Raw genomic sequence first — 57,671 nt, 5'->3', positions numbered from 1 at the left:
GACGCCTCGGCGCCCGGCGCGTCGGGCACCGCGACCGCGATGTCCGCGGCGGCCAGCGCCTCCGCGTCCCTACCGGAGATCACCAGGACGCCCTCCCCGTGGTCCCGCAGCGCGCACACCCGGTCGGCGAGGCGTTCGCGCCCTTCGACGATCTCGTCCGACGGGCACAGGAGTTCACGGATGCGCTCGTCCTCGGTGAACACCACCCGCGCTCCGGTGGCGCGTGCGGCGGCCAGCACCGTCGCGGCGGTCGGGGCCGGCCGCCCGCCCTCCCTCACCAGCACCGCGGAGTCGACGACCACGGCGGAGACCACGTCGAGCAGCCGCAGCGCCGACGGGTCCAGCGGTACGACACCACGCCGCGCCAGCTCACGTCCGACCGTGGCGGCGAAGGCCTCCCGCCCGTAACGGGCCGCCCGGGGGACGGCGGCGAGCAGGGCGTCCGCCGCGCGGCCGGTACTGCCCGTCAGCGCGAACACCGCCGCCGCGGTGAGCGGTGCGGTCGGCGCCAGCCGCGCCTCCCACCACTCGACGGGACCGGGCGGCCGGGCCCTGCCGCGCAGATGCCGCACCGGCCGGGTGTGCGGCACACAGGCGGGCCCCGGGCACAGGTCCCTCTCGCGCCGCTCCCACACCTGACGCCGGGCGCGGATCTCGCGAAGCAGCAGAATCCGGTTCGCCGCGTCGACGGCCGGCATCCCGACACCGCCGTACAGCCCACCCACGACGGCGCCGGCCAGCGACAGCAGCAGATCGGTCTCCAACGGCCCGATACGGCGCACCAACGGCCGGCGCAGACCCCGCTCCAGCTCCAGCGCCGCCACCGCCACGGGCACCACCCGGGGCAGCGACGGCAGCCGGAACACCCTCCGGGCCAGCCCGGCGGCCACCGCCGCGCAGTCGACCAGCAACTCGGCCGTCACCGCCGCCACCGGCGCGTCGTCGCCCGGGGTGACCGGCTGCGCCCAGGGGAAGTCCGCGTCCCGCACGCCCTGGGCCTTCTCCACCGCCCTGACCGTGTTCAGGAGGCGGTCGACCCCGACACGGCGCTCGTCGAACGACAGCAGGACCTGGCCGGTCACCGCGTTGACCTCCGCCCACCGCACCCCGTTCAGCCCGCGCAGCGCCCTGGTCACCCCGCCGGTCAGCCGCTCCCGCCTGCTGGGGCCGAGATCGAGCCCGCGCACCTCGATATGCGCACGCCCGTGCGAGGCCCACACCTGACGGGTGTGCCGCCGCGGATGGAGGTCGGCCAGCACGCGCCCCGCCCGTACGGCCCGCGCGGGCACCCCCGCGGCCGCCGAGACCCCTTGCCGGACCGCCGACACCGCGACCCGCCCGCTCCCCTCGGCGGCGCGCAGCCCGGTCCTGGCCGCCACCGGCGCGACCCGCCCGGCGGTACGGGCGCCCGCCGCACCGAGGGCCCACGCCCCGCCGACCCCGGCACGGGTCACGGACGCCAGCGACGACACCACACTTCCGGCCACCCCGCCCGGGTACCCGCAGGGCTCACGCTCTAATGCGCTGGAGACGTGGTCCAGCCCGGGCACGTCGGTGAAGAGGAGGGGCACGAGTCGGGAGGACACGGAGGGGGACGCTCCCGCACGGCCCGGAGAACGAAGCGGCGCCCGCCCCGGCCGAAGCCGAACCGGACGCCGCACGACAGGCCGGAGAGGGGTGCCCCTCGCCTGCGGACCGTAGGCCCTGTGGGACTCGAACCCACAACCAATGGATTAAAAGTCCACTGCTCTGCCAATTGAGCTAAGGGCCCTCGCGATGTTGCCTCCCCGAGCATAGCCCGACGAGGCCGTATCTCCGATCGGGTATAGGGGAGGCGGGCCGGAAGTGTTCGCTGTGGGTGGCATGTGGGTGGGTTGCGGGGCGGCCGTGCGGGTGGCCGGTGGGGTGGCGGGGCGGCCGTGCGGGTGGCCGGTGGGGTGGCGGGGCGGCCGTGCGGGTGGCCGGTGCGGTTACGGGTCGGCCGGTTCGGGCGCGCCGGAGCGGGCGGCCTCGCGGATGCGGGTGCGTTCGTGGTCCGGGTTCAGGAACCAGTGGCGGGCCGAGGCCAGCCACCAGGTGGCCGCGAAGCCGAGGACGACCAGGACGGCGACCGGGGCGTAGTTGAACGTCTCCCAGGTGACCGGGGAGACCTGCGGGAGCATGAAGAGGATCGTGATCACGACGACCCAGGCCACCGAGATCACGCCGATCGGCTGGGACCAGCGGCCCAGGTGCCAGGGGCCGCGTTCGAAGGTCTCGCCCCGGCGGACCCGCAGCAGGGTCGGGATGACGTAGGCGATGTAGAGGCCGATCACCGCGATCGACGTCACGGCCGCGTACGCGGTCACGTTGATCAGGTACGGCAGGCCCAGGGCCAGCGCCCCCATCGCCGCCAGCCACACCGCCGCCACCGGGGTGCGCGTGCGTGGGCTGACCGTGTGCCACACGTGCGAGAACGGCAGCGCCCCGTCACGGGAAAAGGCGTAGATCATGCGGCTGTTGGCCGTCACGGACGCCATCCCGCAGAACAGCTGCGCGCCGATCACGACGAGCAGCAGCAGCTTGCCCGCGCTCGCTCCGAGGGCGTCCAGCAGGATCTGCGCGGGCGGCGCGCCGGTTGGGGACTGAAGTTCCTTGTCGTAGGACTGGATGGCGAAGGTGAAGCCCAGCAGGAGGACGAAGCCGGCGATCCAGGAGGTCCAGATGGAGCGGACGATGCCCTTCGGGCCCGCCGTGGACGCGTCGTGCGTCTCCTCCGTCATATGGGCGGAGGCGTCGTAGCCGGTGAAGGTGTACTGGGCCATCAGCAGACCGAGCAGGGCCACGTAAGTGCCGCTGCTCCAGCCTGTGTTGTTCACGAACTTCGTGAAGACGAAGGACGCCGACCGGTGGTGGTCCGGTACGAAGGCCAGCGCGCCCACGATGACCGCGACCCCGAGCACGTGCCACCACACACTGACGCTGTTGAGGATGGCGACGATACGCACGCCGAAGGTGTTCAGCAGGCCGTGCAGGAGCAGGATCGCCGCGAAGAGCAGAACCGTGCGGCCGGGGGTGACCTCGAAGTCGAACTGCAGGTTGAGGTACGCGCCCAGGAAGGACGCGGCGCCGAAGTCGACGCCCGCCGTCACGGCCACCTGGCCCAGCACGTTGAACCAGCCCGTGAACCAGGCCCAGGCCGCGGCCGAGCGCGTCGGCGCCAGGCGGTGGGCCCAGAAGTACAGGCCCGCGGAGGTCGGGTAGGCCGAGCAGATCTCGGCCATCGACAGCCCGACGAACAGCGTCATCAGACCGACGGCCACCCAGCCCCAGGTGATCACGGCGGGGCCGCCGGTGTTCATCCCGAAGAGGTAGAGGGTCAGACAGCCGGAGAGCACCGAGATGATCGTGAAGGAGACCGCGTAGTTGGAGAACGCCGACATCCGGCGCGCGAGAACCTGTGTGTAGCCGAGCTGGGCCAGCCGCTCTTCGTCCGACAGCCCACTCGCTCTGACGTCATCTGTCATGCCCCCAGCGATTCCCTCGCCGGGCGCGTGACATGCGCCACCCGATGACCTGAAACCGACGGCCGGAAAAGGGACTGTTGCCGGGGCACGCCGAAGGGCGCCCGTACGGCGGAAAGCGGAAGGGCCCGCACGACGGGAAGTCGTACGGGCCCTCCAAGCTCACTCGGCGTCAGCCGTTGCGCTTCCAGCGCGGCTTGTCCTCGCGGCGGCCGAACGAGCCGGTGCCGCGGTGGTCGTCACGACGGCCGTAGGGGCGGTCGTGGCCCGCGGAGCGGAAGCCGGGGCGGTCGCCCTGGCGGTCCCGGTTGAACGGGCGGTCGCTGCCGCGGTGCCCGCCGCGGTCGTCACGCCGCTCGAACGGGCGCCGGTCGTTGTCACGACGGAAACCACCACGGTCGTCACGCCGGTCGAACGAACGACGGTCGTTGTCACGACGGTCGTTGTCACGACGGTCGCGGTCGAACGGGCGGCGGTCACGGTCGTTGTCGCGACGGAAGCCACCGCGGTCGTCCTCGCGACGGAAGCCACCGCGGTCGTCACGCCGATCGAACGAACGACGGTCGTTGTCGCGGCGGTCGTTGTCACGGCGGTCGTTGTCACGGCGGTCGAAGCCGCGGTCACGGTCCCGGCCGGCGAAGCCGCGGTCACGGTCGAACGGGCGCCGGTCGCCGTCACGGCGGAAGCCGCCCCGGTCGTCGCGCCGCTCGAACGAACGGCCGCCACGGTCGTCGTCCCGGCGGTCGAAGCCACGGTCCCGGTCACGGTCGAAACCGCGGTCCCGATGGAAACCGCCGCGCTCCTCCCGGCGTTCACGCCGCTCGTACGACGACGAACCGGCCGTACGCTCCTCGCGCTCACCCTGTTCGGCGCCCTCGCCGCGCTCCGCCTCCCTGGCGGTCCGCTGCTCCGGCACCGAGACCTCGGCCGGCACCTCGACGTTATCCGCCGCCGCGGCTGCCACCGCCGCCTCCGGGTCCTCGCCCCGCTCGCGCGCGGCCCGCGCGACGAGGCGGTCGGCCTCCTCCCGCAGTTCGGCCGCGCGCCGCGTCGCCCGCTCCAACTGCTTGGTGAGCTGCGCGACTTCCCGCTCGGCCTGCTGCGCGGCCATCCCGGCGGACTCCGCCTGGACCTCGGTCATCGACCGGGCGCCGGTGATCTCGGCGACCTCCGGGTCGAACGCGGCACCGCCCTGGATGATGTGGCGCGAGGCGTCGACGCCCGCGTCCTCCATCAGCCGGAAGATCTGGCGCCGCTGGTGCGGCAGCGAGAGCGAGACCACCGTGCCCGTACGGCCCGCACGCGCCGTACGGCCGGCGCGGTGCAGGTAGTCCTTGTGGTCCCCGGCCGGGTCCACGTTGAGCACCAGGTCGATCCCGTCGACGTGGATGCCGCGGGCGGCGACGTCGGTCGCGACGAGCACGTTGACGTACCCGTCCTTGAAGTCGGCCAGCGTCCGGGTGCGCGCGCCCTGGGTCATGCCGCCGTGCAGCGCGTCCGCCTTCACCCCGGCGTCGCGCAGCTGTTCGGCGACGCGGTCGGCACCCATCTGGGTGCGGACGAAGATGATGGTGCGGCCCTTGCGGGAGGCGATCGCGGCGGTGACCGGGGCCTTGTCCTTGGGCTTCACGATGAGGATGTGGTGCGACATGGTCGTCACCGCGCCCTGGGCGGCGTCCACCTCGTGGCTGACCGGGTCGTTCAGGTACCGGTCGACCAGGGTCTTGATCTCGTTCTCCATGGTCGCGGAGAACAGCATCCGCTGGCCGCCCGCCGGGACCTGGTCGAGCAGTTCGGTGACCTCGGGCAGGAAGCCCAGGTCGGACATCTGGTCGGCCTCGTCGAGGACGGCGATCCGCACGTCCTCGAGGGAGCAGGCGCCGCGGTTGATGATGTCGCGCAGGCGGCCCGGCGTGGCGACCAGGATGTCCACGCCGCGCTCGAGGGCGTAGATCTGGTTCGCCATGGAGGTGCCGCCGCAGACGACCTTCATCTTCAGCCCGAGCACGTCGCCGTAGGGCTGCAGCGCGTCGGCGACCTGCATGGCCAGCTCACGGGTCGGGGTGAGGATCACGGCCCGGGGCTTCTTCTTCTCGGTGCGCCCGCCGGCCAGGATGGCCAGGGTGGGCAGACCGAAGGACAGCGTCTTGCCCGAGCCGGTGCGGCCACGGCCGAGGATGTCCTTGCCGGCCAGGGCGTCCGGGATGGTCGCGGCCTGGATCGGGAAGGGGACGGTGACGCCGTTCTGCGCGAGCTTGCGGACGATGCCCTCGGGCAGGCCGAGATCGGCGAAGGTCATCTCGGGAGCGGCGTCCTGGGCCTCAGCGGCCACAGAGGTGCTCTCGGTGTTCTGGGAGTCGTCCGCGGACAGGACGATGTGCTCGGTACGGGCAACAGACATACGAAATGCGAACCTTCCGGAGTTCTGGCACGCGCCCAAACATCCGTGAAGTCGCATTCGACCGCCTCGATGCGGTCCGGCCACGGCAAGGGAGAGTACGCGCCACACGCGGCGCGTCTTCAAGGCGCCGGGCAAATGGGATCAAACGATCTACCAAGATACGCACCTCGGACCGCTGAAAGCAAACCGATCCCCGCCCCCTCCGGGTGACTCTCGCCACAGGCACCAGGAACCTGGAGGCGGACACACCTACGCCGCCGGGATTCCCGCTCGCGGCGCCGGCTCCCGCTGCGTCAGCTGCGTGGCCTGCCCGGGCGCCGAGGACGACGGCTCCGCGGTCGTCGGGGTCGGCGACGGCGGGTCCGGCCGGCTCGTCGGCGTGGGGTCGACCGAGGCCTGCGTGGGGTCCGGCTCCCCCACCGTCGGCGCGGGCGGCACCACACCGCCGCCGCCCCCCTTACCGGGCGGTGAGGTCTCCTTGGCGGTCGGCCCGGCGTCCTTCGACCCGCCGCCCTTGGACGCCGACGCGGAGGGCGGCACGGAGGACCCTCCGGTCCCGGACCCGGCCGGCTTCGGCGACCCCGCCTTGGCCGCCGCTCCGCCCAGGCCCGCGTCCGCGCCCCCGCTCGTCGCCGAACCCCCGTCCGGCGCCGCCCCGCCGTGCCGCCCCGCCGAAGGCGCCTGCGACGGAGCGCCCGCGTCGTCCCCCACGCTCATGCAGCCGGTGGCGGCGGCGAGGGCCATGACCGTGGCGGCCAGACGGACGGGTACGTAACTGGCGCGCACGGGCAGCCACCTCCGGGGGCATACGAGAAGTCAGCCTGCCCAACTCCCGCCGCCCGCAAGAGGACACGCGCCGCGGGAAGGGAACGTCACCCGCCCGAGGTCACCTGTACGCAAGGACGCTCGACGGCCACCGCGGACATCGCCTCCCGGACGTCGCCCGCACCGGAGCACACTCCGTCCCACGTCACCCGTACCCCAACCGCACGCCGTCCCACGTCACCCGTACCCGAGCGAGTGGAGCCGGGCGTCGTCGATGCCGAAGTGGTGTGCGATCTCATGCACCACCGTCACCTCGGTCTCCGCGACCACGTCCTCACGGGTGTCGCACATCCGCAGGGTCGGCCCCCGGTAGATCGTGATCCGGTCCGGCAGCACGCCCGCGTACCACTCGCCGCGGTCCGTCAGCGGAGTGCCCTCGTACAGCCCGAGCAGCCCGGGATCGTCCGCGGGCGGCTCCTCCTCGACGAACACCGCGACGTTGTCCATGAGCCGCGTCAGCTCCGGCGGGATCCGGTCGAGCGCCTCGGCGACCAGTTCCTCGAACTCCTCGCGCGTCATCTCCAGCACAGGGCCATTGTCCGGCACGACACCCCGACCGGCGGGGTTCGACCGCCCCCGTATCCGTTGATCCACTCCGCATATCCGCTCAGCAACCTGGGCATACGGGACCAATGGACCGCGTCCCCCCAGCAGCTCTGAACCGCGTTCGAAGGGCGCCCTCCACGCTCGCCCGGTACTACCGCTCACTCCGCCCGCACCCGGCCGCCGAACTCGTCCCGCAGCCCCACCCCTGGCTCCGGGCCCTCGGCATGGTCACCGTGGTGCTCCTGGGCGCCTGGCTCGGCCTGTTGATCGTGGGCGATGTGCGCGTCCCGGTGGGCCCCATGAACACCACCATGACCCTGCGCCCCTCGCTGGCCGGGGGCACGAAGATCAACGTCTCCCCACTCGGCGCCCTCGAGCTGAACAGCCACCAGGCGCCCGTCCGGCTCGACGTCAACGTCGACCAGCTCGACCCCGGCCGCTCCCAGGAACTGGTGGACCACCCGGAGCGGATCTCCGGGCTCCAGGAGGAGATCACCCACGACGTCGAGCACGGCACGCTCGACCTTGCCGTGCGCTCCTGCGTGGCCGTGGTCGCCGGCGCGACCGCGCTCGGCCTGGCGGTCTACCGCCGCCCCCGGCGGGCACTCGCGGCCGGCGGGCTGGCGTTCACCCTCCTCGGCGCCTCCGGGGCGACGGCGTACGCCACCTGGAACCCCGAGTCGGTCCTCGAGCCGAAGTTCTCCGGCCTGCTCTCCTCCGCGCCCTCCCTGGTCGGCAACGCGCGCAGCATCGTCACCGAGTTCGACGTCTACCAGCAGGAGCTGGCGCGCCTGGTGACGAACGTGACGAAGCTCTACGACGTCACGTCCACCCTCCCCGCCTACCAGCCGGACCCGACGACGATCCGGGTCCTGCACGTCTCCGACATCCACCTCAACCCGGCGAGCTGGAAGATCATCGCCTCGCTGGTCAAGCAGTACGACGTCAATGTGATCGTCGACTCCGGCGACACCATGGACCACGGCACGGCGGCGGAGAACCGCTTCCTGGACCCGATCGCCGACCTGGGCGCCCCCTACGTCTGGGTCCGTGGCAACCACGACTCCTCGACCACCCAGCGCTACCTGGAGCACATGAAGAACGTGCACGTCCTGGACGACGGCAGGGCGGTCAGCATCGCGGGCCTGCGTTTCGCCGGGATGGGGGACCCGCAGTTCACCCCCGACCGGTCGGTCACCCCGGGCGGCGACCACGCCGAGGAACTGGCGGGTGCGCGTCTGGCCACGGCCCTGCGCGACCAGAAGGCGGCGGGCAGGCCCGTCGACATCGCGATCGCCCACGAGCCGACGGCCGCGCGCCAGGTGGACGGCGATGTGCCGCTGGTCCTGGCGGGACATCTGCACCACGAGGGGATGGAGATCATGAAGTACGGCACCCGGCTGCGCATCGAGGGATCGACGGGCGGCAGTGGACTGCGGGCGGTCGAGCGCCAGTACCCGGCCCCGATCGAGGCCTCGATCCTCTACCTGGACCGCGACACCCGCCATCTGCAGGCCTGGGACGAGATCAGGCTCGGCGGCCTGGGGCAGACGACGGCGGAGGTGACCCGTCACCTGGCCAAGGAGAACCAGCCGGGCGGGAGCCCTTCGCCGGGCACCACGCCCCCGAGCACGCCCCCCGCGAGCCGCTCCGGCGCGACCCCGACGCCGAGCGCCCCCTAAACGGTTTTGGCGAACCCTCCTCCCATCCCATATGCTTCTCACGTCCCCGACGCGCTGAGAAGCGCCCAGGCGGGCCGATAGCCCTCATCGTCTAGCGGCCTAGGACGCCGCCCTTTCAAGGCGGTAGCACGGGTTCGAATCCCGTTGGGGGCACGCACCACCCTGTGCGACACTGTCGTACGCAGCGCTTGGTCCTGTGGAGCAGTTTGGAGTGCTCGCCACCCTGTCAAGGTGGAGGCCGCGGGTTCAAATCCCGTCAGGACCGCTGAGGTTTCACGTGAGACCTCGCGGCTGGGTAGCTCAGTTGGTACGAGCGTCCGCCTGAAAAGCGGAAGGTCGCCGGTTCGACCCCGGCCCCAGCCACAACCGCCCTGACCAGGGCATGAGCCCCTCTCCGATACGACCGGAGAAGGGGCTCTTTCGTGTCACCTACGCCAACCCGTACGCCAACGGCTCTCAGGTCAGGGTGTCCCCGAGCTTCCGGAGCGCCTTCCGCTGCTCATCGAGCGACGCGTGGGCATAGACCTTCATGGTCACCCCGATGTCGCTGTGACCAACGGTCTGCCGGACGATGTGCGGCGGCACCCCCAGGTCGAGCAGGAGGGAGACGGCGGAATGTCGGAGATCGTGAAACCGGATCTCCAGTCCGAGCCGCTTCCGGAGGGGGTACCAGCTCCGCCGAAGGTTGTCCGGCTCCAGCGGGGTGCCGAGGCCTTGGGTGCAGATCCGGGGTTGGGATGGCCTCCCGCAGCCGTCCTCTGGCCGGCATGGTCCGGACGACGCGATCCAGGGCACCTGAGGCGCAGGTCAAAGCACGTCTGGCCGGGGAAATTCCACTGGTCTTGAAAACCGCCGTGACACGAGCCACCGTGCGTTCGAATCCCGCGCCCACCGCGTAGGTGAACCTCGACTAGATCGAACAGTCGGAGGCCGTTGTGCGTGGCGGTGTCCGCTCGCCACCGTCGTCCCCTGCGGTTCCCCGCACGACCGGGTACGGATGGGGCACGGCTCCTTCCAGCCGCTTACTCGCCCCCTCCTGCACCACGGGCAGGTGCGGCGTTGGTAGCAGCCACCGCACGGCGCAGGGCCCGCGCAATCTTCACGGCGTCACCGACGGCCCAGACGTGGATGAAGAACATGCGGGGCGTGTCGACCATGCCATGGTTGTGCAACTCGACGACCCTGATTCCGCCGCGCTGGAGCGCGTCCAACACTTTCTGCGCCTCCCCGGCCACCACGGCGACATCCCCGCTGACCGCGGCACGACCTCCTCCCACCGGCTGGAAGCTGAGGGCCGAGGTCGCCCCGGAACCGGGCGGCAGAACGTAGCGGCCTTCGGTGATCGTCTCGCGGCGCCGGAATGCGACCTTGTAGACGCCGCCGTAGACGGTGCCGGTGGTGCCCAGGGCGGCGTCGATACCCGCTGTGTCCAGCTTCAGCTTCTTCGGGCGAGTCGTCGAGGACTTGGCGGGCGGCGTGCCTGTGCAGGCAAGCGCGGCGCGCAGGCCGCGAGCCAGGGTCGCGGCATCCGGGCCGTGCCCGTGCGTATGGATCCACACGAGACGGGGAGAGTGAGCGAGCAGGTGGTTGTGAATGGCCACCTGCTCGATACCGTGTGACTGCAGCGCGCCGGTCACCTGGTGCAGCTCCGTCTCGGTGACGGCCAGCTCCCCCATGGTCATCATGGTGTTGTCGGCATAGCGGATGAAGGACACGTGCGAGCCGACGGCGAGTTCCGGCGACACGGTGACGCCGTGGGAGACGACACGCAGATCGCTGCGGGGAAAAGCCGTCCGGTAAATCAGCCTGCCCAGCATGTTGCCCTCGCGGCCCAGCTCCGCCGCGACGTGAGCCCAGTCCTTCGTCGTGCTCTCGACTGGACGCACCAACCCGCCGGCATCCCCGCCGACCCTGCCGTCAGGCCCCGCGCGCTCACCGCTGCGGTCGTGATCCGTGCCGCCGTGTGCTCCACCGCCCGAGGCGGCTCGCTCGGCGTCGACTGCCCGTCCCGGCAGCGCCGCGAATGCCGATCCCAGCGCAACCGTGGTCAGCAGGTAGCGTCTTGATGCCCCCGCACCTCTTCCGGCCTTCCCCGGTCTCGCTTCAGTAGCCATGTATTCGCCATCCCAACCATGTTGTGAAGGGGCCCGCGGGTTCCTCTCGAAGAGTCGCTCCCGCGACCTGTGCCAGCGGTCTCCGTCACCTGGACCGTGATCAACAGACAAAGTCTGCCTGCCACACCGCCCATACCCCCTGATTGCCCCAAAAGCGGCATGTCATAGCATCACCCCAAATAGACACAATCCCACCGGAAACGCGGCGCCAAAGCACCTCGAAGAAATCAAACACGGCTACGCCAACCCGTACGCCAACAGCAGCGCACAACCGCGTCCGTCAGGGATCAACCAGGGCCGTCGGCGGCCTCCCGGGCCGGTCGGCTTGGCATGTCCCCTTCCGGGCGCTACGTTCTGGCTGGTCCAGGCAGCGACGGGGAATCTTGAACCGGGGGCGAGTGCCATGCAGGACACCGAACTGGAGAAGACGCGGGCCCGCTACGGCCTGCTCGCGGTGATCGTCAGCAACGTCGCCATCGCCGGCGTGGCGGTCTTCGGCGTCTGGCGCCTGGACGGCGACAAGCCGGTGATGGTCGGCGTGCTCACCGCGGCCTTCACGGCGGTCAGCAGCATGACCACCGCGTACCTCGGCATCAAGGCCGTCTCCAACACGGCGAAGTCCATGGCGGCCCGGGACCAGGCAGCGACGGCCACGGCCGCGCAGCAGCAGAACCCGTAGCAACCGGGCTGCTTCAGCGCGACGGACAGGCCGCCGGGAACGGCCCGCGGCAATTCGTTAGCCACGAATTTCGCCAAGGTGAGATCCTGGACCGCGTATGTCTACGCATCCCGCCCCCGCCCTCGGCACCCTCGCCCCTCGCCTGTCCGAGCTCTCCCTGCGCGACGCGCAGCGGCTCGGCCGCAGGCTGGAAGGCGCGCGCAAGATCCGCAAGCCGGAAGCCCGGGCCGCCGTACTCGCCGAGATCGAGGCGGAGGTCGCCAAGGCCGAGGCGCGGATCGGCGAGCGCACCGCCCGCGTGCCCGCCGTCACCTACCCCGAGCAGCTCCCGGTCAGCCAGAAGAAGAGCGAGATCGCCGACGCCATACGCGACCACCAGGTCGTGATCGTGGCCGGTGAGACCGGCTCCGGCAAGACCACCCAGATCCCCAAGATCTGCCTCGAGCTCGGCCGGGGCGTCCGCGGGATGATCGGCCACACCCAGCCCCGCCGTATCGCCGCGCGCACCGTCGCCGAACGGGTCGCGGAAGAGCTGGACACCCCCCTCGGCGAGGCCGTCGGCTGGAAGGTCCGCTTCACCGACCAGGTGAACCCGGACGCCACCTTCATCAAGCTGATGACGGACGGCATCCTCCTCGCGGAGATCCAGACGGACCGCGAGCTGCGCGCCTACGACACGATCATCATCGACGAGGCCCACGAGCGGTCCCTCAACATCGACTTCCTGCTGGGCTACCTCGCCCAGCTCCTCCCCCGGCGCCCGGATCTCAAGGTCGTCATCACCTCGGCCACGATCGACCCCGAGCGCTTCTCGCGGCACTTCGGCGACGCGCCGATCGTCGAGGTCAGCGGACGGACCTATCCCGTCGAGGTGCGCTACCGGCCCCTCCTGGAGGAGGACTCCGACGACGCGGACCGGGACCAGATCACCGCGATCACCGACGCCGTCGAGGAGCTGATGGCCGAGGGGCCCGGCGACATCCTCGTCTTCCTCTCCGGCGAGCGCGAGATCCGCGACACGGCGGACGCGCTCACCAGGAAGCAGTACAGGTTCACGGAGATCCTGCCGCTGTACGCCCGGCTGTCCCACGCCGAGCAGCACCGCGTGTTCCAGCCGCACCCGGGCCGCAGGATCGTTCTCGCGACGAACGTCGCCGAGACCTCCCTCACCGTCCCGGGCATCAAGTACGTCATCGACCCCGGCTTCGCCCGGATCTCCCGGTACAGCCACCGGACCAAGGTCCAGCGACTGCCCATCGAGCCGATCTCGCAGGCGAGCGCCAACCAGCGCAAGGGCCGCTGCGGCCGGACCAGCGACGGCATCTGCATCCGGCTGTACAGCGAGGACGACTTCGTCGCCCGGCCGGAGTTCACCGACGCGGAGATCCTGCGGACGAACCTCGCCTCCGTCATCCTCCAGATGACCGCGGCCGGCCTCGGCGACATCGAGAAGTTCCCGTTCATCGACCCGCCGGACCACCGCAACATCCGCGACGGCGTGCAGCTCCTGCAGGAACTGGGCGCCCTGGACCCCACGCAGAAGGACCCGCGCAAGCGCCTCACCGACACCGGCCGCAAGCTCGCCCAGCTGCCGGTCGACCCGCGCCTGGCGCGCATGGTCCTGGAGGCCGACAAGAACGGCTGCGTCCGCGAGGTCATGGTGATCGCCGCCGCCCTGTCCATCCAGGACCCGCGCGAGCGCCCCGCCGACAAGCAGACCCAGGCCGACCAGCAGCACGCCCGCTTCAAGGACGAGACGAGCGACTTCCTCGCGTACCTCAACCTGTGGCGGTACATCCGCGAGCAGCAGAAGGAGCGGGGGTCCTCGTCCTTCCGCCGGATGTGCAAGCAGGAGTACCTCAACTTCCTGCGCATCCGCGAATGGCAGGACATCTACACGCAGCTGCGCACGGTCGCCAAGCAGATGGGCATCCACGTCAACGAGGACGACGCCCCGGCCGACCGCATCCATGTCTCGCTCCTCGCCGGTCTGCTGTCGCACATCGGCATGAAGGACGTCAAGAACGCCGGGGGGGAGGGCGGGAAAAACGCAGGGAAGAACGAGTACCTGGGCGCCCGGAACGCCAAGTTCGCGATCTTCCCGGGCTCGGCCCTCTTCAAGAAGCCCCCGCGCTTCGTGATGTCCGCCGAGCTCGTCGAGACCTCCCGCCTCTGGGCCCGCGTCAACGCGAAGATCGAGCCCGAGTGGGTCGAGCCGCTCGCCGGCCACCTGCTGAAGCGGACGTACAGCGAGCCGCACTGGGAGAAGGACCAGGCGGCCGTGATGGCGTACGAGAAGGTCACGCTGTACGGCGTCCCCATCGTCGCCCAGCGGAAGGTGAACTACGGCCGGATCGACCCCGAGGCCAGCCGCGAGCTGTTCATCCGCAACGCCCTGGTCGAGGGCGACTGGCGCACCCACCACAAGTTCTTCGCCGACAACCGCAAGCTCCTGAGCGAGGTCGAGGAGCTGGAGCACCGCGCCCGGCGCCGGGACATCGTGGTCGACGACGAGACGCTGTTCGACTTCTACGACCAGCGCGTGCCCGAACACGTCGTGTCCGGCGCGCACTTCGACTCCTGGTGGAAGCGCAAACGCCACGAGCAGCCCGACTTCCTCGACTTCGAGCGCGAGATGCTCATCAACGAGAAGGCGGGCGCGGTCACCAAGGACGACTACCCCGACTCGTGGCGCCAGGGCCGGCTGAAGTTCCGGGTCACATACCAGTTCGAACCGGGCGCGGACGCGGACGGCGTGACCGTCCACATCCCGCTGCAGGTCCTCAACCAGGTCACGGACGAGGGCTTCGACTGGCAGATCCCGGGCCTGAGGGAGGAGCTGGTCACCGAGCTGATCCGCTCCCTGCCGAAGCCGATCCGCCGCAACTACGTCCCGGCGCCGAACTACGCGAAGGCGTTCCTGGAGAAGGCGGTGCCCTTGCAGGAGCCGCTGACGACCACGATGGCGCGTGAGCTGAAGCGGATGGTCGGGGTGCCCTTCGAGCCGGAGGACTTCGACTGGTCCAAGGTGCCGGACCATCTGCAGATCACCTTCCGGATCGTCGACGAGCGGCGCCGGAAGCTGGCGGAGGACAAGGACCTCGAGGCCCTCAAGCTGAAGCTCAAGCCCAAGGCACGCAAGGCGCTCTCGCAGGCCGCGGCGGCCACCGCCGAGCGGCAGGGCGGGGAGTCCCTGGAGCGTACGGGCCTGACGGACTGGACGATCGGCACGCTCACCCAGGTGTTCGAGACGCGCCGAGCCGGGCAGCCGGTCAAGGCGTTCCCGGCGCTGGTCGACGACGGCGACACGGTGTCCGTACGCCTCTTCGACACGGAGGCGGAACAGGCCGAGGCCATGTGGAAGGGCACGCGCCGGCTCATCCTGCGCAACATTCCGGTGAACCCCGCGAAGTTCGCGTCCGAGAAGCTGACCAACCAGCAGAAGCTCGCCCTGTCCGCGAACCCGCACGGCTCCATCCAAGCCCTGTTCGACGACTGCGCGATGGCCGCGGCGGACAAGCTGATCGGCGACTTCGGGGGACCGGCGTGGGACGAGGAGTCGTACCGGAAGCTGTTCGACAGGGTGCGCGCAGAGATCGTCGACACGACGGTGCGCACGGTCGCACAGGTGCAGCAGGTGCTGGCCGCCTGGCAGGCCTGTGAGCGCCGCCTGAAGGCGGTACGCAGCCCGGCCCTGCTGCCGAACCTGACGGACGTACGGGCACAGCTGGACGCCCTCGTGAAGCCCGGGTTCGTGACGGAGGCGGGGATACGGCGGCTGCCGGATCTGATGCGGTACCTGGTGGCCGCGGACCGCCGCCTCCAGCAGATGCCGACGAACGTGCAGCGGGACACCACGCGCATGGACAAGGTCCGGGAGATGCAGGACGAGTACGCGTGGCTGCTGGAGCAGTTGCCGCAGGGCCGTCCCGTGCCGTCCTCGGTGCGGGACATCCGCTGGATGATCGAGGAGCTCCGGGTCAGCTACTTCGCCCACGCGCTGGGCACGGCGTACCCGATCTCGGACAAGCGGATCGTGAAGGCGATCGACGCGGCGGTGCCGTGACGGCGTGTACACGAAGGGTGAGTTCGACCAGGGACTCACCCTCCTGTACAGTCTCTTCTCGCAGCGCAACGCACGAAGGCGCCGCGAGACCTGGTCCTGTGGAGCAGTTTGGAGTGCTCGCCACCCTGTCAAGGTGGAGGCCGCGGGTTCAAATCCCGTCAGGACCGCATCAGAAGGCCCGCATCCGGCAACGGACGCGGGCCTTCGCCGTACCACCACACGCCGGCCCGCGGGGCTAGAGCCCCGCATAGGGGTGCAGGGGACGCAGTCCCCGCGGGGTTCCCGGGGCGGAGCCCTGCGGGGTTGAAGGGGCGGAGCCCCTGTGGAGTTCCAGGGGCGGAGCCCTGTGGGGTTGAAGGGGCGGAGCCCCTGTGGAGTTCCAGGGGCGGAGCCCTTGTGGGGTTCCAGGCGCGGAGCCCCTGTGGGGTTGAAGGCGCGGAGCCCCTGTGGGGTTGAAGGGGCGGAGCCCCTGGGGGATGGGACGGGTAAGGGCGGCGGGGGCGAACCGACCTCTGCTCGCCCCCGCCGTCCCGCACCCTTACCGCAACGCGCTCCGCGCCGGCCGTCTCAGGGCTCGCCGCCCGCCGGGGCACGGGCGGCGAGGCGGCGGCGCCATCGGTCGGAGCACGCCGCCACGGCGGAGGCCGGCCCACAGCGTCCGGATGCGGCACGGCACCGAGCCGCCGCGCGCGGAGGGCTGGGCTGCTCCATGCCCACCGTCACCGACACGGCGCCCCCCCCCACGGCGGCACAGCAGCCGGGGCCCGGTGGGGCGAAGTCCCGTGACGGCACGCCGGACGCCGAGCCGCGGCCCAAGCGGCAGCGTCGAGCGGCAGCGCGGGCGTCCCGTGCCTTGACGGAGTCACTTTCCCTCGGTACCCCAGAAGTCAGGGCTCCCCGAGGTGCGGGGCGGCCCGGGGAGGTGGCGTATGGCGGCGTCCGTTCGGCACGAGACCCGTGCTCTGCTCCGTGCCCATCTGTCCGCCGCCTCCGGGTACCGCCATCTGACCCGGCACTGCCCCATCTGCCACCACCTGCTGCGCCTGGCCATGGAACCCGCCCAGCGCGGCGAGGAGGCTCCGGAGACGGTCCCGGAGGACGGCAGCGCCCCCGAGAGCGCCACGACGGCCTGACAAACCCGGGGGTTCATCCCGCGCCGGCGTGGGCACTCCTGGACGTGCGGCCGCCCAACACCCGCCGCTCAGCGGGCTGTTCCCTAGCAAAGGCTCCGCACCCGTAACAAGGACTCTGGCATGTGACGGGTGTCACCGTACGAGTTTCGGGGGCCGCCGCCCTTACCCCCCTCCTACAAAGGGTCAATTTAATATGTGCAATTGCACCTGGCCCTGAGGTGACGCACAGCAGTTCCGACACCCCTCCCCAGACTGCGACAAGGCCGCTCACAGCCCGGCCCCGCACACCCGGCCGGCGCACAAAAAAGATCGCGCTGGACCCGGCGGAGTCCAGCGCGATCTACGACGCACCCTTGTCGTGCCTCTGTTGACCTCGGGCGTGAGTCCTGTTGGGGCAGAACCCGCGTCGCTTGGAGCTGTTGTCCCGGACGTCACGGCAGGTGGGGGACCTGCCCGTATGTCCGGCTATGCGATTGTTCAGGCCTCGCTGCGCTGCTGCGGGATGCCCGCGAGCAGAGCGCGGACCTCGGCCTCGCGGTAGCGGCGGTGCCCGCCGAGCGTACGGATGGACGTGAGCTTGCCGGCCTTCGCCCACCGCGTGACCGTCTTCGGGTCGACGCGGAACATGGTGGCGACCTCAGCCGGGGTCAGCAGCGGCTCGGCATCAGGGGTGCGAGCGGTCATGAGCGGCCTCCTCGGGAGAACCGAACCTTCTCGGTTCTTTCCTCTAAATTCTGCACCTTGACCCGCGTTGCCCGAAATGGCGGACGCGAGTCGAGTCGGTTATAGGACGAACGGCTTGTCCTCGGCACTACAACTACACCATCTGTCCAGCCGCGTCGGCCAAACCGATGGAATTGCCCTCCCAGGTGTTCATCAGCGACGGAAGCCGATGGACCATGCCATAGCGGACAGTCACGCCACTGTGACGAACAGTCACAGGACGATCAGGAGTCACGAGACCCCCCAAAGCGTGCAATGCTGAGTTTCCGCCCAGATGCGGGCAGAGGGAGCCTCCCCCGGGCTCCTTGTCCTATTTTGGCATGAGGAGGGCCGTAAGACGCAAGGTCCTTGTAAGTGCTGTCCGTCACGCTTGGCGGCATAAGCCCGGATCGGTCGCTACGTCCTCCGCCCCGACCCCGCACCTACCTGCGGTACGTCAACCATGGGCCAAGGGTTGCGACTTCACCATGTCTCGCGGGTCACAATTCGAGCAACGGTTCACCAGAGCCCCGGCTGAGGGACCGCCCTCAGTTCGCCGACCGGCGCTCCCGTACGGCCCGCCAGCGCTCCACCAGCCGCCCGTACGCCTCCCCGGCCGCCGCCCCGTCCCCGTGCCGCAGGGCCTCGATACCCTCGGCGACGTCCGCGGCCGAGTGGTCCGCGTCCAGCTCCGCGGCCGGCAGGACGTGGACCAGCCCGCCGTAGTCCAGCTCGACCAGCGACCGCGGGTGGAACTCCTCCAGCCACCGCCCGACGTCCACCAGACCGTCGATGAGCGGTCCCTCGTCGATCGTGTCCTTCAGCGTCCTCAGCGTCCGCGCGACGCGCCTGCGGGCCTGCACCATGGGCGTGCGGTAGCGCAGCATCGGGGGCACCTCGCCGGACCCCTTCTCGTACCTGCGCTCCTCGTCGGAGACCAGCACGAACCAGTTCAGCGGCACCTGCCAGGTCGCGGTGCGGATCCAGGGGCGCGCGTCCGGGTTCCGCTCCCGCCAGCGCTCGTAGTCCTGGGCGGCCTGGCGGCGCACGACGGGCGGCAGGACCGCGTCCAGGACCGGCGCCGGAAGCTCCTCGGGCAGCTCTCCCAGCGCCTGCCAGCCGCGCAGCCGGGTGCGCCAGGGGCACACGCACAGCACCCCTTCGACCTCGGTCACGAAGGCGTCGTCGCTCTCGTGCACCGGCACCGGGATCGGCGGCGTGGGCAGCAAGTCGGCCAGGGAACGGCGCAGTTCGTCCTGGTACGAGGGGCGGTCGGGGCGGCGGGCGTAGCGGGCCCAGTGGCTGCGCTCCGGCTCCGGGAAGGCGGCCAGCGGCTCGTAGACGCGCAAGTAGGACGCGTACGGGACGATCACCGAGGACACCTTGGGCACACCTGCTCCCTCCCCACCCGAACCCGACCCGAACCCGCCCGGGCACCGGCCCGGCCGAGGTGGAAAACCCCTGCAAATCGTCCCACGAACCCGTCCGGGCGTACTCCGAGGGAGGGTGATCCTCGGCACTGCGCGCAACGTGGGCGCCCGCACGCTCTACGCTCATGCCCACGGGCCCCGCCACCCGCACGGGACCCTCCCCCAACCGCCGCTACTCAACCGGGAGTCACCACCGTGACCGACGTAACCGACGGCGTCCTGCACACCCTGTTCCGCTCGGATCAAGGGGGTCATGAGCAGGTCGTGCTCTGTCAGGACAGGGCCAGTGGCCTCAAGGCCGTCATCGCGATCCACTCCACCGCCCTGGGCCCCGCCCTCGGCGGCACGCGCTTCTACCCGTACGCGAGCGAGGAGGAGGCCGTCGCCGACGCGCTGAACCTCTCGCGCGGGATGTCGTACAAGAACGCCATGGCCGGTCTCGACCACGGCGGCGGCAAGGCCGTGATCATCGGCGACCCCGAGCGGATCAAGACCGAGGAGCTGCTGCTGGCCTACGGCCGCTTCGTGGCCTCGCTCGGTGGTCGGTACGTCACCGCCTGCGACGTCGGCACCTATGTGGCCGACATGGACGTGGTGGCCCGGGCGTGCCCCTGGACCACCGGCCGCTCCCCCGAGAACGGCGGCGCGGGCGACTCCTCCGTGCTCACCGCGTACGGCGTCTTCCAGGGCATGCGGGCCTCCGCACAGCACCTGTGGGGCGACCCGACGCTGCGCGGGCGCAAGGTCGGCATCGCGGGTGTCGGCAAGGTCGGGCACTACCTGGTCGAGCACCTGCTCGAGGACGGCGCCGACGTGGTGATCACGGACGTACGGCCCGACGCCGTGCGCCGGGTCACCGACGCGCACCCGCAGGTCGCCGTCGCCGCGGACACCGACGCCCTCATCCGCACCGAGGGCCTGGACATCTACGCCCCGTGCGCGCTGGGCGGGGCGCTGAACGACGAGACGGTGCCGGTGCTGACGGCGAAGGTGGTGTGCGGCGCGGCCAACAACCAGCTCGCGCACCCGGGTGTGGAGAAGGACATCGCGGACCGCGGGATCCTGTACGCGCCCGACTACGTCGTCAACGCCGGCGGTGTCATCCAGGTCGCCGACGAGCTGCACGGCTTCGACTTCGACCGGTGCAAGGCGAAGGCGGCGAAGATCTTCGACACCACGCTGACGATCTTCGCTCGTGCGAAGGAGGACGGCATTCCGCCGGCCGCCGCGGCCGACCGGATCGCCGAGCAGCGGATGGCGGAGGCGCGCGGACGGTGACCTTCCCGAGGGGGGCCACCCGGGTTTGACCGGTACCCGCCGAGGGAGGGTTTGAGAGGACTCTCACTTTCCTCGGCGGGTCGTCGGCCAATAAGTGGTTAAAATCGGCCGTGACCAGCGAGGACAGGGCTCCTCGACGGTCGTGGGCACACGCCCGTCCTGCGGGCGACGTACCGTATGGGCGTGGGCTCAGGTACCGTGGAAGCCCTACGGGCCGGTCTCTCTGCGGAGAGCCCGTTCCGGATCATGAACGCGTGTCAAGACTCTGGGGCCGTCGAGCCCCGTCGTTGAGGGGGTCGAGCCATGGGGCGCGGCCGGGCCAAGGCCAAGCAGACGAAGGTCGCCCGCCAGCTGAAGTACAACAGCGGTGGGACGGACCTCTCACGCCTGGCCGAGGAGCTGGGCGCATCGACGTCGAACGCGTCGCCGAACGGCGACCGGTTCGAGGACGATGAGCACGACGACGATCTGTACGCACGGTACGCCGACTTGTATGCGGACGACGACGAGGACGAGGAAGACGAGTCGTCCTCTCGGCACCGTCGCGGCGCTTGACCCTGCACCGAGCTTTAACCCGGTCCGTGGCCCTGGCCACGGACCGGGTTCTGTGCTGTCGGCAGGGTCTCAGCCGGCGTAGTCCCCGACCAGGGCGGCACCCGTCTCGTGCTCGCCCCGCTCGGTGATCTCGCCGGCGACCCATGCGTCCACGCCGCGGTCGGCGAGGGCGGCGAGCGCGACGTCCACCGACTGCTCGGGGACGACCGCGATCATGCCGACGCCCATGTTCAGGGTCTTCTCCAGCTCCAGGCGCTCGACGTCGCCGGTCCTCCCGACGAGGTCGAACACCGGAGCGGGCGTCCAGGTCGAGCGGTCGACCGCGGCATGCAGGTGGTCGGGGATCACGCGGGCCAGGTTGGCCGCGAGTCCACCGCCGGTGACGTGGCTGAACGCGTGCACCTCGGCGGTGCGCATCAGGGCCAGGCAGTCCAGCGAGTAGATCTTCGTGGGCTCGAGCAGCTCCTCGCCGAGGGTGCGGCCGAGGTCGTCGATGTGCTGGTCGAGGCCGAGCTTCGCCCGGTCGAGCAGGACGTGGCGGACGAGGGAGTACCCGTTGGAGTGAAGTCCCGAGGACGCCATGGCGATCAGCGCGTCACCCTCGCGGACGCGCTCGGCGCCGAGCAGCCGGTCGGCCTCCACGACGCCCGTACCGGCGCCCGCGACGTCGAAGTCGTCCGGACCCAGCAGACCCGGGTGTTCGGCCGTCTCGCCGCCCACCAGGGCACACCCTGCCAGCACGCAGCCCTCGGCGATGCCCTTCACGATCGCGGCGACCCGCTCGGGGTGGACCTTGCCGACGCAGATGTAGTCGGTCATGAACAGGGGCTCGGCGCCGCACACCACGATGTCGTCCATGACCATGGCGACCAGGTCGTGGCCGATGGTGTCGTAGACGCCCATCCGGCGCGCGACGTCGACCTTGGTGCCGACGCCGTCGGTGGCGGAGGCGAGCAGCGGACGCTCGTAGCGCTTGAGGGCGGAGGCGTCGAAGAGGCCGGCGAAGCCGCCGAGGCCGCCGAGGACCTCGGGGCGCTGCGTCTTCTTCACCCACTCCTTCATGAGCTCCACGGCGCGGTCGCCCGCTTCGATGTCGACGCCTGCCGCCGCGTAGGAAGCACCGGTTTGGGTCTCAGACATTGCCTGGGATCTTTCGGGTTGGTGGCTGGGTCTTCCGGGGGACGCCCCGGGACCTCTGGTCTTACGGGCGACGGATCGCGTCGGTCGCGGCCGTGGCGGCGGGACCGGCGGCCAGCTCGGTCTCCAGCAGCTGCTTGCCGAGGAGCTCCGGGTCGGGCAGCTCCATCGGGTACTCGCCGTCGAAGCAGGCGCGGCACAGGTTCGGCTTGGCGATGGCGGTCGCCTCGATCATGCCGTCGATGGAGATGTACGCCAGGGAGTCGGCGCCCAGTGAGCGGCCGATCTCCTCGACCGACATGCCGTTGGCGATCAGCTCGGCGCGGGTGGCGAAGTCGATGCCGAAGAAGCAGGGCCACTTCACCGGCGGGGAGGAGATCCGGATGTGGACCTCGGCGGCGCCCGCCTCGCGCAGCATCCGCACCAGGGCGCGCTGGGTGTTGCCGCGCACGATCGAGTCGTCGACGACGACCAGGCGCTTGCCCTTGATGACTTCCTTGAGCGGGTTCAGCTTCAGGCGGATGCCGAGCTGGCGGATCGTCTGCGAGGGCTGGATGAAGGTCCGGCCGACATAGGCGTTCTTCACCAGGCCGGAGCCGAACGGGATGCCGGAGGCCTCCGCGTAGCCGATCGCGGCCGGGGTGCCGGACTCGGGCGTCGCTATGACCAGATCGGCGTCGACGGGCGCCTCCTTGGCGAGGCGACGGCCCATCTCGACACGGGAGAGGTACACGTTCCGGCCGGCGATGTCGGTGTCCGGGCGGGCCAGGTACACGTACTCGAAGACACAGCCCTTGGGCTTCGCTTCCGCGAACCGGGAGGTGCGCAGACCGTTCTCGTCGACGGCCACGAACTCGCCGGGCTCGATCTCGCGGACGAAGCTGGCGCCGACGATGTCGAGCGCGGCGGTCTCGGAGGCGACGACCCAGCCGCGCTCCAGCCGGCCGAGGACCAGCGGGCGGATGCCCTGCGGGTCGCGGGCCGCGTAGAGGGTGTTCTCGTCCATGAAGACGAGCGAGAAGGCGCCCTTGACCTGAGGCAGCAGCTTGGGAGCCGCCTCCTCGACGGTCAGCGGCTTGCCGTCGTCGTCGACCTGGCCCGCGAGGAGGGCGGTGACGAGGTCGGTGTCGTTGGTGGCGGCGACCTGGGTGGCGCGGCCGTTCTCCTTGGGGAGGTCGGCGACCATCTCGGCGAGCTGCGCCGTGTTGACCAGGTTGCCGTTGTGGCCGAGCGCGATCGAGCCGTGCGCGGTGGCGCGGAACGTCGGCTGGGCGTTCTCCCAGACGGAGGCGCCGGTGGTCGAGTAGCGGGCGTGACCGACCGCGATGTGACCCTGGAGCGAACCGAGGGAGGTCTCGTCGAAGACCTGGGAGACCAGGCCCATGTCCTTGAAGACGAGGATCTGGGAGCCGTTGCTCACCGCGATACCCGCGGATTCCTGACCCCGGTGCTGGAGGGCGTAGAGCCCGAAGTACGTGAGCTTTGCGACCTCTTCGCCCGGAGCCCAGACACCGAAGACGCCGCATGCGTCCTGGGGGCCTTTCTCACCGGGGAGCAGATCGTGATTGAGTCGACCGTCACCACGTGGCACGCCACCGAGTGTAGGCGAGATCGTGCACTGGTCCGAATCCGGTCATCGATGCCGCACGCCGTGCGCAGTGGCCGGACGCCCGTGGTCCGCGCTCGGCGAGCGCGCTGACGCCCTTGCCGTTTTCGCTGGTCAGCGCGGCGCGCCGGTGGTCGGGGGCGGAGAGCCGCGGACGACCGGAGAGCCCGCTCAGCGTGTCCTCGGTGTCCATGAGTGAGCCGTCGCACATCTTGCGGGTGGGTACCCGGGGCGCACTCCGTGAAGTGACCGGCGCGTACCGTCGCCCCCGCGTCCCTGACGACTTCACGCCATCAGGGGCAGCAGCCCGCTCAGGTCGGCCCGCTCGCCGCTCGCGCTGACCTTGGCGTCTGCGAGGGCCGTGTCCCAGCTCGTACGGCCGGTCGCGAGCCGGACCCAGGTCAGCGGGTCGGTCTCGACGACGTTGGGCGGGGTGCCGCGGGTGTGCCGGGGGCCTTCGATGCACTGCACGACGGCGTACGGCGGGACGCGCACCTCGGTGGAGGCGCCGGGCGCCTTCACGGCGAGCGCGTCGGCGAGCAGCCGGGTCGCTGCGGCGAGGGCCTGGCGGTCGTAGGGGATGTCGAGGCCGGGGACGGCGGCGTTCAGGTCGTCGGTGTGGACCACGAGTTCCACGGTGCGGGTGACCAGGTAGTCGGCGAGCGGCATGGCGCCCGCGGTGGTGTCGAGCAGCCGGGTGCCGGGATGTGCGGCGAGGAGTTCCGAGTACTCCTTCTCGATGCCGGCGAGGTAGCCGTCGAGGTCGGGGTTCTGGGCGGCGAGAGTGCGGGCGGTGTCCGCGATGGCACCGGAGTTGGCGGACGTCGCGAAGGGCCAGTCGAGGACGGTGGCGTTCTGCGCGGCGGGTTCCGGCCTGCCGAGGAACCGCCCGAAGGCCGAGAGGGCCATCCCGATGTGCGTGGCCAGTTCCCGTACGGCCCAGTCCCCGAGCCGGGTGGGCAGCGCGAGTTGCTCGGCCGTAAGGGTGCTCACGGCCTCCCGTACGTTCCCGAACTGCGCGAGAACGGCGGCGCGGGTCTTGACGGGGTCGTAAGTCCGGGTGCGCTTCTTGGCCGGGGGCATGGCGCCGAGCCTAGTGGGCGCGGGAGGCGGGGGCGCAGGGCGGAGGGAACGCGGACGGCGAAGGCCCCGCCCGTCGAGCGGGTGGGGCCTTCGCCGTCGTACTACGGCCGTCCGACGGGCGGCTTACGCCAGCAGCGCCGGAATGGTGCCCTCGTGGGCCTCGCGCAGTTCGGCCAGGGTCAGCTCGAACTCGCCCTGGACCTCGACGGTTTCCCCGTCCACGACACCGATGCGGGTGGCCGGCAGGCCGCGCGCGCCGCACATGTCGTTGAAGCGGAGCTCCTCCGAGCGCGGCACGGCGACGATCGCGCGTCCCGCCGACTCGGAGAAGAGGAACGTGAACGCGTCCAGGCCGTCCGGCACGATCAGCCGCGCGCCCTTGCCGCCGAGCAGGGCCGACTCGACCACGGCCTGGATCAGACCGCCGTCGGACAGGTCGTGCGCGGAGTCGATCATGCCGTCGCGCGACGCGGAGATCAGGATTTCGCCGAGGAGGCGTTCGCGCTCCAGGTCGACCTGCGGGGGCAGACCGCCGAGGTGGTCGTGGATCACCTGCGACCAGGCCGAACCGCCGAACTCCTCACGGGTGTCGCCGAGGAGGTACAGCAGCTGGCCCTCCTCCTGGAAGGCGACCGGGGTGCGCCGGGCGACGTCGTCGATGACGCCCAGCACGGCGACCACCGGGGTCGGGTGGATGGCCGCCTCGCCCGTCTGGTTGTAGAGGGAGACGTTGCCGCCGGTCACCGGGGTGCCCAGCTGCTGACAGCCGTCCGCCAGACCGCGCACGGCCTCCGCGAACTGCCACATCACCGCCGGGTCCTCGGGCGAGCCGAAGTTCAGGCAGTCGGAGACCGCCAGCGGCTTGGCGCCCGTGGTCGCCACGTTGCGGTACGCCTCCGCGAGGGCCAGCTGCGCGCCCGCGTACGGATCGAGCTTGGCGTAGCGGCCGTTGCCGTCGGTGGCGATGGCCACGCCGAGGCCGGACTCCTCGTCGATGCGGATCATGCCGGAGTCCTCGGGCTGGGCGAGGACCGTGTTGCCCTGCACGAAGTGGTCGTACTGCTGCGTGATCCACTTCTTGGAGGCCTGGTTGGGCGAGCCGACCAGCTTCAGGACCTGGTCCTTCAGCTCCTCGGACGTCGCCGGGCGCGGGAGCTTGTTCGCGTCGTCGGCCTGCAGCTCGTCCTGCCAGGACGGGCGGGCGTACGGGCGCTCGTAGACCGGGCCCTCGTGCGCGACCGTGCGCGGGTCGACGTCGACGATCTTGCCGCCGTGCCAGTAGATCTCCAGGCGGTCCCCGTCGGTCACCTCACCGATGACGGTGGCGATGACGTCCCACTTGGCGCAGATCTCCAGGAAGCGGTCGACCTTCTCCGGCTCGACGACCGCACACATCCTTTCCTGCGACTCGCTCATCAGGATCTCCTCGGGGGAGAGCGTCGAGTCGCGCAGGGGGACGTCGTCGAGGGTGACGCGCATGCCGCCGGAGCCGTTCGAGGCCAGCTCCGAGGTCGCGCAGGACAGGCCCGCCGCGCCCAGGTCCTGGATGCCGACGACCAGCTTCTCCCGGAACGCCTCCAGGGTGCACTCGATGAGGAGCTTCTCCTGGAAGGGGTCGCCCACCTGGACGGCGGGGCGCTTGGAGGGCTTGGCGTCGTCGAAGGTCTCGGAGGCCAGGATGGAGGCGCCGCCGATGCCGTCGCCGCCCGTGCGGGCGCCGTACAGGATGACCTTGTTGCCCGCGCCGGACGCCTTCGCGAGGTGGATGTCCTCGTGCCGCATCACACCGATGGCACCGGCGTTGACCAGCGGGTTGCCCTGGTAGCAGGCGTCGAAGACGACCTCGCCGCCGATGTTCGGCAGGCCCAGGCAGTTGCCGTAGCCGCCGATGCCGGCGACGACACCGGGGAGGACCCGCTTGGTGTCGGGGTGGTCGGCCGCGCCGAAGCGCAGCGGGTCGACCACGGCGACCGGGCGCGCGCCCATCGCGATGATGTCGCGCACGATGCCGCCGACGCCCGTGGCCGCGCCCTGGTAGGGCTCGACGTAGGAGGGGTGGTTGTGCGACTCCACCTTGAAGGTGACGGCGTAGCCCTGGCCGACGTCCACGACACCTGCGTTCTCGCCGATGCCGACGAGCAGGGCGTCGGACTGGGGGGCCTTCTCGCCGAACTGGCGCAGGTGGACCTTGCTGCTCTTGTACGAGCAGTGCTCGGACCACATGACCGAGTACATGGCGAGCTCGGCGCCGGTCGGGCGGCGGCCGAGGATCTCCACGATCCGCTCGTACTCGTCCTTCTTCAGGCCGAGTTCGGCCCAGGGCAGCTCGACGTCGGGGGTCGCGGTCGCGTGCTCGACCGTGTCCAGAGGCGTCCTGCTCATGCGGTGACCAGCTTCTTGAGGATCGAGGTGAAGAACGGGAGGCCGTCGGTACGACCGGTACCGATCAGCGGTTCGACGGCGTGCTCGGGGTGCGGCATGAGGCCCACGACGTTGCCGGCCTCGTTGGTGATGCCGGCGATGTCCCGCAGCGAGCCGTTGGGGTTGAAGTCGACGTACCGGAAGGCCACGCGGCCCTCGGCCTCGAGCTTGTCGAGGGTGTACTCGTCGGCGACGTACCGGCCGTCCATGTTCTTCAGCGGGATGTGGATCTCCTGGCCGGCGTCGTAGTCGCTGGTCCAGGAAGTGTCCGCGTTCTCCACCCGCAGCTTCTGGTCGCGGCAGATGAAGTGGAGGTGGTCGTTGCCGAGCATGGCGCCCGGGAGGAGGTGGGCCTCGGTGAGGATCTGGAAGCCGTTGCAGATGCCGAGGACCGGAAGGCCCGCCTTCGCCTGCTCGATCAGGGGCTCCATCACCGGCGAGAAGCGGGCGATGGCGCCGGCCCGCAGATAGTCGCCGTAGGAGAAACCGCCGCACAGGACCACGGCGTCGACCTGCTTGAGGTCCTTGTCCTTGTGCCAGAGGGCGACGGGCTCCGCCCCGGCGATACGGATCGCGCGCTGGGTGTCCCGGTCGTCGAGGCTGCCCGGGAAAGTGACGACGCCAATACGGGTGGTCACTTCGAGGCCTCCGCCACTTCCTCCACCTTGACGGTGAAGTCCTCGATCACGGTGTTGGCGAGGAAGGATTCGGCGAGATCGTGGATGCGGGCGAGCGCGGCGTCGTCGACCGGCCCGTCCACCTCGAGTTCGAATCGCTTTCCCTGACGTACGTCGGAGATGCCTTCGAAACCGAGGCGCGGCAGTGCGCGCTGCACCGCCTGGCCCTGGGGGTCGAGGATCTCCGGCTTGAGCATGACGTCGACTACGACGCGTGCCACTGGCACTCCCGGTGTGTGGTGCTGAGCAGGTTCCTTCAGACTACCCGCACACAATTTCTACTCGCGTAGATTCGTAGCATCCTACGTGACCGCCATCACGATCGCGCATCGACGCGGTGCCCCGCACGGAAAATCCTCGGAAAAATCGCAGAAGAAGGATGCCCCGGCATTGCACGCGGACACGCGGAGGTATTCAGTCTGTCTTCACAATGCAATGCCGGGCACTGTACAAAGGAAAAGGCAATAGCCGATACTTTGCCCAATTACTGCCGGACAGTCGACACCTTCCCGACATCCGCCGGACGACTGCGCACGTCATCGTTGCGCACGTCATGGCCTGTGATCGCGGAGGTGCCGCACGAAGGGACCGATATTCGTGGCGCAGCGTGTCGTGGTCACTCTCTTTGACGACATCGACGGCTCAGAAGCGGCGGAAACGATCGTCTTCGGACTGGACGGCAAGTCGTACGAGATCGACCTCAATCAAGCCAATGCCAAGAAACTGCGTAAGGCGCTTGAGCCGTACGTGGAGGCCGGGCGGAAGAAGGCCAAGTCGGGCCGGGCGTACACGCACACGGCCCTGACCCCGGACCCGGCCGCGGTCCGCGCGTGGGCCCGCTCCAACAAGCTGGACGTGCCGCCGCGGGGGCGGATCCCCAAGAAGGTGTACGAGGCGTTCGCCGAGGCGCAGTAGCCGCGCGGGCTCGGCGGGGGTTCCGGGCCGTTGGCTGAGCGGGGCTCGGTGGCGAGGGTGCCGTTCGCGGGGCTCCGCCCCGGGCCCCGGGTGCCGTTCGCCGTGGGGGTTCTGCGTGGGGGTTCTGATCGTCACGGCGTGCCGGTTGTCGCGGGTTGCTCGCACCCACGCGGCGGAGCCGCATGGGGTCACGGCCCCGCGCCCCTTGCAGGGGCGCTCCACTGCCCCATCCGGGCCCGTGCGCAACCGACTTGCGTTGCACCCCTGGTGATCAGCTAGAGTCTGAGCACGCCGAGGGGCGAGGCCGGAAAGGCCGAGGCCCGAGCGTCACGCGGGTGTAGTTCAGTAGCAGAACACCCCCTTTCCAAGGGGGAGGCGCAGTGTGCAATCCCTGTCACCCGCTCTACGAGACCGGCCGGACCACCCTTGTGGATCAGGTAGGCTGGTGCTCGCACCGATCGGTGGCTGTGTCTTTTACAGCTGACGGTCGGGGGCAATGCGGACGTAGCTCAGTTGGTAGAGCGCAACCTTGCCAAGGTTGAGGTCGCGAGTTCGAGCCTCGTCGTCCGCTCCAGAAAGAAGGGCCTCGGTCGATTCGACCGGGGCCTTTCTCGTGCCCCGGTACCCCGGGCGGTGTGAAGGTTGCCACAGCGCCGCGTGCCCAGGTGTGCACCACCCATGAGCGAGGTTGGGTATAGTTGGCTTCGCGCAGCGCGCAGTGCGGACGTAGCTCAGTTGGTAGAGCGCAACCTTGCCAAGGTTGAGGTCGCGAGTTCGAGCCTCGTCGTCCGCTCCAGAGAGAAGCCCCCGGCCCAGGCCGGGGGCTTCTTCGTGTGTCCTGGGGGGTGCGTCCGGGTGCTCGTGGCCGCCGTCAGGGCCCGGCGAGCGGCCGGGCCCTGTATGCGGTCGGCCGGGTCGGTCAGGACCAGCGGACGCCCGTCAGGCGTTCGTACGCCTCCGCGTACTTCGCGCGGGTCGCCTCCACGATCTCCTGCGGCAGCGGCGGCGGGGGCTGCTCGCTCGTGCGGTCCCAGCCGGAGGCGGGGGAGGTGAGCCAGTCCCGTACGAACTGCTTGTCGAACGACGGCTGCGCGCGGCCCGGCTGCCACTGGTCGGCCGGCCAGAAGCGGGAGGAGTCCGGGGTGAGGACCTCGTCGGCGAGGACGAGGGTGTCTCCGTCATAGCCGAACTCGAACTTGGTGTCCGCGAGGATGATCCCGCGGTCGCGGGCGATGTCGCGGGCGCGGCCGTAGACGGCGAGAGTCGCCTGCCGCAGCTGGGCCGCGGTCTCGGCGCCGACCTTGCGGGCGACCTCCTCGTAGGAGACGTTCTCGTCGTGCTCGCCGACCGCGGCCTTGGTCGCCGGGGTGAAGATCGGGGCGGGCAGTTCCGAGCCGTCGACCAGGCCCTCGGGCAGGGCGAGGCCGCAGACGGTGCGGGACTCCTTGTACTCGGCGAGACCCGAGCCGGTGAGGTAGCCGCGGGCCACGCACTCCACCGGGACCATCTTCAGGGACTTGCAGACCAGGGTGCGGCCGGCCCAGTCCGCGGGCGCGCCCGGCGGGAGTTCGGTGCTCAGGACGTGGCTCGGGACCAGGTCCCGGAGCAGGTCGAACCACCAGAGCGACAGCTGGGTGAGGATCCGGCCCTTGTCCGGGATCTCGGTCGGCAGTACCCAGTCGAATGCGGACGTACGGTCGCTGGCGACCATCACGAGGTCGCCCGCCTCGTTCTGGTACAGCTCGCGCACCTTCCCGGTGTGCAGATGCACCAGTCCCGGCACCTGGACGGGTTCGGGCTTTTCGACGAATCCGGACACGGTCCCTCCCCGTGGTTCTGTCCCAATGGCTCGATTCTCCCCCATGCCGGGAGCGAGCCGGTCCGCGGGGCCGGGGAGGGGCGAGTTCAGTCTCGTTTGCAGATGCGGTCCAAGAGGTTTGCTGTCGCCTGCTGGACACGGGGATCGACATGACCGGGGCGGTCCAGCGCGGGGGACCACGCAAACGTTCCGGACGCGAAGACCAGGGCGCCGGAAGGAGCACGGTAGAGGGAGGTCTCCTGGTGACGCGGGACGCCCTCGCCGTCCCGGTACGGGGAGTGGGCGAGCAGGATGCGGCCCTCGTGGTCGGGCAGCGGGGCGCGCGGGAAGTAACGGTCCGCCTCTCCGGCGACCATCCCCTCCAGCTTGTCGCCCTCCTCCGCGCCGGTCCCCTCCCACAGCCAGTGGTCGGCGTTGCGGACCACGAGCGGGTGGGGCTCGGGCACCCGGCCCGCGTACTGGATCCCGATCACCTCCTGCTCCGCACGGTCGATTTCCCGCCACAGAACCGGCTTTCCCGGGCCGCGCCGCTTGCGGCAGGTGAGCAGGCGGTCGGGGACACCGGACGGGGACGGGCCGAGCTCCACCTGCCAGTACATGGTGTTGGCGGAGAGGAAGACCAGCGAGGTGCCGTGCTCGCGGGCCAGCTCCACGGTGCGGCGCATCTGCGCCGACCAGTACTCGTCGTGGCCGGGGAAGACGAGACCGCGGTAGCGGGTGGGGTCGACGCGGCCGGCGTGCAGATCGCGGGCGTCGGCGTAGGCGAGGTCGTAGCTGTACCGCTCGGCCCAGCGGATGAAGTCGTACGCGTGACCGACGTGCAGAGGCAGGCCCGCGCCCGCGTACGGGCGGTCGAAGGAGACCGTGGTGGCGGCGTCGGCCTCGCCGAGCAGCCGGCCGCTGTCGTCCCAGGCGTGGTAGAGGCTGGCGCCGGTGCGGCCGTCCTCCGGGTAGAGGTTGTACGCCTGCCAGGTGATGTCCGGGAGCAGCAGGAGCAGATCGGCCGGGCGCGCGTCGCGGACGGTGAACGGGACGTGGGAGCGGTAGCCGTCGGCGGTGGTCAGCACGGCGACATAGGCGCCGACACTCCAGTACGACGGGATCTGCAGCCGCCAGGACAGCCACCAGTGATGGCAGGAGACCGTGCGGTCCGCGGTGAGCGGCGCCGGCTGGACGATGCCCGAGAGACGGGGGCTCGTGGTGATCTTGGCCGCTCCGTCGCCGTCGTAGTGCCCGATCCGGTACACGTCGACGGCGAACTCCTGGGGCGGGTCGACGGTGACGTGGAAGTCCAGGGCCTCGCCCGGGGCGACGGCGCCGGTCGAGGTGAAGCCCTTGATCTGGCGGTGGACGTCGTCTGCGGAGCGGGGGCCGCTGGTGCGGGGGGCCGGGATCCGGGCCCCTTTCTGGCCCTGGGCCGGGACGTGGGCCGGGGTCGGGTCCACGTACCAGGGGACCACTTGGCCCGTGTCGTCGAAGTACGTCTCACTGCCCCGCAGCCAGGGAACGGGACCCTGGCCGAAAGGATCCGTCACGGCGTGGGCGAGAGCACCCGACTCCCACCGACGGATGTGTTCCGACCCCATGCGTGTCCCCTCCCTCGTCCCCCGTGAGCCGTCGTAAGCCCTTACCGAGTGCGCGATCGGTACCCAGCACATCACATAACGCACCCACTCCGTCACCGTTCGTCGCGAATTGACGTGAACGGAATGGGATTCTGCGGCCAGGGGTCGGGCTTGCGGAACGGGGCGGGTGGAGTTCCCCCAGGTCGGCGCGGGATTGGGGCGGGTTCGGCGCGGGTTCGGCCCAGGTGGAGCGGTCGTCAGATCAGGCGGAGCGGTCGTCGGACCGGGCGGACCCCGACCGCGGACCGGGCGGACCCCGACCGCGGACCGGGCGGACCCCGACCGCGGACCGGGCGGACCCCGTCCTCGGACCGGCCGGAGCGGCCGTGGGACCAGGCGGACCCCGACCTCGGACCGGCCGGAGTGGTCGTCAGACCAAGCGGGGCGGTCGTCAGACCAGGCGGGGCGGTCGTCAGACCAGGGAGAGCGGTCGTCAGACCAGGGAGAGCGGTCGTCAGACCAGGCGGACCGGTTTCTCGGGGCGTACGCCGAGGTTGCGGAGCCAGGTGCGCAGCGGGGTGGGGTCGCCCTCCTCGACGAGGGTGCGGACCCGGGGGGAGAGGTCGGCCGCTCGTTCGCCCCTCACCAGGAGGGACGGGCCGTCCAGCCAGTCGAGGCCCGGTGCCGCTCCCGCCGTGTCCATCGCGGCGCAGCACACCACCGCGGCGACGTGGTCGACAAGCAGTTCGCGGCCGGTGCGGGGCGGTTGCAGTGGGAACAGCGGCAGCATCGCGGCGGCGTCCCACACCGCACGGTCCGGACCCGGTCCCCCGGCGCCGCCGGGTATCGCCCCTGCCGCCTCCTCCCGCGCCATCTCGGCGCTGAGCCCGGCTACGAGTGCGGCGGTCCGCACACTGGCGACCACGTCGTCGTCGGGAACGTCGGCGGTTTCGTCGCCGGCGCCGTCCTCGCCCGGGAGACGTATGCCGTCGGACCCGCTCTCACCCGCGGCCGTGCCACTCGCGCGCGCGCCCTCACCCGCCGGCGTGCCGCTCGCGCCGGCGGCCGGGCGGACCGTCAGGTACTCCAGGACCCGCTCCAGCGTCGGTCCGCCCGCGTGGGGGACCGTGTCGTGGTGGGCGTGGTGGACGCCGAGGGCGTCCAGGACGCGGTGCAGGCGGGCCGCGTCCGTGCGCCACTTGCGGTCGACGACCTCGTCCGGGTACTCCTGCCAGTCCACCGGCGCCCAATTCGGGCCGGACTCGGCCGGTCCTCCGTGGAAGAGGCGGGCCGCGAGCAGGGACGCGGCCTCGTCCACCAGGCCGGGCTCCTCGAGCAGGTCACAGGCCGGCCGCTCACCCAGCCGCGAGGTGAAGCCCTCGGCCAGCCGGTCCCGGCGCGACAGCTCCGTGAGCGCCGCGACGACGCCCGCGTCCAGGCGCGAGGGCCAGCGGCCCATCCGCCAGGCCGGCAGCGCGACCCGGGTCAGCAGCCGGTCCCAGCCCGCGTACGCCAAACCCACCTGCTCCTGCGCGACGATCCGCGCCCCGTAGTCCACAGCCTGTGCACGCTCGGCCGCGGCCGCCGCCACCCCCCGCTCCATCTCCTCCGCATGCCCCCGGCAGCTGCGCAACAGCAGGCGCGCCACCCATCCGACGCCCGCGAGCACCGTACGGATCACGGGCCCGTGCGCCGGTGCCGACGTCACCGCCACCGCGGCGTCCAGCCCGCGGACGAAGCGCCGTGCCGCCGCTATGTCCGGGTGCGCCGACGGTCCCGTACCGGCGACGACCGGGGCGAGGACCGCGCGCAGCTCGCCCACCCGCATCCACCACAGGAACGGCGAGCCGATGACAAGCACGGGCGCGGTCGCGGCGCGGTGCTGTCGGGGGGCCGACAGGCCGCGTATGCCGCGGGCGCCGGATATCTCCTCCCCGGGTGGCGGACACGGCGGCCCGTGAGCGGGGTGGGTGCGGTCCTCCAGCCAGCTGTCGCAGTCCGGGGTGAGCGCTATGGCGGACGGCGCGGGCACGTCGAGGCGGTCGGCCAGGTCTCTGACCATCCGGTAGAGATCGGGTGCCGCGTCCTCCGCGATCGGGACCGTCGGGCTCATGGCCGGGCGGGCGCGGGCGATCACGAGGGCGATACCGGCGGCGCAGAGCAGGACCACCACCGCGACAACGGTCACGATCCAGCGGGCGATCCCCCAACGCCCTCCGCCGAGATGACCGGTGGAACCGCCGACGAGCAGCACGACGGCGACGGCCGCGGGCAGCAGGGCGACGGCCAGAGCGCGGCTGCGGATCCGCAGCACGGCCAGGGCCCGTGAGCGCGCGGCCTGCGCGCCCGCCTCCACACCGATACCGGTCACGACCTGACGTCACCCCCTCCGACCCGCCTCTGCCCGGCACGACCCGTGCCGTGACGGTCTGCGTCACGGAAGTCGCCGCCGGATGCCCGTGCGTTGCTCACCCCCCCACTGTGGCACCCGCCACTGACATCGCAATGCCGGTGGGCCAAGTGCCGGAACACCTGCGCCGCACCCTAGTTGGGGCTCCGGCCGTCGTCAGCCGGACGGGACACCGCTCACTCGATGGAATGGCTTTGGGGAAAGGTGGCTGACGCAGGGCAACGGCCAGGCCAGGATTCCGCCGGTTCGGCGCCGAGCCTTCGCGCGACACCACCGCATGACACCGCCGCATGACACGGGCCCCGCATCCTGAGACGGATCCGGGGCCCACGAGGTTCATCGGCCGGCGTGACCACCACACGGACGCGCCGAGGTCGCAGGCCGGCGCGTCAGATGCCGGTGCCCGCGGCCTTCGCCGCGATGTCCGTGCGGTGCTGGGAGCCCTCGAGTCCGATGCGCCCCACCGCCGCGTACGCCCGGCGACGCGCCTCGGTGAGGTCCTCGCCGGTCGCCGTGACGGACAGCACGCGGCCGCCCGCGCTCACCACCGCGTCGCCCTCCCGCCGGGTGCCGGCGTGCAGCACGTAAGCGTGCGGGGCGTCCTGGGCCGCCACCTCGTCGAGCCCGGTGATCGGGTCGCCGGTACGCGGGGTGCCCGGGTAGTTGTGAGAGGCGACGACCACGGTGACGGCCGCGTCGTCGCTCCAGCGCAGCGGCGGCAGGTCGGCGAGGGTGCCGTTCGCGGCGGCCAGCAGCACACCGGCGAGCGGGGTCTTCAGCCGGGCGAGGACGACCTGGGTCTCGGGGTCGCCGAAACGGGCGTTGAACTCGATGACCCGAACGCCGCGCGAGGTGATCGCGAGCCCCGCGTACAGCAGCCCGGAGAACGGCGTGCCGCGGCGGCGCATCTCGTCGACGGTCGGCTGCAGAACCGTCTGCAGCACCTCCTCGACCAGCTTCGGGTCGGCCCACGGCAGCGGTGAGTAAGCGCCCATGCCGCCGGTGTTCGGCCCCTCGTCGCCGTCCAGGGCGCGCTTGAAGTCCTGGGCGGGCTGGAGCGGGACCACTGTCTCGCCGTCGGTGACGGCGAACAGGGACACCTCGGGGCCGTCGAGGAACTCCTCGATGACGACACGCTCACAGGCGGCCGCGTGGGCCCTGGCGGCCTCGAGGTCGGCGGTGACGACGACGCCCTTGCCGGCGGCGAGGCCGTCGTCCTTCACGACGTACGGGGCGCCGAAGGCGTCGAGCGCCTCCTCGACCTCCTCGGCGTTCGTGCAGACGTACGAACGTGCCGTGGGGACGCCCGCGGCCGCCATCACGTCCTTGGCGAACGCCTTGGAGCCCTCGAGCTGCGCGGCTTCCCCGGAGGGGCCGAAGACGGGGATCCCGGCCTCGCGCACGGCGTCGGCGACCCCTGCGACGAGCGGCGCCTCCGGGCCGACGACGACAAGCCCGACGCCGAGCTCACCGGCCAGCGCGGCCACGGCCTGTCCGTCGAGGGCGTCGACCTGGTGCAACCGGGCCACCTCGGCGATACCCGCGTTGCCGGGGGCGCAGTGCAGCTCGGTGACGTCGGGGTCGAGGGAGAGGGAACGGCACAGGGCGTGTTCGCGGGCGCCGCTACCGATGACGAGGACCTTCACGGGGTCAGCCTAACGGGCACGGGCCAGTGACCTTGTGGGGGCCGCCGAAGAGGGCCGGGGGACGGCTTTGTGGGTTCCTCCCAAGAGCCCCCGCTCTGCCTGCTCCTGGCCCGCCTACTCGTTCGAGAACTCCTCGACCACCGTGGCCCCGAGCTCTCTGACGATCAGTTCGTGGCCCGAGAGCGCCGACTCGTCGAGGTCGGGGTCGTCGTCCTCCGGCATGTCGTCCTCGGGGGCGACCACATGGCGCTCCGGTGCCGGGGGCGCGGTCTGTGCGGGGGCGGGCGCCACCGGTGCCGGGGCCGCGGTCGCGGGCGCCGACGGGGCCGCCGGGCGCGCGGCCGGAGCCGGCTGCTGGGGTGCGGGACGGGGCGCCGACGGGGCGCCCGAGCCGTAGCCACCGCCCCCGCCGGACGGGTAACCGCCGCCGAAGCCGGAGCCCGAAGTGGCCGGCGGTGCCGAGCCGCCCGAGGGGTCGACGATCGCCTCGATCTTCCACTGCACGTTGAACTGCTCGCCCAGCGCCTGCCGCAGGACCTCCTCGCTGCCGCTGCTGAGGAAGTTGTCCCGGGCCCCGGCGTTCACGAAGCCGACCTGCAGCGTCGTCCCGTCGAAGCCGGCGACCTGCGCGTTCTGGCTGAGCAGGATCCAGGTGAAGCGGCGGCGGTTCTTCACCGCCTCCAGGATGTTCGGCCACAGCGCGCGGGGGTCGAGCCCGCCGGGCGCCGGTGCGGCGGCCGGTGCGGGAGCGGAGGCTGCCGGTGCCGGCGTGGCCGCGGGTGCCGCCGGTCGCGTAGGCGCGGCCGGTCGCGTGGGCGCGGCCGGGGGCTGCGCTCCGCCCGCGGACGCCGCCGTGGGCCACCCGCCGGGCCGTCGGCCGCTGCCCGCGGCGGCAGCGGTGGGCCAGGCACCGGGACCGGCGGGAGCAGGGGCGGCCTGGGGCCCCGGCTGAGCGGGAGCGGGAGCCGCCGGCGGCGTCTCCGCGGGCGGTGCGGGCGGTGCCGGTGCCGGAGCAGGCGTCGCCGCACCGTCGTAAGCACCCGGCCCCGGCGCACTGCCTGCGCCTGCGCCTGTGCCCGCGCCTGCGCCTGGGCCCTGGGCCCGCACCGCGGCCCGAGCCGCGGCCGGACCACCGCCGGGCGGCACCGCAGGAACGGACGACGCCCCCGCGCTTGCCCCGCCGTGCGCCTCGGGACCGGGCACATACCCCATGGCAGGGGCCGCGCCGCCGCCGGAGAAGTTGACGCCGCGCTCCAGGCGGTCCAGGCGGGCCATGACGGACCGCTCGTCCCCGTATGCGGCGGGCAGCAGCACCCGTGCGCAGATCAGCTCGAGCTGCAGGCGGGGCGAGGTGGCCCCGCGCATCTCGGTCAGCCCCTCGTTGACGATGTCGGCGGCGCGGCTCAGCTCGGCCGGGCCGAAGACGCCCGCCTGGGCCTGCATGCGCTCCAGCACGTCGACCGGGGCGTCGATCAGCCCCTTCTCGGCGGCGTCGGGCACGGCGGCGAGGATGACGAGGTCCCGCAGCCGCTCCAGCAGGTCGGCGACGAACCGACGGGGGTCGTTGCCCCCCTCGATCACTCGGTCGACGACTTCGAACGCGGCGGCCCCGTCCCCGGTGGCGAAGGCCTCGACGACCGAGTCGAGGAGCGAGCCGTCCGTGTACCCGAGCAGGGAGGTGGCCATGGCGTATGTCACACCGTCGGGGCCCGCGCCCGCGAGCAGCTGGTCCATGACGGACATGGAGTCACGCACGGACCCGGCGCCCGCGCGCACGACCAGCGGCAGAACCCCGTCCTCGACGGGGATCTTCTCCTTCGCGCACACCTCGGCGAGATAGTCCCGCAGGGTCCCGGGCGGGACGAGCCGGAACGGGTAGTGGTGCGTGCGCGACCGGATGGTCCCGATGACCTTCTCGGGCTCGGTGGTCGCGAAGATGAACTTGAGATGCTCGGGCGGCTCCTCGACGACCTTGAGCAGCGCGTTGAAACCGGCCGACGTGACCATGTGGGCCTCGTCGATGATGTAGATCTTGTACCGGCTGCTCGCGGGCCCGAAGAAGGCCTTCTCCCGCAGGTCACGGGCGTCGTCCACACCACCGTGGCTGGCCGCGTCGATCTCGATGACGTCGATCGACCCCGGTCCGTTCCTCGCCAGGTCGCGGCAGGACTGGCACTCGCCGCACGGCGTCGGGGTGGGACCTTGCTCACAGTTCAGACAGCGGGCCAGGATCCGCGCGCTGGTCGTCTTGCCGCATCCGCGCGGGCCGCTGAACAGGTACGCGTGATTGACCCGGTTGTTCCGCAGCGCCTGCTGCAGCGGGTCGGTGACATGCTCTTGCCCGATGACCTCGGCGAAGGACTCCGGGCGATAGCGGCGGTACAGCGCGAGAGACGACACGCTTACGAGGTTATAGGCGCCCACTGACAAAGCGCCCGGCCCGAGTCACAGCCCGGCCGCAGCCCCTCGGCGCCCGCCCCTGGGCACCCGTCCCCGGACGCGAAAGACCCCCCACGCACCCGCCAGAGCCAACCTACCCTTGCTGCCTTCCGGCCCTGGGGGAGTTCAGTCAGATAGCGCCGCGTGAGGGGCTGAGCCCCAGCCTACCCGATCGCCGGGTCCCGAACGAGTTCGCTAGCACTCCCCGGCGTCATGTAATGTTTCCGGCGGAGGATTCGCCTAGAGGCCTAGGGCGCACGCTTGGAAAGCGTGTTGGGGGCAACCCCTCACGAGTTCGAATCTCGTATCCTCCGCCAGTGCCTCACCGGGCACGATGTCGAAGGGCCCCACCGTTCGCGGTGGGGCCCTTCGACGTTGTCCGTCTCAGTTTCCGTCTCAGTTGTTTTTCTCTTCGATACCGGGCGGCACCCAGAGCGCGTCCCCGACTTGCTGGGCGACCTTGCGGAGCATGGTTCCCGTCACATGCATGTACCGGGCGCGCATCCGCGCCGCTCCCCCGGGCTCCCAAGCCGTGATCGAGTCGATCACCACGTCTGGGACTCCGAGGATCAACAGCACGGTGGCGGCAGTGTGCCGAGCGTCGTGCAGTCGGCTGTCTCGTACGCCCGCGTCCCGGAGAAGCCGCTTCCAGATGTGGAAGTCGGTGTTCGGGCTCAGCGGCCCACCGATCGGCGAGGCGAAGACGTACCCCTTGCCCTCCCAGTCGGCACCGGCCGCGATCCGCTCCCGCTCCTGGGCGTCCTGGTGCTGGCGGAGAATCTTGATCAGCGGATCGGGCAGGCCGATGGTCCGCCGTCCGGCTCGGGACTTGGTGGACTTGTGCTCGCGACGGGTCTGCTCCCTCTTGGGGCAGTAGCCCGCCTTCCGGCCACACGGATTGGCGCCGCAGCCGTGCGCGTACTTGGGACGCGGCCGGTTCTTGCGGATGCGGACGTATCCCGCGTCGAGGTCGACGTCCTCCCAGTGCAGTCCGAGCGCTTCCCCTTGCCGCAGACCGAGAGCGAGGGCGACGACCCACCGCGCGCTGTTGCGGAGCTTGGCAGCTTCGACGAGCAGGCTCTGCACCTCTTCGATCGTGTACGGCTCGATGTCCTCCTCTTCGAGCCGGGGCGCCTTGGCGATCTCCGCCGCGTTGGTCGGGACGTGCCCACGCCGCACCGCCTCGCCAAGGGCGACACGGATCGTCCGGTGGACGTGGTGAGCGGTGCCGGCGGAGCTCGAGGCAGGCACGGCATGGGGTCAGAACAAGCCTCCGGCGGGGGATCGGCCGACGCCGGGATGGAGGGGGCGCCGTTCCCGGGTGCGGGTTCGTAGGGGTGTGTGGGAGGCTCCCATCCCGTTTGCCGTCGACCCAGGCAGAGCCGAGCAGACGCGGTCCCTGGCGTCCAGGTCGTTCGTACAGTGGCGCGCTCCACCTGGACGCCAGGGACCACGCCCGCTCCACGGTGTGTGGGTCGACGGCAAACGGGATGGGAGCTGGGGTGCGCGGTGGGAAAGGTGGCGCGTGCCAGCAAGCTTCCATGCTGCGCGCGGACGACCGCTACTGTGCGGTGAGCGGCACCGCTAGGTGGAAGGGGGGCAGCTCATACGGTGGCAGTGGTGAGTCGCCGGTAGCGGATGCGCCCTGATCAGACGGTCGGCAAGCGGGTTCTGGCCCTCATTTTGGGCAGCAGCATCCATGGAACCGCCTCACGTCCGAAGCGCCGAGCAGTGCCCACCCCGCATATCCCCCGAGCACCACAGCACGCGCCTACACACGAGGTCACGGCGGCGCGTAAACCTACGGGCCGTGTCTCCGCGGCGTCGAAGTGGGCCGACCGCATCAGATGCCTGTGCAATGAGGCCGGCCGCGCCCTTCTCAGCGGTGGCGCGGGCGAGGCAGCAAGGCGAACGCGCTCTCCGCAATCGAGGTCAGGCGGGCGGGACTGTGGCCGTACGCGCCTACGACATCGGTCCCGCGGATGACGGTCAGCAGAAGGTAGGCAAGGTCGTCGGGATCCGCGTCGGGGTCGATGTCGCCGTTGCGCTGCGCCGCTCGCACACACTCGGCCACCGCCGTCGCGACCACGGAGAAGCAGTCGTTGGCCAGGCGTTTCACCTCGGGGTCGGAGGCGCCGATCTCCAGGGCCATTTTGGCGGCGAAGCAGGCCGCCGCCGCCCGGTCGGGGGCGGGGGGTACGTCGGCGGCGAGTGGCACTCCGTGGACGGCGCGGAGCAAGTACGCGTGCAGTCGTTCCAGGGCGCCCTCGTCCGGTCCGGCGAGCGCCTTCGGCGCACCCTGCCCCAGCCGGGCGAAGTAGCCGGCCATCGCCTGCAGCAGCACGCCGTGCTTGCCGTCGAACGCGGCGTAGAGGCTGCCGCGGCCCAGGCCGGTGGCGGCGCTGATGTCGTCGACGCTCGTGCCGTTGTAGCCCGAGGTGCGGAACTGCCGCTCGGCGGCGTGGAGGACGTGGTCGGGGTCGAAGCTTCGTGGTCTCGCCATACACCGAAGGTAAAGCCGACCCACCGTATTTGACAACCCAGTACAGAACCGTCTAAGTTTCGGACTGTTTAGTAAACAACCGTCCTGAGCTCACCGAACAGGGTGCGTGCACGCCTGGCGCGATGGAGAGCAACTCATGCCTTTGCACTCCTCCGCGCCGCCCGGCGTCGCGACGCCTTCCAGGCCTGCAAGGCCCGGTCTGATCCTCGCGATCCTGGCGACGGCGAGTTTCATCGCCGGACTGGATCTGTACATCACGAACGTCGGGCTGTCCTCGGCGCGGGGCACTTCCTGCACCTCGAACAGCCCAAGAGGGTCGCCGACCACATCCTCGGCTTTCTGAACAGCTGACCCCCCTCCAACCACCCAGAACTCGAAGGGTTGACCGAACCATGACTGATAAGGAAAGGCAGGAGGCCATGGCTGTGGCGACTCCTCCGTACGCGAGCGACGCACTGGCCGAGGGGACCGTCGACGCGGTGGTGATCGGCGGGGGCGCCGCGGGGCTGAACGGTGCACTGATCCTCGCCCGCTCCCGCCGCTCGGTCGTCGTGATCGACAGCGGCTCCCCGCGCAACGCGCCCGCGGAGGCCGTGCACGGTTTCATCGTCTTGGACGGCACCCCGCCGTCCGAGATCCTTCGACGGGGCCGGGAGCAGGTGCGCCAGTACGGCGGACGCGTCGTGTTCGGCGAGGTGGTCTCGGCCGAGTCCGCCGCCCCGTCGGCGGACGGGGACCTGCGGTTCACCGTCACCCTGGCCGACGGCCGCAGCATCACCGCTCGCCGCATCCTGGTGGCCACCGGCCTCACGGATGTGCTGCCGGAGGTGCCCGGGCTCGCCGAGCACTGGGGGCACAGTGTGGTGCACTGCCCGTACTGCCACGGCTGGGAGGTGCGCGATGAGCCCATCGGCATCCTCGCCACCGGTGCGGCCTCCATCGGCCACGCGTTTTTGTTCCGTCAGCTGACCGAGGACCTGACCTACTTCACCCACGGCACTGACCTGGACGAGGACAGCCGCGCCCGCTTCGCCGCCCGCGGCATCCGTGTCATCGACACCCCGGTCACCGAGGTCGTCAACGACGCCGACGGTGCCCTCGCCGGGGTGCGCCTGGCTGACGGCCAGGTCGTGGCTCGCCGCGTCGTCGCGGTCGCCTCGCCGATGCACGCCCGCACAAAGGGCCTGGAAGGTCTGGGCCTGCCGGTGCAGGACCTGCCGACGGGCCGCGGTTTCGCCTCCGGCGCGGCCGGCACCACCGAGGTGCCGGGTGTGTGGGTGGCCGGCAACGCCACCGATCTGGTCGCCCAGGTCGGGGCCTCCGCAGCGGCCGGCGCACTGGCCGGCGCCGACATCAACAGGATGCTGGCCATCGCGGACACCGACGCGGCCCTCCAGGGGATCGCCGAGGGAAGCCCAAAAGGGGCCACAGGATGATCTCGAAGCCCTGAGATCTCAGCCCGTCGCCCGCTCCCCTCACGGGCAATTAAGTGATTCCGCTCCTCCGCCCCGTCCCTCTCAGGAGCTACTGGTGCCCTTCCTTGCGAACACCCCCGTGGAGAAAATGACCGGGCCGTACGCGCGGCGCTGGTGGGCGCTGCTCGTGCTGTGCCTGAGCCTGCTGATCACGGTGATGGCGAATACGTCGCTGATCGTCGCCGCCCCCGACATGACCACCGAGCTGGGCCTGAGCAGCAGTGATCTGCAGTGGGTCGTCGACAGCTACACCGTTCCGTACGCGGCGCTGATGCTGGTGCTGGGCTCAATCGGCGACAAGTACAGCCGGCGCGGCGCGCTGGTGCTGGGTCTGCTGATCTTCGCTGGCGGTTCGGTGATGGGGAGCATGGTCGACGAGACCTCGCTGGTCATCGTGGCCCGCGCGATCATGGGTGTCGGTGCCGCGGTCGTGATGCCGGCCACGCTGTCCCTGGTGGTCGCGACCTTCCCCCGGAGCGAACGGGCCAAGGCCATCACCGCCTGGGCCGCGACCTCCGGGGTGGCGGTAGCCGTCGGCCCGCTCGTCTCCGGCTGGCTGCTTGAGGACCACGCCTGGGGCTCGACCTTCCTGATCAACGTGCCGATCGCCCTCGTCGCCGTGTTCGGCGCGCTCGCCCTGGTACCGCCGTCCAGGGCGGAGGGCATGGGCCGGATCGACTACCTCGGTGGTCTGCTGTCGATCGTCACCGTCGGCTCCCTGATCTACGCCGCCATCGAGGGCCCGCACTTCGGCTGGGGCGCCGGCCCCCTCACCGCCGCCGTGGTCGCCGGTGTCGGTCTGGTCGCCTTCGCCGCCTGGGAGCTGCGGCACCCGCACCCGATGCTGGACGTCCGAAAGTTCGCGCTGCGGCCCTTCAGCGGCTCGATGCTCGCGGTGATGTTCTTCTTCTTCGGTATGTTCGCCGTGCTCTACTACTCGACGCAGTTCCTGCAGTTCGTCCTCGGCTACGGCGCCCTGGACACGGGCCTACGGCTGCTGCCGCTGGGCGGTGCGGTGTTCCTCGGGTCCGCGCTGACCGGGCAACTCGCCCCGAAGCTGGGAGTGAAGGTGATGGTCGTGACCGGCATGGCCATCGGCACGGCGGGCATGTTCCTGCTCACCCAGATCAACAAGGGGTCGACGTACGGGGACTTCCTGGCGCCGCTGATGATGCTGGGCCTCGCGCTCGGACTGAGCATCTCCCCGGCGACCGACACGATCATGGGCTCCTTCCCCGAGTCCGAGCTGGGCGTCGGCGGCGGTGTCAACGACACCGCGCTGGAGCTGGGCGGGGCGCTGGGCATCGCGGTGCTGGGCTCGCTGCTGGGCACGGCCTATCGGGACGAGCTAACCGACCTGGTGGGCAACCGGCTCCCGGCGGAGGCGATGGAGACCGCCAAGGACTCGGTCGGCGCCGGCCTGGCCGTCGCGCAGCGGGTCGCGCAGGATCCCTCCGCCGGGCCCCAGCAGGCCCAGGCCGCCGTGGACGCCGTCCACCAGGCCTTCGCCCACGGAGTCGCCCAGACCAGCCTCATCGGCGGAATCATCATGGCCGCCGGAACACTGATCGTCCTCGCGGTCCTGCCGGGCCGACGCGGGTTCGCGAAGAAGAGCACCGAGCCGGGGGCCGGGACGACGGCGAGCGAGGCGGCGACTGTGCAGGAGCACACCGGGTCCACCCGCTAGATCGCCGGCGGGGCGTCCACAGGATCGCCGGGGACGCGTCCGCCGGAGTGACGGGCACCGCCTCCGCCGGATCGCCCGCCAGGCGCGTCGGGCAGGAGCCCGGCGACGCGAGACGCGCAGGGCGCGGGCGTGGTCCACGGTCCACGCGGATCCTCTGCCGGAACACCTCACCGTCCATGGCCTCCGGGCCGCCCCGGGGCTCTCCTCCGGGGCGGCCCGGAGGCCAAGGGCCGTGAGGTGACAGCGGCGGTCGCCGCAGACGCCGCCCTGCGACGACAGGCGACCGCCGCTACGCCGCACTCCGCTATGCCGCACCCGCCGCTGCTCGTACCCACGCGGCGGCGTCGTGCCACCGCCCTGCGGCCCTGCGGCCCTGCTCGCGCCCCCGCCCTCTGCCGTGGTGTTCTGCGACGAGGGCTATAACTTCGACGTTCATCTCCGGCCGGAGGCCACCGACGCCGAACTGACCGACTTGATGACACAGGCCTGATCCAGGCATGGAGTCTACGTGCACCACAAGCGCACCAGATAGAGCGGGGAACAGCGGGGAACCACGGTGAAAGCAAGCGAGCACGACGAGGGCGCCTCGAAGTCGTCCGCCCAGGTCAACCTCCAAGTCGGCCTCCGATGCTCGCAGCTTCCCAAGCTGCGGGCCTGGTACGGATCCCTCGCCCTGTGAAGAGCCGTGTCTGCGAGGTTGACGTGTGTGGTCAGCGTCGGGCGATCATGACTCATGACTCGCGCTCTGTCGACGCCGCCCGTCATTGCCTCCGGCTTGCTTGCCGACTCCCCTCAGCCCGTGCTCCGCGTCACCGGGGGCTTGCTCCTGCGCCCCTGGGAAGACACCGACGCGCCGCCTTTCCTGTCTGCTTACCAGGACGGTGAAATCCGCCTCTGGCACACGCGTCGGCCCTCCACCGAGGTCCAGGTCCGGGAGTGGTTCGAGACATACCGCCAGGACTGGAAACGCGAGAAGGGCGGCCACTGGGCGATCACTCGCGACGGCGCCGAGGTACTCGGCCGGATCGCCCTGCGCGGCCTGGACTTCGACGACGGCATAGCCGACGTTGCCTACTGGGTCCTCCCAGCCGCCCGAGGCGCCGGTGTGGCTTCACGCGCCCTTTCGGCGCTCACCACCTGGGCCCTGGAAGAGATCGGCTTCCACCGGCTGGAGCTGGATCACTCGACCCGCAACCCTGCCTCATGCAGGGTCGCCATCAAGTCCGGCTACCTCCTGGAAGGCACCAAACGCAGCGCCGCCCTCCATGACGATGGCCGACACGATATGCATCTCCATGCCCGCATCCGTGACTACTGAGTCCTCCGACTGCCGCAGCCCGTGAGCTGGGAGGGCGGTGACCGTCTCAGTTGCCGTCTCATTCATCGGGGTTCAGGGCCGTTCAGGCGAGGCCACGGGCGCGGTGGAACAAGGAGCTCGGCCATCTGTGAACGCAGGTGAACGCTCCTGCACACCGCCCACCTGCCCACCAACACAGTTGGAAAGCGTGTTGGGGGCAACCCCTCACGAGTTCGAATCTCGTATCCTCCGCACTCGCCCGCCAGGGCATGACGAAGGCCCCGACCGGTTCGCCGGTCGGGGCCTTCGTCTTGTTCCGCGCCAGTCGGGGTCTTTCCCTTCGGCGTGTTCCGCGCCAGTCGGGGTCTTCCCTTCGGCGTGTTCCGCAGGGTGGACGCGGCTGCCCCGTCCGTTCGGTCGGGCGGGGCAGCCGGTGGTGGGGAAGGTCAGGGGACCGAGTTATAGGTGTTGCTGGCCCACAGGGCGCCGCCCGTGCTGGGGCCGCCGCCGCTCTTGTAGACGACGAAGTTGCCGTCGCTCTGCATGAGGGCGTAGGCGCCGGTGTGGCCGTAGGTGTGGGTGGACCACAGGGCGCTGCCGCCGGAGGTGTAGACGACCAGGTTGCCGTCGCTCTGCATGTACATGTAGGCGCCCGCGTGGCCGTAGGTGCCGGTGGACCAGATGGCCTTGCCGTCGCGTGTGCGGTACATCACGACATTGCCGTCCGCCTGCACCACCAGGCGGGTGTACCGGGTCTGGGTCCACCAGCCGCCGGTGAGCTTCTGGCCCGACTTGATCGTCGTCGAGCGCAGGTAGGTGCCGTCCGCCCAGAGCGACCCGCCGGTGCTGGGGCCGCCGCCGGCGCCGTACACCACGAGGTTGCCGTCGTCCTGCAGCAGGGCGTAGGCGCCGGTGTGGCCGTAGGTGTGCGTGGACCACAGGGCGCTGCCGCCGGAGGTGTAGACGACGAGGTTGCCGTCGCTCTGCATGTAGGCGTACGCCCCCGAGTGGCCCGAGGTGTGGCTGGACCAGATCGCCGGGCCGTTGCCCGCCGCGCCCGTCTTGAGGTAGGCGACCAGGTTGCCGTCGCTGCCCATGGTCAGCGTCACGTTCGCGCTGCTCAGCCGCTGGCCGGAGGTCAGCTTCTGTCCGGGCTGCAGCGCGTTGACGGAGTTCGGTCCGCCTGCGAAGGCCGCGGTGCCGTTGGGGGTGCCGAGGCCCGTCGGGCCGTCGTAGCCGGCGCCCGCGGTGCACAGATACGTGGGCGAGCAGGTGCCGTTGGACCCCGTGGTGACGTCGTTCAGCGCCGCCCTGTGCCCGTAGAGGTACGAGGAGGGGTAGCTGTTGGCGGTCGGGGTGCCCGCGAGGGCGTAGGTGGCCGCGACGATCGGCGAGGATGCGCTGGTGCCGCCGTAGACGTCCCAGCCGGAGGCCCCGTAGGTGTCGTAGACCGCGACGCCGGTGGCCGGGTCGGCGACCGCCGAGACGTCCGCGACGGTGCGGCGGGAGCAGCCGGAGTCCGACTGCCAGGACGGCTTGGGCTCGACCGCGGAGCATCCGGACCCCGTGCCGTCGGTGCTGTCGGTGGACCACACCGACTCGCTCCAGCCCCGGGAGGTGCTCGAGCGGGTGAGCGAGGTGCCGCCGACGGCGGTGACGTACGGGGAGCTGGCCGGGTACTCGGCGCCGTAGCCGCCGTCACCCGCGCTGACGGTGATGGCGACGCCGGGGTGGTTGAAGTACTGGACGTCCGCGGTGGTCTGGCTCGGGTCCTCGGTGCCGCCGAAGGAGTTGGAGACGTACTTCGCGCCGAGGGCGACGGCCTCGTTCTCGGCCGTGCCGAGGTCGGACACGCTGGGGGAGTTCGCCTCGACGAGCAGGATGTGGCACTGCGGGCAGACCGCGCTGACCATGTCGAGGTCGAGGGATATCTCGCCGGCCCATCCGGCGTCCGCGCTCGGGTAGGTGGTGCCGCCCGTCTGGTTGACCTTGCGGAAGCAGCCGTTCGCGGTGGTGCAGGGGGGAAGACCGTACTGGGACCGGTAGGTGGCGAGGTCCGACTCGGCGGTGGGGTCGTCCATGGCGTCGACGATCGCCACGGTCCGGCCCGAACCGGCCGTGGAGGACGGCAGGTTGTAGGCGCTCTGCAGGTCCGAGGGGCCGTAGCCGGACGGTGTGGCGTTGGGGCTGAGCGTCATGTGCTGGACGATGTCGGTCCTGGCCTCGGCGAGGCACGCCATGTGCCCCGGCTTGGTGGCGTGGGCGCACAGGTGCTTGACGTGGGCCGCCCCGGTGGCCGAGGTCGCGGACGCGGTCGCCGTGAGCGGTCCGCCGGCCAGGAGCGCGGCGGCGGACAGCAGAGCCGCCGCGGCGGAGCCCGCCCGGCGTCTGCGCCTGCTGTTCGGCTGCTCCGCTGTCGCGTGTTCGGCGCTTGAGCGCAAGGAAGTGCCCTTCTGTGTGGTGCCGATGGAGAGCGACTGGTCTGGGCTGGTCCGACCGTGACCGCCGTTTCGGCAGGTGCCGAGGGAGGTGCGGCGTGCGGCCGCCACTGCCGGTCACCGCCGAGTGGTGCGCGCGGGGACGGGAGAGCTGCGTCAGTCCGGTCTGCGTCGACCGGGGACCGGGCGTCCCTGATTACTCGTCGGTGACGCCACGGAAAACGGAGAGAAAACCAGTACCCCGCAAGAAGAGGAGCGCGTGACGCATTCACGTGCACTCGCTTTCGACGGTGCTCCATCGAACGCGTCGCCGCCTTCTTCCATGTCCCCGCCCTCTCCGGTTCCGCACGCCCGCACAGGCGAGTTGACGGACCAGAAATGCTCGCAGAAGCCTTCCCCGGCCCACGGTGTGGTGAGTGAGGGAGGCCGCTGCCGGGACGCTATCCGGACGGTTCGTCGAGAAACAATCAGGCGATGGTAAATCCTTGATCAGAGTCGGGTGGTCGCCGTATTCATAAGTCGCCGATTGCGCGCGGAGTCCGAGTCCGCGCTCAGCCGGAGATGGTCGCCAGTCCGGCGATACCGGCGAGGTAGACGATCACCGCCGTGACGCTGTCGACGCCCATCCGGGCGTACTGGCGGCGGGGCCGGAAGACGAGGCCCGCCATGTAGACGACGGTGAGGATGATGCCGAGCGCGGTGAGATAGACGTCCGTGTGGTGCGCCGCCGGCAGGGCGGGCTTGCCCGAGATGAGGCTCGCGAGCAGGAACAGCACGGGCAGGAAGGCGTTCCCGCCGAAAATGTCGCTGACGGCGAGCTGGTAGTCGCCGAGCTTCATGGAGGTCAGACCGGTGCTGATCTCGGGCAGGGCGGTGGCCACGGCCAGCACGGTGGCGCCGAACAGCGCGCCGCTCAGTCCCTGCCGCGCGAAGAACTCCTCGCCGCTGCGTTCGATGACCACACCGGCCACCAGGGTCGCCAGGGCCGAGACGGAGAACACGAGCGTGGCACGTGCGGTGCTCAGGCCGCGGTCGCCGGCCGCCTTCTCCTTCTTGGCCCTGGAGTGGCCGCGCGGTTCGGGCTGGCTGTCGGGGGCGTCGCCGCCCTCGCGCCACGGCAGGCCGCGTCCGGCCCGGTTCAGCAGCACCAGGCCGATCACCCACAGTGCGGCGATCGCCACGGACGCCGGGGCCAGGCCCCCGGCGTGCAGCTCCGGGGGGAGCTGGGTGCCCATGACGACCACGGCCAGCACGGCCACCACCAGGGCGCCCTCCAGGACCAGTTGGAGACTGGCGGCCAGGCGGGTCAGCGGTGCGCGGGGGCGGACCCCGGTGGCGTCCAGGACGGCCAAGACGACGGTCTGGACGGCGATGCCGCCGAGGATGTTGCCGACGGCGACGTCCAGTTGACCGGCCATGGCGGCACTGACGGTGATGGCGGTCTCGGGCAGGTTCGTGGCGATGGCCAGAAGGATCAGTCCGCCGAGCGCACTGCCCAGGTGCAGCCGTTCGGCGAGCACGTCGGTGGTGTCGGACAGCTTGACGCCCGCGTACCAGATGACCGCGGCACTGGCCGCGAACAGCAGGAGCAGAACCGGCGAACTCAAAGATCCCATGCCGCGTGGAGTACCCGCCGCCGTCGAACGGAACCTGGCGGTGCGACCGGGTGCGGGACCCTCCGGGGGATGCGCGGGATCGTAGTTCGGCCGCGGCCGTCTAGGAGGTGCGAGGCGGGCGCGGTTGGTCGGCGTGGTCGGGGGTGGGGGGTGGGGGTGGGCGCGGTTGGTCGGCGTGGCCGGAGGGGTGCGAGGCGGGCAACGGCTCGCCGGAGTGGCCGGGGTGGGGGCGGGCGCGGCTCGTCGGAGTGGCCGGGGGTGGGGGCGAGCGACGGCTCATCGGCGTGGCCGGGGGTGGGGGCGAGCAACGGCTCGTCAGCGTGGCCGGAGGGGCGCGAGGTGGCGACGGCTCGTCGGCGTGGCTGAGTTGGGCGCCCTGAAACGGGTGGATCGGGGTACTCGCGAGCGCACCGGACGGCCGGGCGCCAGGGCGCCGGCCGATCGCAGGAACCGATACGGATGGGTGGTGATCTCCGTGACGAGCACGCAGCCGCACTACGCCGGACGCGACCACAGCGTGAACCGCTCCGGTCAGGAGCCGGTGAGTGAGCTGGTGCAGCGGGCCTCGCAGCAGTTGACGGAGTTGGTGCGCGGCGAACTGAGGCTGGCGCAGGCGGAGATGAAGGAGAAGGGCAAGCGCTACGGCAAGGGCGGCGGGCTGTTCGGCGGCGCCGGAGTCGTGGGCCTGCTCACCCTGCAGGCCCTGGTGGCCACGGTCATCGCGGCCCTGGCGGTGCCGCTGCCGGTGTGGGCCGCCGCCCTGATCGTCACCGCGGCGCTGGGCGTCATCGCCGCGGTCCTGGCCGTGACCGGGAAGAAGCAGGTCGGCCGGGCCGCGCCGCCAACGCCCGAGCAGACGATCGAGAACGTGAAGGCCGACCTGGCCGAGATCAAGGAGAGTGCGCACCGATGAGCAAGCCGACTCGCGACGAGCGGACCGCCACGGGCACGGAGGAACTGCGCGTACAGCTGGAACACAGCCGGGAGGAGCTGGGGCAGACGGTGGAGGCGCTGGTGGCCAAAACCGACGTCAAGGCCCGCGCCCAGGAGAAGGCTGCCGAGGTGAAGGAACAGGCCGTGGTCAAGGCCGCCGAGGTGAAGGAGCAGGCCGTGGTCAAGGCTGCCGAGGTGAAGGAGCAGGCCGTGGTCAAGGCCGCGGAGGTGAAGGAGCAGGCCGTGGTCAAGGCCGCCGAGGTGAAGGAGCAGGCCGTGGTCAAGGCCGTCGAGCTGAAGGCCAAGGCCGCCGGCGTCGCGCATCAGGTGCAGGAAAAGCTGCCCGACACGGTCAGGGACAAGGCCGCCCGGGCCGTCGGCGAGGCCCGCGCGCAGGCGTCACAGGCCGGGCGGGTGTGGGAGGAGAAGGCGCCCGAGCCGTTGCGGCAGAAGGCGGCCCAGGGGGCCCGGGCGGCACGGGACAAGCGCACCGTGCTGCTGGTGGCCGCCGCCGGCGCCGTGACGCTGTGGCTGGCCCGGCGCCGCACAAGCCGTGGCGGGAGCGCCCGCTCGTGATCGTCAGCGGGCGGCCCGGCGGGGAGCCGGGCCGCCCAGGCCCTGTCGTCACCGGTGGCGCGGGGAGCCGTCGCGGGCGCCGCGTGGCGGTCGGGTCCGGGCGGCAGGAACACCACCCCGCGCCCGAAGCCGCGCCCGGCGCGGTTCCCGGCTGCGGCTGCCCCCGGCTTCCCCGGCTGTCCAGGTCACCCGCCCAGGGGCAGCATGGAGATACCGGAAGCCTGATTCAGGCGTGGAGCGGTGGCGGCACAGGGCGCCATGCCGCGCCGGCAGGCGGAGGGAGGTCCCGATGTCAGCCGAACCCTTCCAGGTGGACGGCGACGAGTCCGGCCCCGGGCACCCCCGGCGGACCGGCCTGCTGGACGTGCTCAGCGTCGCCGCGGTGGTGCTGGACGAGGACGGGCGCATTGTGTTCTGGAGCCCGCAGGCCCAGGAATTGTTCGGCTACACCCCGAAGGAGGCGCTCGGGCAGTTCGCGGCGCGGCTGCTGGTCCACCCGGAGCACTTCCAGACCGTGCTGAGTCTCTTCACCGAGGTCATGCAGACCGGCCGGAGCTGGGCCGGTGCCTTCCCCATCCGGCACAAGGACGGCGACACCCGGATGATGGAGTTCCGCAACATGCGGCTGTGGAACGACCGCGGGGAGATCTACGCCCTGGGCATCGCCGCCGACCACGCCATCCTCCAGCGTCTGGAGACCGACCTGGCGCTGTGCGAGCGGCTGGTCAACCAGTCCCCCATCGGCCTCGCCCTCATGGACCCCGACCTGTGCTACCTCCTGGTGAACCCCGCCCTGGAGCGCATCGACGGCATTCCCGCCGAGGAGCACATCGGCCGGCACCTGCGGGACACCGTGCCCTTCGCCGACGTCGACACCATCGAGTCCGCCCTGCACCAGGTGCTGGCCACCGGCACCCCGCTCCTGGACCAGTACCACGTGGGCCGTACCCCCGCCGACCCCGACCACGACCATGCCTGGTCCCTCTCCTTCTACCGCCTGGAGGACCCCGGCGGACGCGTGCTAGGCGCCGCCATCTCGGTCGTCGACGTCACCGAGCGGCACCGCGCGGCCACCGAGGCGGACCGGGCCCGGCGGCGCCTCGCCCTCATAGCCGACGCCTCCGCCCGCGTGGGCAACACCCTGGAGGTGGAGCAGACCGCCCGCGAGCTGGCCGAGGTCGCCGCGCCCGATCTGGCCGACGTGGTCGCCGTGGACATCCTCGACTCCGCCCTCGCCTTCCGCCGTACCGGCAAACTGGACAGCGGTCCGGAGCTGTTCCGCGCCCTGGCCCTCAAGGCGGCCCATCCGACCGTGGCGCTGCGCGCCGCCGACTCCCCCGGCGACCTCGCAGCCTACGACGGCGACCGGCTGGTCACCCTTTGTGTGCACACCGGCCGGCCGGTCCTGGTGCGCCACGTGGGCGAGCACGATCTGCGGCGCATCGCCCGCGACCCCGAGGGCACCACGCTGCTGGCGCGCGCCGGGGTCCACTCCTACCTCGCGGTGCCGCTGATCGCGCGCGGCGAGGTGCTCGGCGCCCTCGACCTCAAGCGCACCCGCAACCCGCTGCCGTTCGACGAGGACGACGTCGTGCTGGCCACCGAGCTGGCCGGGCGGGCCGCCGTGGCCATGGACAACGCCCGCTGGTACCAGAGCGTGCGCAACACCGCCCTCACGCTGCAGCGCAGCCTGCTGCCCGACCACGCCCCGCACCACACCGGCCTGGACCTCGCCACCCGCTACCAGCCCGCCCAGACCACCAGCGAGGTCGGCGGCGACTGGTACGACGTCATCCCGCTGACCGGCGACAAGACCGCGCTGGTCGTCGGCGACGTCATGGGCAACGGCATCGACGCCGCCGCCACCATGGGCCGGCTGCGCACCGCGACCTGCGCCTACGCGGATCTCGACCTCGCCCCCGACGTCGTGCTCCAGCACCTCGACAAGATCACGTGCGATCTGGAGCACTACATCGTCACCTGCCTGTACGCGGTGTACGACCCCCACCGGAAACTGTGCCGCATCGCCAACGCGGGACACCTGCCGCCCGCGCTGGCCCGCGCCGGCCGTGCCCCGGCGCTGCTGGACCTGCCCAGCGGGGCCCCGCTCGGCGTCGGCGGCATCCCCTTCGAGACCGCCACCACCGACCTGGGCCCCGGTGACCTGCTGGTCCTGTACACGGACGGCCTGGTGGAGACCCGCCACCACTCCATCGACGACCGCCTGAACATGCTGCTCGCCCTCCTCGACCAGCCCCAGCGGCCCCTGGAGGAGACCTGCGACCTCCTGCTGCACGGCCTGCGCCACCCCGACGACCACGACGACGTCGCCCTCCTCGTGGCCCGCGCCCAGTAGGGGCACGCGGATCGGCCGGGTGCGCGGCGGACTCGCACAGCGTGGCGGCCCGACACCGATGTCCTCGCCGCGCACCTCTCGAACGGTCGAGGGGGCCGGCGCCCCCCTCGGGAACGCCGGCCTCATGGCCGAGGCGGGCGCCCGGGGCCGCGGGCGAGGAGGACGGCCCCTTCCTCCCCGCAGCCCTCAGGAGGCGGACGGAGACATGGGAAGGGGCCCCGGCCGAGATCCGGCCGGGGCCCCTTCCACGGTCGCGTCAACGTCGCCGGGGCTCCCGCACGACCGCCACCTCGCCCGGTTCCACCGTCACCGAGCCGGGCGTCGGCTTGCCCGTCAGCAGTTCCACCGCGTCCTCGGCGACGGTCACCCGCGCGCCGCGGCCCGTGTGGTCGATGAGGAACAGGTAGTCCGCGGACGGACCCCGCCGCCGGACGACCTCCACGCCCTCCGGGGCGGTCCGCACCGGCTCCACGCCCGCCTCGCTGCGGATGCGGGTCAGCAGGGAGTCGAGGGTGTCCGGGTCGGGCCGGGTCGCCAGGTACCAGGCGGTGCCCTCGCCGTGGGCGTGGCGCGTCACCGCGGGCACGCCCTTCAGGGGGCCCTCCTCGTACGACGACACGGCCTCGGCGCCCTCCAGGCGCAGCCGCTCCGACCACAGGGTCGCCGTCCCGCCCCCGCTCAGCGGCACCGCCTCGTCCGGCAGCAGCGGGAACAGCTCGTCCGACCTGACGCCCAGCGCCTCACGGAAGGCCCCGGGGTAACCGCCCAGCCGGACATGGCAGTTCTCGTCCACCGCCCCGCTGTGGAAGCCCACCGCCAGGGTTCCGCCGCGCTCCGCGAACCCGGTGAGGTTCGCCGCGCCCGCGTCGTCGACCAGGTAGAGGCTGGGCGCCAGGACCAGGCGGTACGGCGACAGGTCCGCGTCGGGGCGGACGAAGTCGACGGCGACGCCCGCACGCCACAGCGGCTCGTACCAGGCGCGGACCAGCTCCTGGAAGCGGACTTCGGCGCTGGGCTGGGAGGGGAGTTCCACGGCCCAGCGGGCGCTCCAGTCCCAGACGATCGCGACCTCGGCGGTGCCGGTGCTGCCGCGCACCTCCGCGAGTGCCTTCAGGTCGGCGCCGAGGCGGACCACGTCCCGCCAGATCTGAGTGTCGGTGCCCGCGTGCGGCAGCATCGCCGAGTGCCACTGCTCGGCGCCCGCCTTCGAGGCCCGCCACTGGAAGTAGGCGATGCCGTCCGCACCGTGGGCGACGTGCGCGAGGGCGTTGCGGCGCAGCTCGCCCGGGCCCTTGGCGCGGTTGACGGGCTGCCAGTTCACGGCTCCCGTGGAGTGCTCCATCAGGAACCAGGGCCCACCCGCCATCGAGCGCATCAGGTCACCGCTCATCGCGATGTCGATGTGCGACCCGGGGTCCGTCGAGCGGAGGTAGTGGTCGTTCGAGACGACGTCCAGCTCCGGGGCCCAGCGCCAGTAGTCCAGCGCCTCGAAGCTGAAGTTCACCATGAAGTTGGTGGTGGCCGGGATCGAGGGCGCCGACGCGCGCAGCACGTCCCGCTCCGCCGTGTACAGCCCCAGCAGCTCGTCGGAGCAGAAGCGGCGCCAGTCCAGCCGGTGGGTCGGGTTGGGGACGGCGCCCGTCGCGCGCGGGGGCAGGATCTCGTCCCAGTCGTAGTACCACTGGCTCCAGAAGGCGGTGCCCCAGGCGTGGTTGAGCGCCGCTAGGTCGTCGCCGTACTTGGCGCGCAGCCAGCCCCGGAAGGACGCCGCGCTCGTGTCGCAGTAGCACTCGGCGTTGTGGCAGCCGTACTCGTTGTGGACGTGCCACATCGCGACGGCCGGGTGGTCGGCGTACCGCTCGGCCAGCTTGCCCGCGATGCGCAGGGCCGCCTCCCGGTAGGCGGGGCTGGACGGGCAGAAGGTCTGCCGGCTGCCGTAGGACAGGGTGCGGCCGTCGCGGTCGACGGGCAGCGCCTCGGGGTGGGCCCGGAAGAACCAGGCCGGCGGGGCCGCGGTGGGCGTGGCGAGGTCGGCGGCGATGCCGTTCTCGTGCAGCAGATCGAGGATCCGGTCCATGCGCGAGAAGTCGTACACGCCCTCGGCGGGCTCCAGCAGCGCCCAGGAGAAGATGCCGACGCTGACCATCGTGACCCCGGCCTCGCGCATCAGGCGCATGTCCTCGGCCCAGACCTCCTCGGGCCACTGCTCGGGGTTGTAGTCGCCGCCGTAGGCGATACCGGGTAGGGACAAGGTGCGCTTCATCGGGCGCCTCCCGTGAGGAGACGGCGGGTCGTGGCCACGCCCCACGCGTCCAGGGACAACAGACGGTCGCTGGAGGCCATCAGGCCCCCGGTGGCCTCGACATGGGCGGCCCAGCGTTCGCGGGTCTCCACGGCCGGGCGCGCCATCAGGCAGTCGGGGTCGTTGATCCAGAGGCGGCCGTGCTGCCACTGGCGTGCCCGGCCGGTGAACTCGGCGGCGTCCTGCCCGGGCTGGCTGAAGTCGTCCGCCTCCGGCCGGCGGTGCGGGGCCGTGTCGGGGCTGACCCGCATCGCGTCGAACAGGCCGATGGACGGCAGGATCGGCGCGCCGCAGCCCAGCAGGTACGCGTCCGGGCCGATGGCGTCACGGATCAGGGCGACGCCCGCCCGGTACGCCGTCAGCGGGTCGGCATCGGAGTGCCGTACGCCGTCCAGGGCGCCCGCGTAGAGGAAGTCGACCTTGAAGTAGTCGTAGCCCTCGCTGCGCAGGGTGGCGAAGACGTGCGTCAGGTACGCCGCCGCATCCGGATGGGTGGTGTCCAGGGCGTACAGGTCGTGGCCCCAGTTGTGGCCCGCGTGCACGGGCGCGCCCTCGGTGTCCCGGACCAGCCAGTCCGGGTGGGCCGTGGCCAGTTCGCTGTCCGGGGCGACCAGGAACGGCGCCGTCCAGATGCCGGCCCTGCGGCCGCGCGCCCGGATCGTGTCGGCGATGCCGGCACGGGAGCGGAAGCGGCCGGAGAGGGTGAGCCAGTCACCGAGGGCGCTCTGGTAGCCGTCGTCGATCTGGACCACGTCGACGGGCAGGTCCAGGGTGTCCATCGCCCGCAGGTTCTCGTGGATGTCGTCCTCGGTGACCTCGGTGAAGTACTCGTACCAGGAGCACCACACGGTCGGCGCGGGGCACGGCGGCGCCACGCCGAGAGCGTCGGCCCACTCGGCGAGGACGGCCTGGATGTCCGGGCCGGTCAGCTCCCGGACCGGCCCGTCCGCGCTCACCTCGGCCCGGTCGCCGTGCACCTCCAGCCGGATGGAGGGCACGGCGCGGTACGGGTCGGCCGCCGCCCACAGCCTGACCGGCGTGCCGTCGCCCGGGTCGAGCGCCAGCAGCCCCTCGCCCTGGAAGGCGCCCGCGGGGACGGTGCGGCCGGGGCGGTAGCAGACGGTCGCCCAGTTGTCGTTCGCCGGGCGGTGCGGCTTCTCACCGAGGGCGTAGGCGCCGCTCGGGCTCCAGGACTGCCAGCCCTCCTCGTGGACCCGCGCACGGGCGACGTCCACGGGCACGGAGGCGAGCGGCGTGAAGGGGTGGTGCACAGTGCGTCTCTTCTCGGAAAAAGGGTCGGTCAGCCCTTGTTGGCGCCCAGGGTCAGGCCGCTGACGAACTGGCGCTGGAGCACGAAGTACACGATCAGCGTGGGGATCGCGGTGAGCAGGGCGCCGGCGGCGACCAGGTTGGGGTCGGTGAAGTACTGGCCGGAGAGGTTGTTCAGCGCCGAGGTGATCGGCATGTTGTCGCCGGTGGAGATCAGCACGATGGCCCAGAAGAAGTCGTTGTAGATCCAGATGGACAGCAACGTCGCCAGGGCCGCCATCGCGGGCTTGCACAGCGGCAGCACGATCTGCCAGTACATCCGCCACACCGACGCGCCGTCGACCAGCGCGGCCTCGGTCAGCTCGTGCGGCAGCATCCGCATGTAGTTGCTCAGCACGAAGGCGCAGAACCCGGACTGGAACGCCACGTGGATGAGGACCAGACCCAGCGCGGAGTCGTACAGCTTGCCGCTGACCGTGATGCCCGGCAGGTCGATCAGCAGGTACATGCGGTACAGCGGGGTGATGATGACCTGCTGCGGCAGCAGGTTGCCCGCCGTGAAGACGAGCAGCAGAGCGATGTTGAAC

41 protein-coding genes, 9 tRNA genes, 1 other RNA gene and 1 pseudogene (2 of these 52 only partly in view) are annotated in these 57,671 nt (G+C 71.2%); 22 read left to right on the top strand and 30 right to left on the bottom strand.

The annotated features are described in order from the left end of the window. From ACIRC0_RS19360 to ACIRC0_RS19335, 6 genes are all read right to left on the bottom strand, one after another. Positions 1–1,586 carry the 5' portion of a heavy-metal-associated domain-containing protein gene (locus ACIRC0_RS19360; protein ID WP_403617324.1) on the bottom strand. Its footprint begins 247 nt before the window's first position, so 1,586 of the gene's 1,833 nt are visible here — the first part of the coding sequence; its start codon is at positions 1,584–1,586; its stop codon lies off the left edge, out of view. Between the two features lie 112 nt (positions 1,587–1,698). Next, a tRNA-Lys gene (locus ACIRC0_RS19355) sits at positions 1,699–1,771 on the bottom strand. Positions 1,772–1,970: 199 nt separating this feature from the next. After that, on the bottom strand, positions 1,971–3,506 hold the full coding sequence (locus tag ACIRC0_RS19350; RefSeq protein ID WP_403617323.1) for an amino acid permease: 1,536 nt from the start codon (positions 3,504–3,506) through the stop codon (positions 1,971–1,973). Between the two features lie 169 nt (positions 3,507–3,675). Beyond that, the gene (locus ACIRC0_RS19345; RefSeq protein WP_403617322.1) at positions 3,676–5,904 is read right to left on the bottom strand and encodes a DEAD/DEAH box helicase; all 2,229 of its coding nucleotides are present in this window, start codon (positions 5,902–5,904) and stop codon (positions 3,676–3,678) included. Positions 5,905–6,153: 249 nt separating this feature from the next. Further along, positions 6,154–6,690, bottom strand: coding sequence for a hypothetical protein (locus ACIRC0_RS19340; protein WP_403617321.1), 537 nt, complete (start codon positions 6,688–6,690; stop codon positions 6,154–6,156). A gap of 216 nt (positions 6,691–6,906) precedes the next feature. After that, positions 6,907–7,257, bottom strand: a complete 351-nt coding sequence (locus ACIRC0_RS19335; RefSeq protein WP_366028985.1) for a metallopeptidase family protein — start codon at positions 7,255–7,257, stop codon at positions 6,907–6,909. A 104-nt stretch (positions 7,258–7,361) separates the two neighbouring features. Between ACIRC0_RS19335 and ACIRC0_RS19330 the strand changes: the two genes are divergently transcribed. The 4 genes from ACIRC0_RS19330 (at position 7,362) to ACIRC0_RS19315 (ending at position 9,320) form a co-directional block, all read left to right on the top strand. After that, a complete protein-coding gene (locus ACIRC0_RS19330) occupies positions 7,362–8,957 on the top strand; it encodes a metallophosphoesterase (protein ID WP_403617320.1) in 1,596 nt (531 codons plus the stop codon). A gap of 80 nt (positions 8,958–9,037) precedes the next feature. Beyond that, positions 9,038–9,110 (top strand) — tRNA-Glu (locus ACIRC0_RS19325). A 37-nt stretch (positions 9,111–9,147) separates the two neighbouring features. Next, a tRNA-Asp gene (locus tag ACIRC0_RS19320) sits at positions 9,148–9,222 on the top strand. A gap of 24 nt (positions 9,223–9,246) precedes the next feature. Next, positions 9,247–9,320, top strand: a tRNA-Phe gene (locus ACIRC0_RS19315). A 93-nt stretch (positions 9,321–9,413) separates the two neighbouring features. On the opposite strand, the gene ACIRC0_RS19310 is transcribed toward ACIRC0_RS19315, so the two are convergent. Together ACIRC0_RS19310 and ACIRC0_RS19305 are read right to left on the bottom strand one after the other, a co-directional pair. Then, positions 9,414–9,752, bottom strand: coding sequence for a tyrosine-type recombinase/integrase (locus ACIRC0_RS19310; RefSeq protein ID WP_403617319.1), 339 nt, complete (start codon positions 9,750–9,752; stop codon positions 9,414–9,416). Between the two features lie 227 nt (positions 9,753–9,979). Further along, positions 9,980–11,071: a DUF1259 domain-containing protein gene (locus ACIRC0_RS19305; RefSeq protein ID WP_403617318.1), complete on the bottom strand. Its 1,092-nt coding sequence runs from the start codon at positions 11,069–11,071 to the stop codon at positions 9,980–9,982. 403 nt (positions 11,072–11,474) lie between these two features. Here ACIRC0_RS19305 and ACIRC0_RS19300 point away from each other — a divergent pair, with 403 nt between their 5' ends. From ACIRC0_RS19300 to ACIRC0_RS19285, 4 genes are all read left to right on the top strand, one after another. Continuing rightward, a complete protein-coding gene (locus ACIRC0_RS19300) occupies positions 11,475–11,750 on the top strand; it encodes a hypothetical protein (RefSeq protein WP_403617317.1) in 276 nt (91 codons plus the stop codon). 97 nt (positions 11,751–11,847) lie between these two features. Then, positions 11,848–15,816, top strand: a complete 3,969-nt coding sequence (hrpA, locus tag ACIRC0_RS19295) for an ATP-dependent RNA helicase HrpA (RefSeq protein WP_403617316.1) — start codon at positions 11,848–11,850, stop codon at positions 15,814–15,816. Positions 15,817–15,908: 92 nt separating this feature from the next. Beyond that, positions 15,909–15,983: transfer RNA gene (locus ACIRC0_RS19290), tRNA-Asp, on the top strand. A 762-nt stretch (positions 15,984–16,745) separates the two neighbouring features. Then, entirely contained in the window at positions 16,746–16,949 is a 204-nt protein-coding gene (locus ACIRC0_RS19285; RefSeq protein WP_403617315.1) for a DUF6274 family protein, read from the top strand. Between the two features lie 477 nt (positions 16,950–17,426). On the opposite strand, the gene bldC is transcribed toward ACIRC0_RS19285, so the two are convergent. Continuing rightward, positions 17,427–17,633, bottom strand: coding sequence for a developmental transcriptional regulator BldC (bldC, locus tag ACIRC0_RS19280; RefSeq protein ID WP_003949541.1), 207 nt, complete (start codon positions 17,631–17,633; stop codon positions 17,427–17,429). A gap of 566 nt (positions 17,634–18,199) precedes the next feature. Further along, complete coding sequence (locus ACIRC0_RS19275) at positions 18,200–19,042, bottom strand: hypothetical protein (RefSeq protein WP_403617314.1); 843 nt, start codon at positions 19,040–19,042, stop codon at positions 18,200–18,202. A gap of 234 nt (positions 19,043–19,276) precedes the next feature. Here ACIRC0_RS19275 and ACIRC0_RS19270 point away from each other — a divergent pair, with 234 nt between their 5' ends. Together ACIRC0_RS19270 and ACIRC0_RS19265 are read left to right on the top strand one after the other, a co-directional pair. Next, on the top strand, positions 19,277–20,359 hold the full coding sequence (locus ACIRC0_RS19270; RefSeq protein WP_403617313.1) for a Leu/Phe/Val dehydrogenase: 1,083 nt from the start codon (positions 19,277–19,279) through the stop codon (positions 20,357–20,359). 303 nt (positions 20,360–20,662) lie between these two features. Continuing rightward, the gene (locus ACIRC0_RS19265) at positions 20,663–20,914 is read left to right on the top strand and encodes a DUF3073 domain-containing protein (RefSeq protein WP_366028992.1); all 252 of its coding nucleotides are present in this window, start codon (positions 20,663–20,665) and stop codon (positions 20,912–20,914) included. A gap of 69 nt (positions 20,915–20,983) precedes the next feature. Here the strand turns inward: ACIRC0_RS19265 and purM are convergent, their stop codons facing one another. The 7 genes from purM to purS all read right to left on the bottom strand — a co-directional run bounded on the left by purM (position 20,984) and on the right by purS (position 28,059). Next, complete coding sequence (purM, locus tag ACIRC0_RS19260) at positions 20,984–22,054, bottom strand: phosphoribosylformylglycinamidine cyclo-ligase (RefSeq protein ID WP_403617312.1); 1,071 nt, start codon at positions 22,052–22,054, stop codon at positions 20,984–20,986. Positions 22,055–22,115: 61 nt separating this feature from the next. Continuing rightward, on the bottom strand, positions 22,116–23,642 hold the full coding sequence (gene purF, locus ACIRC0_RS19255; RefSeq protein WP_403617311.1) for an amidophosphoribosyltransferase: 1,527 nt from the start codon (positions 23,640–23,642) through the stop codon (positions 22,116–22,118). After that, positions 23,629–23,850, bottom strand: a complete 222-nt coding sequence (locus ACIRC0_RS19250) for a hypothetical protein (RefSeq protein WP_403617310.1) — start codon at positions 23,848–23,850, stop codon at positions 23,629–23,631. The genes purF and ACIRC0_RS19250 overlap by 14 nt, the downstream gene beginning before the upstream one ends. A gap of 92 nt (positions 23,851–23,942) precedes the next feature. After that, positions 23,943–24,740 (bottom strand): sterol carrier family protein, encoded by a 798-nt coding sequence (locus ACIRC0_RS19245; RefSeq protein ID WP_403617309.1) that lies wholly within the window; start codon positions 24,738–24,740, stop codon positions 23,943–23,945. A gap of 123 nt (positions 24,741–24,863) precedes the next feature. Then, on the bottom strand, positions 24,864–27,122 hold the full coding sequence (purL, locus tag ACIRC0_RS19240) for a phosphoribosylformylglycinamidine synthase subunit PurL (RefSeq protein ID WP_403617308.1): 2,259 nt from the start codon (positions 27,120–27,122) through the stop codon (positions 24,864–24,866). Then, positions 27,119–27,799, bottom strand: a complete 681-nt coding sequence (purQ, locus tag ACIRC0_RS19235; RefSeq protein ID WP_403617307.1) for a phosphoribosylformylglycinamidine synthase subunit PurQ — start codon at positions 27,797–27,799, stop codon at positions 27,119–27,121. The genes purL and purQ overlap by 4 nt, the downstream gene beginning before the upstream one ends. Continuing rightward, entirely contained in the window at positions 27,796–28,059 is a 264-nt protein-coding gene (gene purS, locus ACIRC0_RS19230; RefSeq protein WP_403617306.1) for a phosphoribosylformylglycinamidine synthase subunit PurS, read from the bottom strand. The genes purQ and purS overlap by 4 nt, the downstream gene beginning before the upstream one ends. Before the next feature lie 376 nt (positions 28,060–28,435). On the opposite strand from purS, the gene ACIRC0_RS19225 reads away from it, so the two are divergent. The 4 genes from ACIRC0_RS19225 (at position 28,436) to ACIRC0_RS19210 (ending at position 29,549) form a co-directional block, all read left to right on the top strand. Further along, a complete protein-coding gene (locus ACIRC0_RS19225; protein WP_103840337.1) occupies positions 28,436–28,753 on the top strand; it encodes an Lsr2 family protein in 318 nt (105 codons plus the stop codon). Between the two features lie 331 nt (positions 28,754–29,084). Then, positions 29,085–29,156 (top strand) — tRNA-Gly (locus ACIRC0_RS19220). A gap of 95 nt (positions 29,157–29,251) precedes the next feature. Beyond that, positions 29,252–29,327 (top strand) — tRNA-Gly (locus ACIRC0_RS19215). 146 nt (positions 29,328–29,473) lie between these two features. After that, positions 29,474–29,549 (top strand) — tRNA-Gly (locus ACIRC0_RS19210). Positions 29,550–29,672: 123 nt separating this feature from the next. Here the strand turns inward: ACIRC0_RS19210 and ACIRC0_RS19205 are convergent. The 6 genes from ACIRC0_RS19205 to ffs all read right to left on the bottom strand — a co-directional run bounded on the left by ACIRC0_RS19205 (position 29,673) and on the right by ffs (position 38,786). Continuing rightward, positions 29,673–30,572, bottom strand: coding sequence for a phosphoribosylaminoimidazolesuccinocarboxamide synthase (locus tag ACIRC0_RS19205; RefSeq protein ID WP_403617305.1), 900 nt, complete (start codon positions 30,570–30,572; stop codon positions 29,673–29,675). A gap of 86 nt (positions 30,573–30,658) precedes the next feature. After that, a complete protein-coding gene (locus ACIRC0_RS19200) occupies positions 30,659–32,158 on the bottom strand; it encodes a N,N-dimethylformamidase beta subunit family domain-containing protein (RefSeq protein ID WP_403617304.1) in 1,500 nt (499 codons plus the stop codon). Between the two features lie 493 nt (positions 32,159–32,651). Further along, complete coding sequence (locus ACIRC0_RS19195) at positions 32,652–34,508, bottom strand: hypothetical protein (RefSeq protein WP_403617303.1); 1,857 nt, start codon at positions 34,506–34,508, stop codon at positions 32,652–32,654. Positions 34,509–34,936: 428 nt separating this feature from the next. Beyond that, positions 34,937–36,193: a phosphoribosylamine--glycine ligase gene (purD, locus tag ACIRC0_RS19190; RefSeq protein WP_403617302.1), complete on the bottom strand. Its 1,257-nt coding sequence runs from the start codon at positions 36,191–36,193 to the stop codon at positions 34,937–34,939. A 114-nt stretch (positions 36,194–36,307) separates the two neighbouring features. Further along, complete coding sequence (locus tag ACIRC0_RS19185) at positions 36,308–38,593, bottom strand: DNA polymerase III subunit gamma and tau (RefSeq protein ID WP_403617301.1); 2,286 nt, start codon at positions 38,591–38,593, stop codon at positions 36,308–36,310. Between the two features lie 102 nt (positions 38,594–38,695). Beyond that, positions 38,696–38,786, bottom strand: an RNA gene (gene ffs, locus ACIRC0_RS19180) — signal recognition particle sRNA small type. A 75-nt stretch (positions 38,787–38,861) separates the two neighbouring features. On the opposite strand from ffs, the gene ACIRC0_RS19175 reads away from it, so the two are divergent. Beyond that, positions 38,862–38,949 (top strand) — tRNA-Ser (locus tag ACIRC0_RS19175). Between the two features lie 79 nt (positions 38,950–39,028). Here the strand turns inward: ACIRC0_RS19175 and ACIRC0_RS19170 are convergent. Together ACIRC0_RS19170 and ACIRC0_RS19165 are read right to left on the bottom strand one after the other, a co-directional pair. Beyond that, positions 39,029–39,877 (bottom strand): annotated as a pseudogene (locus ACIRC0_RS19170) (tyrosine-type recombinase/integrase); the annotation flags it as partial. Between the two features lie 634 nt (positions 39,878–40,511). Next, positions 40,512–41,135, bottom strand: a complete 624-nt coding sequence (locus tag ACIRC0_RS19165; protein WP_403617300.1) for a TetR/AcrR family transcriptional regulator — start codon at positions 41,133–41,135, stop codon at positions 40,512–40,514. A 419-nt stretch (positions 41,136–41,554) separates the two neighbouring features. On the opposite strand from ACIRC0_RS19165, the gene ACIRC0_RS19160 reads away from it, so the two are divergent. The 4 genes from ACIRC0_RS19160 to ACIRC0_RS19145 all read left to right on the top strand — a co-directional run bounded on the left by ACIRC0_RS19160 (position 41,555) and on the right by ACIRC0_RS19145 (position 45,615). Further along, entirely contained in the window at positions 41,555–42,571 is a 1,017-nt protein-coding gene (locus tag ACIRC0_RS19160) for an NAD(P)/FAD-dependent oxidoreductase (protein ID WP_403617368.1), read from the top strand. A 94-nt stretch (positions 42,572–42,665) separates the two neighbouring features. After that, entirely contained in the window at positions 42,666–44,297 is a 1,632-nt protein-coding gene (locus ACIRC0_RS19155) for an MFS transporter (RefSeq protein ID WP_403617299.1), read from the top strand. Between the two features lie 556 nt (positions 44,298–44,853). Beyond that, a complete protein-coding gene (locus tag ACIRC0_RS19150) occupies positions 44,854–44,976 on the top strand; it encodes a hypothetical protein (protein WP_403617298.1) in 123 nt (40 codons plus the stop codon). 54 nt (positions 44,977–45,030) lie between these two features. Continuing rightward, positions 45,031–45,615, top strand: coding sequence for a GNAT family N-acetyltransferase (locus tag ACIRC0_RS19145; protein WP_403617297.1), 585 nt, complete (start codon positions 45,031–45,033; stop codon positions 45,613–45,615). 425 nt (positions 45,616–46,040) lie between these two features. Here the strand turns inward: ACIRC0_RS19145 and ACIRC0_RS19140 are convergent, their stop codons facing one another. After that, a complete protein-coding gene (locus ACIRC0_RS19140; RefSeq protein WP_403617296.1) occupies positions 46,041–48,035 on the bottom strand; it encodes a hypothetical protein in 1,995 nt (664 codons plus the stop codon). A gap of 548 nt (positions 48,036–48,583) precedes the next feature. After that, positions 48,584–49,648: a sodium:calcium antiporter gene (locus ACIRC0_RS19135; protein ID WP_403617295.1), complete on the bottom strand. Its 1,065-nt coding sequence runs from the start codon at positions 49,646–49,648 to the stop codon at positions 48,584–48,586. Positions 49,649–50,189: 541 nt separating this feature from the next. Between ACIRC0_RS19135 and ACIRC0_RS19130 the strand changes: the two genes are divergently transcribed. The 3 genes from ACIRC0_RS19130 to ACIRC0_RS19120 all read left to right on the top strand — a co-directional run bounded on the left by ACIRC0_RS19130 (position 50,190) and on the right by ACIRC0_RS19120 (position 53,513). Continuing rightward, entirely contained in the window at positions 50,190–50,561 is a 372-nt protein-coding gene (locus ACIRC0_RS19130; RefSeq protein WP_366025392.1) for a phage holin family protein, read from the top strand. Continuing rightward, a complete protein-coding gene (locus ACIRC0_RS19125; RefSeq protein ID WP_403617294.1) occupies positions 50,558–51,157 on the top strand; it encodes a DUF3618 domain-containing protein in 600 nt (199 codons plus the stop codon). The genes ACIRC0_RS19130 and ACIRC0_RS19125 overlap by 4 nt, the downstream gene beginning before the upstream one ends. 289 nt (positions 51,158–51,446) lie before the next feature. After that, complete coding sequence (locus tag ACIRC0_RS19120) at positions 51,447–53,513, top strand: SpoIIE family protein phosphatase (protein ID WP_403617293.1); 2,067 nt, start codon at positions 51,447–51,449, stop codon at positions 53,511–53,513. A gap of 256 nt (positions 53,514–53,769) precedes the next feature. On the opposite strand, the gene ACIRC0_RS19115 is transcribed toward ACIRC0_RS19120, so the two are convergent. The 3 genes in view from ACIRC0_RS19115 to ACIRC0_RS19105 are tightly spaced (at most 29 nt apart) and all read right to left on the bottom strand, a layout consistent with a single transcriptional unit that may run on beyond the window. Next, complete coding sequence (locus ACIRC0_RS19115; RefSeq protein WP_403617292.1) at positions 53,770–55,776, bottom strand: beta-galactosidase; 2,007 nt, start codon at positions 55,774–55,776, stop codon at positions 53,770–53,772. After that, positions 55,773–57,086, bottom strand: a complete 1,314-nt coding sequence (locus tag ACIRC0_RS19110) for a glycoside hydrolase family 36 protein (RefSeq protein WP_403617291.1) — start codon at positions 57,084–57,086, stop codon at positions 55,773–55,775. Before ACIRC0_RS19110 ends, ACIRC0_RS19115 begins: the two co-directional genes overlap by 4 nt. A gap of 29 nt (positions 57,087–57,115) precedes the next feature. Next, positions 57,116–57,671, bottom strand: partial view of a carbohydrate ABC transporter permease gene (locus tag ACIRC0_RS19105; protein WP_403617290.1) — the 3' portion only. The gene runs 338 nt beyond the window's last position; only the last 556 of its 894 coding nucleotides appear in the window; its start codon lies off the right edge, out of view — the gene reads right to left on this strand; it ends in the stop codon at positions 57,116–57,118.

This window comes from Streptomyces sp. NPDC093984 (genome assembly GCF_044764595.1).
Lineage (GTDB): Bacteria > Actinomycetota > Actinomycetes > Streptomycetales > Streptomycetaceae > Streptomyces > Streptomyces cynarae.
The sequence above is the reverse complement of the archived record's forward strand: the minus strand, read 5'-3'. Positions and strand labels throughout refer to the sequence as shown.

Excerpts from the sequence above, each read along its gene's own strand:
- ACIRC0_RS19350 (WP_403617323.1), bottom strand. The coding sequence starts at position 3,506 with ATGACAGATGACGTCAGAGCGAGTGGGCTGTCGGACGAAGAGCGGCTG.
- ACIRC0_RS19345 (WP_403617322.1), bottom strand. The coding sequence starts at position 5,904 with ATGTCTGTTGCCCGTACCGAGCACATCGTCCTGTCCGCGGACGACTCC.
- ACIRC0_RS19330 (WP_403617320.1), top strand. The coding sequence starts at position 7,362 with ATGGACCGCGTCCCCCCAGCAGCTCTGAACCGCGTTCGAAGGGCGCCC.
- ACIRC0_RS19305 (WP_403617318.1), bottom strand. The coding sequence starts at position 11,071 with ATGGCTACTGAAGCGAGACCGGGGAAGGCCGGAAGAGGTGCGGGGGCA.
- ACIRC0_RS19300 (WP_403617317.1), top strand. The coding sequence starts at position 11,475 with ATGCAGGACACCGAACTGGAGAAGACGCGGGCCCGCTACGGCCTGCTC.
- hrpA (WP_403617316.1), top strand. The coding sequence starts at position 11,848 with ATGTCTACGCATCCCGCCCCCGCCCTCGGCACCCTCGCCCCTCGCCTG.
- ACIRC0_RS19285 (WP_403617315.1), top strand. The coding sequence starts at position 16,746 with ATGGCGGCGTCCGTTCGGCACGAGACCCGTGCTCTGCTCCGTGCCCAT.
- bldC (WP_003949541.1), bottom strand. The coding sequence starts at position 17,633 with ATGACCGCTCGCACCCCTGATGCCGAGCCGCTGCTGACCCCGGCTGAG.
- ACIRC0_RS19265 (WP_366028992.1), top strand. The coding sequence starts at position 20,663 with ATGGGGCGCGGCCGGGCCAAGGCCAAGCAGACGAAGGTCGCCCGCCAG.
- purM (WP_403617312.1), bottom strand. The coding sequence starts at position 22,054 with ATGTCTGAGACCCAAACCGGTGCTTCCTACGCGGCGGCAGGCGTCGAC.
- ACIRC0_RS19250 (WP_403617310.1), bottom strand. The coding sequence starts at position 23,850 with ATGGACACCGAGGACACGCTGAGCGGGCTCTCCGGTCGTCCGCGGCTC.
- ACIRC0_RS19245 (WP_403617309.1), bottom strand. The coding sequence starts at position 24,740 with ATGCCCCCGGCCAAGAAGCGCACCCGGACTTACGACCCCGTCAAGACC.
- purL (WP_403617308.1), bottom strand. The coding sequence starts at position 27,122 with ATGAGCAGGACGCCTCTGGACACGGTCGAGCACGCGACCGCGACCCCC.
- ACIRC0_RS19200 (WP_403617304.1), bottom strand. The coding sequence starts at position 32,158 with ATGGGGTCGGAACACATCCGTCGGTGGGAGTCGGGTGCTCTCGCCCAC.
- ACIRC0_RS19165 (WP_403617300.1), bottom strand. The coding sequence starts at position 41,135 with ATGGCGAGACCACGAAGCTTCGACCCCGACCACGTCCTCCACGCCGCC.
- ACIRC0_RS19160 (WP_403617368.1), top strand. The coding sequence starts at position 41,555 with ATGGCTGTGGCGACTCCTCCGTACGCGAGCGACGCACTGGCCGAGGGG.
- ACIRC0_RS19145 (WP_403617297.1), top strand. The coding sequence starts at position 45,031 with ATGACTCGCGCTCTGTCGACGCCGCCCGTCATTGCCTCCGGCTTGCTT.
- ACIRC0_RS19135 (WP_403617295.1), bottom strand. The coding sequence starts at position 49,648 with ATGGGATCTTTGAGTTCGCCGGTTCTGCTCCTGCTGTTCGCGGCCAGT.
- ACIRC0_RS19125 (WP_403617294.1), top strand. The coding sequence starts at position 50,558 with ATGAGCAAGCCGACTCGCGACGAGCGGACCGCCACGGGCACGGAGGAA.
- ACIRC0_RS19120 (WP_403617293.1), top strand. The coding sequence starts at position 51,447 with ATGTCAGCCGAACCCTTCCAGGTGGACGGCGACGAGTCCGGCCCCGGG.
- ACIRC0_RS19115 (WP_403617292.1), bottom strand. The coding sequence starts at position 55,776 with ATGAAGCGCACCTTGTCCCTACCCGGTATCGCCTACGGCGGCGACTAC.